Below are 56849 nucleotides of genomic sequence, written 5' to 3' on the forward strand. Positions count from 1 at the left end.
TTCAGGACATCAGGAACGAGCTTAACGAGCTGAGCCGCACGTTCTCCCAGACGGCTGAACTGCCGTTGAACTGGCAGTCCTTCCTCGAAGGATATCGTGACCAGGTCGACAGACTCGATGAACGTCGCCTCGTGGCTGGGGGGCAGAATGCGCCACTCGGCGACGCCATTGGAAGCCTGCGNACCGACATCCTCACGACCTGGCGAGCTTCGATTCACAAGAACCGGCACAGCCTTGCCGCCCTTGAGCAGCAAGAAGCGCAAAGGACCGAGCGACGCGCGCTTCTGTACGGGTGCGACTGGACTGCACAGCTTCTGAGTCACGGGTCTCTGATACCGCCAGACGAGGTCGTTCCTGCCCTGTTGAGCGAGTCCCCGTCTGAACTGGAAAAGGTGGTGACCGGCCTGCAGGCCGAACCACGACTGCATGAGACGTTTGCGCAATGTCGTGCAGCCGCGCATCGGCTTGTCGACGAGTTGCGCGCGGGCGGTCACAATATTCCCGATTTCGGCGACAAGCTTCGCATTCTTGACAGCTCCCCGGGGCAGGTGCCGGCCTGACCTCGCGCTCTCTAAGGCTCTCCCCATGGCTGCAGGAAGCCGTCGTCTCGACGCCTTTTCTTTTCTGCCGCATACCAGTGTCCGACTGGCCAATCGCACCGGGAGCCTGACTCACCTCGTGGAGCCAAGTTAGACGATGCAACCGCCTTACCATAGGACATCTGCTCGCGACATTGGAGGTCGTCTTGTCTACATTCGCTCCTAAAACAAGTATCCGCCGTTTTCTGTCGTTGGTCGTCGTTAGTTCATTGACGGTCTTCTCAACTGCGTATGGCGCTAGCTTTGATTGCAAGCAGGCCGGGTCTGCAGATGAGAGGGCTATCTGTGATTCACGGCAGCTAAGTGAGTTGGACGTGGAGATGTCCGTGCGCTATGAAATGCTGACCGGTCTGGTAGCGATGGGAGCCAGAGGCACAATGCAGGATGAACAGCAGGCGTGGTTGAACATGAGACGAAAATGTCGTGGCAATCAAGCATGCCTGCTTAGCTCATACCGACATCGCATCGAGATGCTCAAGGAAGACTATGCGCGACTCGCGAGTCGCGGTCCGTTTTGACGAGCGCCGCATGAGGAAACGATGGAAGCGTCCCTTTGCGCGCTGCATCCATTGTCCTTTGACTGTAAATCGGCTACCAACCCGCAGTCGCACGCAGAAACAGACGCTACTCGATTAAACTGTCTCATGAATTTTGCGCGTGCTGGGATTGCCTTTAGCCGAATTAGGCAGGTTTCTTTTTTGGGTCTGTATCGTTTCCAAACTTTTCGAACATTGTAGTCACGAGCCGTTCGCTGAATCCTGCCGCAAATCCAACAGCCAGCACGACTTCCCAACTCATTTTGCTTCCTACGAACGTCGAACTACCCAAGGTTGCCGACGGCAGGGCGTCGCTGTGGAGGAGGCAGGTGAGAGCGCCCGCACCGATTGCTCCGACAAAGACGCGAAGTGCAGCGTCGGCGAAGTTGTCTCGACCGTTCAGGTCGAGCTGAACCTTACGCTCGCGGATATTCATCGCAATTGAAAAAAGGGCGCCCACCGCCCCCGCCCGGGCAGCAAGCCATAAAGCGTCGGTCGGACTGTACGCGCCGTACATCGCCTTCGCTATCCAGAACGCAAGGCATAACCCTACCGCAGTAACCAGAGCACCGCACACATACTGGACTCGTCCTCTCGACATGCGCTTCGCGATGACGTCATCCTTGACTCCTTCCAAGGTGAACCTTGCGCCGACTTCGTCTTTCTCTAGCAGAATCTGATTCAGTGCAGCAGCTACACGTGCGTTATATCGGGCCGCACAATGCCGGTCTTCCTCGCAGTCGCTCTTACTCCATCCATCTATAAGCCCCGCAATTTGACTGCGCAGAGGATTGATTGATGCCATCTTAGACCGTTGAGCCTCTGCACCACTGCTCTCGTCCGCGTATTGGACAGCAACGCGCTCTGACGTTCGATAAATCGCAAACTTAGCTGGCGACTTGTAGTAAACCTCCTCGATAAGCCGTTCCGCAGTGTCCCGACCATTCAATCTGATTGAATCAACCTGCGAAACTTTGTAGCCAAGAAGGGCGCGAAGCGCATACATGGGCGCTCTATACGCTAGATAAGTTGGCAGTAACCCGTAAACCATTGATTTGACCGGAATCGCGGGGAATATAGTCGGAGACGTGGCTTGGAGAGTTTTAACCTCGGCAAGCTCACCAGCGGCAAGCCAGCTGTTCTCATCGCGACTCGAGCTTGTCGAAAGCGTGGTGCTGATGACAGCCGTGTGAAGCTCGAATGTACGCTCTGGGTCAAACTCTCGACAAAGCGCGCTCAAAGTCTCAGGAGGCAAATCAAACAAAAGGCCCCACAACCGCTCACCCGGTGCGTCGTTAATATCAATGAGCGGCTCTGCGTGTTCGTCCTGCCGGCGCCTGTAGACGAGTCCCTTGTTGGGAATATAGCCGGTTGCGATTGGTTCTGTGAGGGAGTAGTCGCGTAGCCTAGCCGTCGAACTTTTGGCAGTAGCGGACGACTCAACAGACGACGGAACGAGCAGAGATACGTCAGCACCTGCGGTTGCACTCGACGGGTCCGCATCCTGTCGAAGGCTTACCGATTGTTGCGGCGCGTTACGCATTTGACCGTCGTTGCGTTCAGCGTAGGCGTTGCCAGTCCACATCTGCGCAAGTACGTGTGGACGGTTGAGTTCGCACCCGTAGGCAAAAAAGTACGCCATAACTTTGCTCCTCGTGCGCGCTTCAAAACAGGCCGTTTCGCTCGTAATGACGCCCGCGGTGGCGCCGGCTCACTGTTTGAACAGCGGCCATTGTTGCTTCAGTTCAGTGCTTGTCCCAACAAAGCAACTGCGGTCAAAATGCCCATCGTTGATGTTCCGAGGCTGCGGCCCGTTCGCCCCATCGGTGTACTGCCAGAGGGCGAACTTCGGCCAGAGGCCCGGGATACCGACGGGTTTGTCGTTGTAACGCGCGTACCAGAGTGGGCACTTGGCCGCATCGCAGCTAGGATTGGCCGCGGCGAAGGTCTCCCTCAAGAGCGCGCCCCCATATATCATCGGCCAGCGCCCTGTCTTTTCCCGCACCATGCTGACAAAAGTGCACACGTCGTGAAAGCTCATGTCCGGACCACTATGACTGGGCTCGAAATCTAGACAAAGCAGTGTGTTTTCGTCCAAGCCGGAATCAGCGCCCCACTGCACCGCATCCAGAAAGTTACTCACCTGCAGTTGTACGGGCATTCCGCTTGCGTAGTGATATGCGCCCCATAGAAGCCCCAGCCCACGCGCTTCATGTCTGCGTTTCGCGTACTTGGCATCCTGAACGGTTGCTCCCTCACTTGCTTTGTGAATCACAGCCAATACTCCCGCAGATTTTGCATCCGCGAGCGAGATGTCGCTGCCGTGATATACGTCTAGTACCACGTCTATTGAACCATCCAGAGTGTGCGGCATGACTGCCTCCAAAATCCGTTATTACGGGAGTTGATAAAACGTTCTCGGATTGCGTCACCGGGGATGCGTGGCGACCCGCAGTTAATAAGGGAATTCTGCAACTGCCTCACTAAGCCGGTTGCCTCGCCCTACCTCGAGAACTTTGCCACTGAATTCGGTTCTCAAGCGAAACTCCGTGTTCATGGCCGTGCCTAGATTAGGGCTACTGATTCAATACATATGACATGAATCTGCGAGGCTCACGCCCTGCTTACCAGTTCATCATCGCGCTGGGTGTATTAAGAGCCTGCAGAGGACCGTCAACTATGGCTAACGAGCGAGAATCGGTGGTTTCGGTCAAGACAGTGATTGCCGTTGATGACTAGGTTAGGACGTGTGCTTCGTCAAAAAAATGGACTAAATTGAGTATTCACACTTGCTCCGACCTGTGCCCACGATTTCAACAGGATGGGATAGCGAGCTCAGCACGCACTCGAAACGGTACTTGTATTTCTGTTGGTTCTCAGTGGACACTGCCGCACGAGGTGGAGGAGACAATGCATGCAGCTCCGGCACAATGCGCGTACCGCTCCGCGCTGGAGGCGGCTGCCTCCATATCGGAAGCGGAAACACCGTGGATGGAAGTGATGAGCACAGCGAAGGCCGTTGTTGGGGCAGACGCTGGCTGCTTCATGGCCTGGAACAAGTACACAAGCACCCTGGAGTCGTTCGTCCAACTCGGTCATGAAGCAAGGGCAGAAAGCGAATACCTCGAGTACTACTCGACGACGGATGTGGTCGCGCAAAAGGCGGCTAGTTTACCAGTTGGAGTATGGCTTTCTAGCGACTGGTTGTTATCTCAGGCGCAGTGGGAACAACAGGAGTTCTACGTTGATTTTTTGCAGCGATTTAAGATTGGGCAGATTTTTGGATTTGCCTTAGCCAACGACGAAAAACAGTTTGCAGCCTTGGCGTTTCACTGTCACACCAGAAATGCGCATGTAAAGAGTGTAGTCGCAGACCAACCAATGCGGCGCCTTCAACGGACGTTGATAGGTTCGTACAAGAAGCGTGTCCAGACTGTTGCCGAAGCGAATCACGTGCTTTCCTGTCTGGTTGATAACGCCTCCGAAGCTGTCATCGTAGTTCTCCGCGGAGGGCACGTAGACTTCCTGTCACCTGCGGTGAGCGAGTGGCTCGTTTGCGGGAAGCACCTGTCAGTTCGCTCGCGCAGGCTAATGCATGTAGAACCAAAAGCGCATCAGCGACTGTTGGCGACAATCGAAATCGCCTTACAGGGTGGAGCGCCGCAGTCCACGGTATTACCGGGTCGATGGGGCGAAACGTTTCACGTCCAAGCAATGCTTTCCTCGCGCTTGCATGGTGCCGGAACGCGGAAGTGTGTTGTCTTGCGGATACAGAGGCGAGACATATTCAGCCTGCCTAGCGAAGTCAGCTTGCGAGAGACGTTCAACTTAACTGCGGCCGAAGGCAGGGTATTCCGGCAGCTCATCGCCGGCCATGACGCATCCGCATGCGCTTCCGTGCTTAACGTTGCGGAAGGAACCGTGCGCAAACAGATTGCCTCGCTGCTCAAAAAGACGAGCTGCAACCGCCAGAGCGAGCTAATTAGGCTTTCGTCGCTGCTCTGACGGTTATAGCTCGTTTGACCGGACTCTAGGTCACCGTCAAACGACCACCTCGGAGGTGGATATGTATCAGATTTCGGTGGTGAACCGCACGAGCTGCATCGCGGACAGGGAAATACACCGCGTCGTCCGCGCCATCAATCGGCAGATTTCCGAGGATTTCGAGCCTTACTGGGCGTTTGGTGGAAGGCTGCGGGTCGAGGGGCCAGCGGGCCCGGATACTGAGCTGGCGCAACTCAAAGAGCTGCGGGGCGACGCGATTCTCTACATCTTGGACTCGGCGGCCCACAACGATGTGCTGGGTTACCACGACCAGAACCTAGCGGGAATTCCATTTGGATTCGTCTATCTCGACCTCTGCAAGAGCGTGGGCGACGAATGGTCGACCACATTGTCGCACGAAGCACTGGAATTGATTGGCGACCCCCAGTGCAATCTGCTAGTACAAGGACCGGACCCGGCGGACACTAACCGCACTGTTTACCACTTCTTTGAAATGTGTGATGCGGTACAGGCACAGAGCTATGTCATCGACGGCGTGACGGTCTCTGACTTCGTATTGCCCCACTACTTTACACCCGAGGAAGAGGCAGGGCTGCGGAATGACTTCTGCGCCACGGACCTCAAATCGTTTGGCGTCAGTTCGGGCGGTTATATCGGGTTCTTCGACCCCGAGAAGGGTGACTATCGTCAATATTTTGCCCACGACGAACTTGCGCAACGGCGCCTGAACGCAAAGGCAGGCGGTCTCGGGCGGGTAGTCCGCCGGAGCAGTATGCAAAATGAACCGGCGTCACGCAAATCTCAGCTGGCCGGACGATTTGCCGCGACGGCAGCAAAAGGCGTCGCTGTCAGCACACTTCCCGGTGACCCCATCCGTCATGTCATCGTGCTAATGATGGAGAACCGGTCCTTCGACCACATGCTGGGGGCGCTTCAGGTTTCGAATCCAGATATCGATGGGGTCGACCCTCAAAACCCCGGCGTCAATCTTGACGCCAAAAAAGATAACGCGCCCCACAAGCAGACTCCCATGGCTGCACAGTTCGTCAGCAACGATTTCAAAGTCCCACACGAATTTGAGAACGTCACAAGACAGATTGCTGACGGGATGGCGCACTTTGTGGACGAGTTCCGAAGTCTGAACCAGAACGCACAAACCGGCGAAATCGACCAAGTGATGGCGTATTTCAAAGATGGCGACCTGCCAGCATTGCACACGTTGGCGAAATCATTCACGGTATGCGACCGATGGTTTTCTTCGATGCCGGGACCAACCTGGCCAAACCGCTTCTTCGTGCACACCGGTACAAGCCTTGGAGACGTACTCATGCCGGACGGTGTCATTGACACAGTGCGCATGTTCTTCGGGCGATACAACCAGCGAACGGTTTACGACGACCTTAGCGACAAAGGCATTTCCTGGAAGATATATCATGGTGGCGTACCGCAGTCCATCGTGCTTAGCCACCTGAAACGCAGGTACTTCACTTCCAGCTTTCAGGAAATGGACGCATTTTTTGACGACTGCAAGGGGCCGGAGTCCGCTTTCCCGGCATACTCCTTCATCGAGCCAAGGTATTTTGATGGGGTGCAGGGTGGCGAAAACGACCAGCATTCGCCTGCTGGCGTGGTCGCCGGCGAGCAACTTATAGCCGACGTGTATAACGCAATCCGAGCAAATCAGGCGTTGTGGGAGTCCACGTTGCTTGTCATCACGTACGACGAACACGGCGGATTTTACGACCATGTCGTGCCGCCTGCGACGGTGGCGCCGGACGAGAATACCGACAACTATGCGTTTAACCAGCTAGGCGTGCGGGTTCCCGCTGTTCTGGTTTCTCCCTGGGTAGCTAAAGGCGTGGACCATACGTTGTACGACCATACAAGCGTTTTGCGTTACGTCTGCGAGAAATGGGGACTTCCGGCAATTTGTCGCCGGACCGTATTAGCGGCGGGTGAATATCAGTCGGGCACATTCGTGTCGGCCATTTCGCAGGCAAAACTCCGCACTGACACGCCGGAGAGGATTTCGACTCCCGCGCCTTCCAGCTTGATGGCCCAGAAGCAGATGGAAGCGCCATCGACCTTTCACGATGCACAGACTGCTCTTGTGTCATACGCCGAGCTGGTACGGCAGGAACGCGAACGCACGACGGGCCGTTTAGCAGCAACGCGGCCTGCTATGGCCATAAAGGGCAACGGGAAGAAAGCGCCGGTTCCGGTTTCCGAGCGTGCGAAAGCGATAGAGACGTGGTTCGCGCAGGAAAAAGGTAGCGCAAGGCCTGCAATCGCGGCGCCGATTTCCGTACCGCCAGACATCTCTATGTCCATGCCGGGTAAGAAGGTGACAAGCGGTGGACAGCACAAGCCTAGGCCAAAAGCCAAAGGCCGCACCGGCATGTCGAGGTCCGGTCGTTCCTAAGCGAAGCCTCCTCGTATTTGTAGCCAAGGTTCGACGAACGGCTGTCGCCAACTCGGTGCAGCGGTCGCCGATTGCGGCTCCTTACTAGGGAACACGTTGCCAACACGCCCAACGCACGCGAGGTCGGGCCCATTGATTTTGGCAGTCTTGTCGCGCGCCGCAACGCTTCGCATTAGGCTTCATAGTTGATTTCCTGATTGAGCGAGTCTTCAGTAGAGCGCTTTGCAAAGGCGAGGTTTAAGCGGGTGGCAGACCCTCGGGGTAGCAGGCAGACGCCGCTGGCATATGAAAATCGCGAGCGAACCAATGACGAGGTAACCATGACTGCCTTTAAGAAAGCTGACTCATCCAAATCCAGCCTCGCCGTATGGATTCCAATTGTAGTGGGCACAATCGTCGCTATTTCAGGTGGAATCGCATGGCTGTATGCACACCACGAGCAATATCAAAGCAATGTCGTGGCTGAAGAACGCGAAAATCAGAAGCTTTGGTGCCAACTCAAAGTCATCCGGACAAAGCTTGACGAGACGCGGGATATGTCTCGCGACCTGCAAGCGAACTATTTAGTCAAACCTTGGGGTATCCTCGAATCCTATGTGAGCAAGGCACGAAAGACGGGTGAGACGAAGCAGGCGCTTATGCGAGAAAAGATTGATTCTTTGGTTAAAGCTAACGACGAAATTGTTTCTCGGATTCGGCTGTATCTACCCAACGCCATGCTCGGCGAATTTGGGAAGCAAGCGCAAGCCTATGTCTATCATGCAGTTAACTATAGCGACCGTTGGAGGGCTGTGCCTCGAGTTATACAAAGTAGCGAACAGCTTCCATTTGCAGTTCCATTTCCAGAGCAGTTCCCGACTGCAGTAAATGAAGAGTTGAAACGGCGTGACGCGCTCTCGAAGGCGATCACGGTGCCTTAAAACTGTGGGTCGGACAAGAAGACGCTTTTCCAGTGCGCAATTGTTCGTCGAGCTGAAAAATCGGTCCGCGACCTTGAGAAGCGCCGTGATATCTCGATGCCGACGCTTTACCATGCCATCGGATACAGGTGTCGTGCCGATGAAAAAGCGCGCCGGTGCACGCCCAAAGGGGCCTTCGCGCTCCAAGCGTCTGGCTAGTGGTTCCAAGGCTAGCACCTGAGCCAATTTCGCACGGGCCATCCGCCAGAGACCGCGGTAGTTGCGTTAGTGGCAATCGGTATCCAGTACAAGGTAAGCGCGCCAGCTGGCTTTCTTCGCTAGTTTGGGACTAACTATGCTACTTTCGACAGTACTTTAGCGTTGTCGTCCTAGCTGAGTCACTATGGAAAGGCTGCAACGTCGGGCATCAGACGCGATTTGGGGCGGATGCAGGGAGATAGCGCTGCGTCGATTCGACCTGATGCCTTCTCCCCTCTGTCCGGTAACTTGTGAACTGCGTTCTACCGAACTGGGTCCGCAATATTCTCGGCATGGGGACCGCGAGTTGGCCACCAATTCGCGACTTGCACGCGGAAACGATGGTGACCGGCGTCGAAGTTGAAAGAATGCCAGAACCCCGAAGGCATCCAATCTCTGCTCTTCCGACGCGCCTGACACTAGCAGCTGTGCCGCTGCAATCAACCGATTGATTGCATCTTCATACCTCGCTTGGTCCATGGCATTTCTCCGCGCTGGTCAGAATATAGGTTCGCCCACTGAGACCGTGTACACCAGTAAAGCCCACGGGGCAGCGAGGGTTGGCGCAAGCGTGTTACCTACCCGGCTCGGTGCTTGCTCACTCCACGGAATCGCGTTGCAGCGGTCCAGCTCGCACGACGGCTTCACCGTACGGCGGACTGGCGGTGGCCATTTCCAGCTCCTGATGGTTTGTGTTCCAACAGGCGAGCAACGGCTGTTCCTTAAACGGCCATCAGCCAGCCCGGCAACAGCGTCAGCGATGGCGGAGCCGCGCCAAGGAGCGCAAATTAGTAGCGAACCGCCGTCCGCGGAAGAACCGTCGATGCATCGCCATTTCAAGCCGGAAGATGCGACTGCCCTCGAGAACTCGTCTAGTTGGCCAACAGGAACGGACGAGCGGTTTCCGACGTATCACCAGAGGCGACAAAGGATGAGCGACAGGAAACGCCGGGGCCTTCGTTCTTCGCGGACGATGCCGCGCTGGCCCTTAAGAAAGAGAGGGGACGTCCCACCTCGGCGATTGCCCTAGATTCGGCGCTCAGCGACAAGCTCCGCCTCGCACGGTTTCTTGTTATGAAAGGCTCGCCGGGGGCCGTCCTCGTTCTGGATGCTTATGAGATAGGTCGGGTCTGGCCGCCATGCGATTGGGAGACGCCGCTGCTGCGAATGCGCAACCGGTTGGCCGACGAGGCCCAAGGTTTTTCGTCGCCTTGACGGCGCCGGTCAAGACACGAGGCATCTGCGCGATGCTGGTACGGGCAAGGTCAGCGGTAGCGTTGTACCGCACCGGACGATTCTGCAATCGCGAGGCAATCGGGTATCTGGGAGCCGTCGGCGAGGCGTCGGACAGCCACTCACTGCTGGTGGCGGACTTGTTCCACGAGCGAATGGCCGTCGGCGTCGCTGAGAAGCGGGGCTCCGCGCGTTTTTTGTGCTGCAACGCGTTTCGCATCGGACCCGCAGTGACTGCGATTCGGGCAACATGAGGGCAATGGATAAATTGAACACAACGTCCAGCCGAGGTCCAAGCACGAGCAAAGACAGCCCGCCGGCAGACAGCCACGACGGATTGGTCACATGGGCCTTGGCGCTGGCGCAACTCGTCTCGTGGGGCTCCGTTTATTACTCGTTCTCCCTGCTTGTCGTGCCTATGGAGCAGACCATGGGCTGGAGCCGCATGTCGACGAACGCCGCGTTGTCTATCGGCCTCCTGGTCTCCGGATTTGCTGCCTATCCAATCGGCCGCTGGATTGACCATGGACTTGGTCGGAGGGTCATGACAGTCGGCTCGGTCGTTGCTGCAGCGATGTTATTGCTCTGGGCCGATGCGCAATCGTTAACGGTGCTCTTCGTCGCGTGGATTGGGCTTGGCATATCGATGGCGGCGACATTCTACGACCCCGTCTTCGCCGTCGTTACGCATCGCTATCCCCGGTCGTTCAGGACCAAAATTACTCTCATTACCCTGATTGCCGGGTTTGCCAGCACTGTGTTCATCCCATTAACGCAGTTTCTGGTTGGCTCGGTCGGGTGGAGGACGTCGCTCGTTGTGCTTGCGGCGCTTAACCTGATTGTCTGCCTGCCTATCCATGTGCTGGCAAACCGCTCCTCGCGCGCGGACCCGAGCTCACGTCCCACCAATGGCGCAGTCAAGCTGGCCAACGACGCAGCCACCCGTCGCGCGCTCCACTCGCCGACCTTCTGGGCACTCGCGGTGTGTTTCACGGCTTACTACGCGACGTTCGCCGCACTCACATTTCACCTGGTGCCGCTGATGGTGGAGCGCGGTGTGTCGAACGCCGTGCTGGTAACAACGATGGCGCTCATCGGTCCGGCTCAGGTCGCCGCACGGGCCGTCTGGTTCACCTTCGGCCGAACAGTTCGTGTTAGTACCGTGGGCATCACTATCGTGACGCTGTTTCCGCTATCGACCGTTATTCTGATAAATGCTGGTCATTCGGCGGCGCTACTCTGGCTATTTGCGGCCATCTACGGCGCAGCGAATGGCATGATGACTATCCTCCGCGGCACTATCGTCCAGGACCTGATGTGGACCGAGGGATACGGCGCGGTTAGCGGTATGCTGTCGTTCCCGTCGAACGTCGCGAAGGGAATCGCGCCCATTGCGGCAGCCAGCATCTGGAGCTTCACGCACGGCTATGTGGCTGTTGAATGGACCGTGTTTTTCGTTGCGATACTGTCAGCAATCGCCTTCTTTGTGGCTATCCGGGTTAGCCGCCAGGCTGCGACTAGCGCAGTCTGATAATTCCCTCCCTCCAGGTCCAACACCAATACACTTAGCATGAAGATACGTACCGCTCGAAGTGATGACCTCGATGTCGTCAAAGCATTGCTGTCGGAAAACGAACTACCGGCCGCTGATGTCACTGCCGGCTTGCTCGCGGACTTCCTGGTCGCGGAAGACGCGGGCGGTAAGAATATTGGCAGCGTGGGAGTTGAGCGGTTTGGTCACAGCGCATTGCTGCGCTCACTGGCCGTCGCGCGGACCGCTCGCAACGAGCGACTCGGTACGATGCTCCTGACTCACGCGGAGTTGCTCGCGCGAGCATCCGACGTTTCCGATTTGTGGCTGCTCACTACGACTGCGGCCGGCTTCTTTCGGTGCTCAGGATATGCAGACGTTGACCGCAGTACAGCGCCCGCGGAAATGCAGGCCAGCACACAGTTTGCGCAGCTGTGTCCGGCAAGCGCTGTTTGCATGACAAAAAAGCTATAGCTGTCGCGGTGGAGCGCCTCGGGGCGATTCTGCAGTTAGTGTCCCTGACTTTCGGGTCGCGCTCGCACAATGCCGCGGTCCTAGACTACCGGCAGCAGTATATGACCAACTGCACGAACCAATACCAGCGGACAGGAAGCGCAGGTTGCGAAATCTGTATGACTGCCATCATCCTTGCTTCTCGCGACGATTGCCATCCACGTCACAGGAGGCAGCGCGCCCATGAGGGACGAAGGCGTCAGGAAGGCAATGCACGCTGAATCTCACTGAAGACCCGCAGGGGCATCTCCCACACTCCCGGCTGCTTCCAAAGAAAAAAGAAGCCAGCTCTTTGAGTAGACGTTCCAGTGCCATCAAGAAAAGTGAAATTCGGTCGATATTTAGGTTGTTGTAGTTATCGACAGAGAGAAGACGTGGAGGACAACGATTATCTAGCAGCCTTCGCATTCTGCGTGACCGTCGATGCCATTCGGAAAGCGCAAGGGAAGATGATGCCGGAGGACCTTCCGGTTGGCTCCATGGAGCGCATGCTGGCTGAGGTCGACGTCATACGAGACACGCTTCGCATGCTCGCCATAGCCCCGAACGCGGTAAACGGCTTACAGGACGGGGCAGAGGAGTAGTTGGCGCACTCGATGCATCAGGCTCTTCCGGAATCGTGACGCAGCCTGGCCCGACTAAGCTCGTCCAGGAAATGGAAGAGATGTTCAAGGCGCGTCTCTTCGAGCGAGGCAAGATGGGCACAGTCGACCGCGTAGTGTGCGTCGGACAAACAAGGGCTCGTCCGGCATCTCAGCGCTTATCGGCGGCTCGTCGGCTAAATCGGTTTTGCTCGCGCATCACTATTCGTGGCTGTCAATCCAGCCGCGCGCCCGTGCCAGTCCAGCTTCTTCTGCGTCCTGTGCGGCGTCAAACAGACCAAGAGCTCCCGACGCTTCGACGAACTTTCTGTCGCGCGTGATGGTGCCGCTCGCTGCGAACCGCGTGGAGTGACGGATGTGTTCATGCGCTTCTATCGCATGCCCCCATAGCGCGTATCCACGAAACTCATCGGCTTGCATCGCGTGACCTCTACATGCGGTGTCGTCTTACCGCTACATGCGCGCCCACGGTAGCCCTCCGGTCTATGAACGTCGCCGTCGTCTCCGAATTCAAATTGCGAAGACGTGGGCTCTTGCCCTCCGAGGCTGTTTCCACATGCAGCTTGACGTGCCACGCCAGAGGGATGACTAATCCACCGAATCGATAACAAAGAAGCCGACAGGAGTGTTTGCCCGTGTCGGCTCTTGACTTGAGAGAAACGGTGGTTCTATCGTCGACGATTGTTCACTAGCGTAGCCGGAACAAAGAGGACGAGTATTCCACCGATGACAAGGCTCACTGCAAGAGCGAGTACTCCAGCACCTGCTGAGCCGGATGCCTGCTTGATGACACCAATCAGAGAGGGGCTTACCACGCCGGAAATACTGCCGACTGAGTTTGCGAGCGCTAAACCTGCAGCGGCAGCGGCTCCGCCGAGGAATGAGGGTGGAATCACCCAGAACTGCGAGATGGTGGTCATCACGCCCATTGTGCCTACGGTCAACGCAATCATCGCCGCCAGTGTGGAGCCCGAGAACCACACGCTCATTGCAAGGCCGAATGCACCGATGAGTCCCGGGACAATCAAATGCCAGCGACGTTCACCGGTGCGGTCCGAGTTGTGACTCACGAACACCATGGCCAGCGCGCCCGCGGCATAAGGAACCGCAGTCAGCAAGCCTACGTGGAACGGGTCAGACACGCCGCTCGACTTAATCAGCGTAGGAAGCCAGAAGCTGACGCCGTACAAGCCCATCGTGTAGAAGAAGTAGATGGCGCTGACCAGAAGCACTTTCGGGCTGAGCAGACCGTCCTTCAGGGAGCGCAAAGCGCCGGGGGGCGCCTCCTCTTTCAGCTTCTGCTCAATCAAATCCTTCTGGTCCTCGTTTAGCCACGTTGCGTCGCGCACCGTGTCATCAAGGTAGAAAAATGCAACGACGCCGAGAAGCGCAGTCGGCACACCTTCGACCAGAAACAGCCACTGCCAGCCCGCAAAGCCGTGCGTACCGTTGAACGCCGTCATAATCCAGCCGGAGAGCGGGCCACCAATCACGCCAGACATTGGGATACCGGTGAGAAAAAGTGCGGTAACTTTCGAGCGCCGCGATGCGGGGAACCAGTAAGTCAGGTAGAGCACAATCGCGGGGAAGAAACCCGCTTCTGCGACGCCCAGAAGAAACCGCATGACGTAGAACATCGTCGGCGTTCTGACAAACATCATTGCGGCAGAAATTAGCCCCCATGTGACCATGATTCGCGCAATCCAGCGCCGCGGACCAACGCGCAGGAGGAGCAGATTGCTCGGAACTTCGAAGAGCAGATAACCGACGAAGAATACGCTTGCACCGAATCCGTAGACCGCCTCACTGAAACCAAGGTCGCTGAGCATCTGCAGCTTGGCAAAGGCAACGTTGATACGGTCGAGATAGGCAAATAGATAGCAGGCGAAGAGGAACGGTAGTAGGCGCCACGTCGCTTTCGTGAATGCGGACGTATCAGCGCTTTCCACGTAGGTGGCTGGGCTGTGGGAACTCACATGTGTCTCCTAGGGGCCTTCCAGTAAGCGGCGGGCGACCCGTTTTTTGGGCTCTTCTCCGCCGACGTTTGATTCGCGCGCCTCAGACGTATGGCACGCCCGAATCGGGCACTGCACTCGATGCTCAGTCGAACATGTCCGGCTGGGTATTCACCAACTCGCTCCAGATGGTCTGGAAGTGCAACCAGCCGATGTAGTCGCTGCCCACGTGCTCGCGGCTATAACGCGCACGCTCCGGCGTGACTTCCTTCGGCGTAATGCCTGTGGCTTCAATCATCAACTGCTGCTGGCAGCAGCGCTCCAGCGCGATGAACCAGAACGCGGCCGAGTCGATGCTGTGACGGCTCGCGGTCAGAAGACCGTGATTCTGGTGAATGGCTGCCTTCACACCGGCAAAAGCGTTTGCAACTTTATTGCCACCCTTGACCTCCACGGCTACCTTCCCGGCCTCGTCGCCGATGACGACGTGGTCCTCGTAGAATGCAGCCGCATCTTGCGAAATCGGAGCCAGCGGCCTGCCGAGCGACGCGAATGCGGTGCCGTACGTCGTGTGCGCATGGCACATCGCGACGATGTCTTGATGCTGCTCATGCACAGCTGCGTGCAGGACGAAGCCTGCGCGGTTAATGGCGTATTCGCCTTCGACCACATTGCCTTCGTGGTCGGCACAGATGAGGTTGGACTTCTTCACTTGCGAGAAGTGAACGGCCATTGGGTTTGTCCAGTACAGGCTCGGGTTGTCCGGGTCACGAACCGTCAGGTGGCCGGCGAAGCCGTAGTCATAGCCTTGCAGAGCGAAAGCACGGCATGCGCCAACCAGACGCTCCTTCAGATATTCGCGATGGTCATTGACGTTCGTGAATTCGGGCATGGTCGGGAAAATCAGCCCTTCCTGGTCCGGCTCGTAAATCGAGACTTTGCCAGGCTTGAGAATCGACTCCTGCTTGGTTTCCGATTGCGATTCAGCAACTGTAGACATCACATACTCCTTTTATCGAGTGGGGAACGCATAGACAAACGATGGCTTTTCAAGAGCGCAAGAATGAGAATCCTGCGTCTGTAGTAGTGCTTACTGGTACAAAACGGGTTTAGCCATTTAGAGCTTTAATGAAATGTCAGTCACTTCAAAATCAGGCGAGCGCCGCCGCCTCCGCTGATGTCTTGACGTCAGCCAGCAGCGTTTGAGCTTGCAGCAATCCTTCGAATTCGCCTATCAGTTGTTGGTGAGCTCGTTTGGCATGAAGCTCGGACAAGCTCATTGCGAGAGGTGCATCGCCCCGTTCAATCGCTCTTGCAATGTCGGCATGTTCTTCCGAGAAAGACTGCCGCTGCGCAGATACCTGCAGGATTGCCCCCATGACGCGCCGTAGGTGCACCCAGTGACCTCTCGCTGTTTCGCCAATCAGCCGATTGCCCGATGCGCCGTAGACAGCGAAATGAAAGTCCATATCCGCGTCTATCATCGCGCGAACCTTGCCTGACTTAGACGCGGCGCGTCCCCGGTCAAGAAGTTGTGGGTCAAGCAGCGCTCGTTTGCCGGCGGCAAGCTTCGCAGCAAGCGAATCCAGCGTGCCGCGGATTTCATAGACGTCGCTTAAATACTGTGCGTCTAGAGGCGCGACGAGGACACCTCTGCCGGGCGCATCCTGAACCAGCCCGTCCTTCTTGAGCAACCGAAGCGCTTGATTGACGGGGGAGCGCGAAACCGCAAGTTGCTCAGCTATGTCTTCCTGAGTCAATCGAACTCCAGGACTAAGTGCCCCCTCGCAGATGGCATCGACGAGGGAGTTGTAAACCTTTTCGACGTAATCGGTGCGTGACTGAATCTTGAGCAACTTCGATGTCATCGTGTACCCCCGTTGCTTAGGTGTCAGCGGACCACGCAAGGACATCGCGCGGGGCGTCCTTGCGTGCCAAAGCCCGAAAACCTAGTTCTTCGAGCGGTCGACGAGCGCGTTCTTGCTAATCCAAGGCATCATTGCGCGCAGCTTCGAACCCACGACTTCAATCTGGTGTGAGGACGTGATGCGTCGGCGGGCCTGAAGCGTCGGAGCACCAGCCTTGTTTTCGAGAATGAAGCTCTTCGCGTATTCACCTGTCTGAATGTCGTGAAGAACTGCTTTCATTGCATTCTTCGTTTCTGCCGTCACGATTCGCGGACCAGTGACGTACTCACCGAACTCGGCATTGTTCGAGATGCCGTAGTTCATATTGCTGATGCCACCTTCGTAGATGAGGTCCACGATGAGCTTCACTTCGTGAAGACATTCGAAGTACGCCATCTCTGCAGAGTAGCCAGCTTCCACGAGGACTTCGAAACCAGCCTTGATTAGGTCGACAAGGCCGCCGCAGAGAACCGCCTGCTCACCGAAGAGGTCGGTCTCGGTTTCTTCAAGGAAGCTGGTTTCTATGATGCCTGCACGGCCGCCCCCATTTGCCGCCGCGTACGCGAGTGCGATATCGCGAGCTGAGCCAGACTTGTCCTGCGCTACAGCGATGAGGTGCGGAACGCCGCCACCCGAGGCGTAGGTGCTCCGAACGGTGTGTCCCGGCGCTTTCGGGGCGACCATCATCACGTCGAGGTCAGCGCGCGGGTTGACTTGACCGTAGTGAATGTTGAAGCCATGTGCAAAACCGAGGACCGCACCATGGCGAGCGTTCGGTGCGACTTCCGCTCGATAGACCTCGGCGATTTGCTCGTCGGGTAACAGCATCATGACGATGTGGGCTTCTTTGACTGCATCGGCAATGCTCTTAACAGTCAGCCCTGCGGCCTTTGCCTTCTCCCAGGATGGGCCTTTGCGCAAACCGACGCAGACGTTGATGCCGCTGTCCTTCAGGTTGAGCGCGTGAGCGTGACCTTGCGAACCGTAGCCGATGATTGCGACGCTTCGGCTTTTCAGAAGAGCGAGGTCGGCATCTTTATCGTAGAAGACTTTCATGCTATTTCCAGATTTGGGCACCAATGGGTGCGTATTTGCGATAACGCGTCGACGTCGAACCACGTCGGAGGCGGAGTTTGGATTCAGTTTGTTCGTTTTACAGGTCCAGCACTAGGGTCTTGCTCACCGGTCTGGAGACGCAAATCGTGAGAAATTCTTTTCGGTCGTCGTCATCCAGGATGAAATCGTTGTGCTCGACTTCACCTTCGAGGTAGCGAACCTTGCAAGTCGCGCACAAGCCGGCGCAGCATGAGGTCGGAACTTCAATACCCGCCTCACTCAGCGCTTCGCTGAAGTTCTGGTTGGGCCCGACATGCACGACCAGGCCTGTGCTGGCAATCGTGACGTCACACCCGTCCTGAACCGTACCGGTGGGCTCCCGCTTCGGCTGCTCCGGCGCCTTGAAATGCTCAAAGTGGACGGTGCCTTTTGGCCAATGACTTGCTGCGTCAGCGCAAGCCGCCATGAACCCACCCGGGCCGCAGTAGTAAACATGCGTGCCCGGCGTGGGCTTGCTCAACAGCGCGCGCAAGTCGAGCTGGTTCGCTCCTTCGCCGTCGTCGAAGTGATAGCGAAGCTGGCCGGTGCGCTGCATACGTTCCAGCTCGGGGCCGAAAGCCGCCGCTTCTGCGCTTCGGGCGCAATAGTGCATCACAAAATCAACGCCGCGCTCTTCCAGTTCGTGTGCCATCGCCTTCAACGGCGTGACGCCAATGCCGCCCGCAATCAGGATGACCTGTTTCGCGTCTTCTGCGAGCTCGAAGTGATTCCGGGGCTTGCTGATGGTCACGATATCCCCGGCCGAGATGCTTTCGTGAACAGCACGCGAGCCGCCGCGGCCGTTTTCGTCCTTCAGTACGGCGATGACATAGCGGTTGCGCTCGGCGGGCGGGTTGCAGAGAGAGTACTGCCTGATGGCGCCGTTCTTCAGGTGGATGTCGATGTGCGACCCGGCTTCAAAGCGGGGTAGTGCCTTTCCGTTCAGACTTGTGAGTTCGTACGAATTGATACCTTTGCCTTCGTAACGAATCTGCTTCACACGAACATCGAGCGTAGCGGCTTCGATATCTTCAACCGCTTCTTCTCTTTCCAATACTGTGTCCATGGTCTTTTCCTTCCTGGCGAGTAGCCAGCCGCAGGTGCTCGCGACTGGTACCGGTGCGCACCGACTCGCAGGGGTGGTGCGCCCGCCGTGTTAGCCCTTAAGCGACTGCTCGAGTTCTTCGAACTTGTTGCGGACGAACTCGCCGCGTTCTTCGCCCTTCATGTTGTCGCTTACGGTGAGAATTTGTACGACCGCTTTCAGCACCTTGCGACGACGCGCAACTTCTTCTTCGAGCGTTGCGCCTTCGGCGATTTCGAACACGTTGCCTGAGCAGAAGCTGTTGGGAGCGCCGCCCAATGCACGGAACCACTCCGCGAAACCTTGCGCTGACGCCGCTGCATTCGTGCCGCGGACTGCGTCGCGCAGCATCTTGCGGAACTGGTAGAGGCCCGCGTCGAACTTCGTCGGATTTTCCAGCGCATGTACTGCAATGGGACGCTGGCTGATGATGGCTTCGTAGTCGCCCGGTGCGTATTGAGCCTGCTTGTAAATCGCGCGTTCACGATGATTCGGCGGAATCGGCGGCATGTCTTCGAGCTTGTATTTGCCGAAGCGCTCTGGACGGCGCATCGCGACCTGCCCTTCGAGGAAGTCGATGGTCTCGTAGCCGACCATTTCCTTGTTACCCACGCCGCGGGTGTCGATGCCCGGGCCCATGACACGCCAGCCAATCATCTTGCTGTTTTCGTCATCGACGGGCACCGTCCAGCGGATGATGTGGAAGCGGCTGAAGTACTTCTTCTTCGAGCCATCTTCCGACGTGTACGCATGCAGGCTCAGGTTCGGAAGGACTTGGTGCTGGACCCGGACGAACAGCCGGTCCTTGTTGACCCGACGCGCGCCGGCACACGCCAGACTGCGACCGCCTTGAACCGGCACGAAATTCATGTCGGGAGCCACTTCCATCGACGCCGCACCGACTTCGTCGAACGTCGTACCCTGGTAGTTACCGTCGACCACGCTCTTGCCTGCGTGCAACGCCGTGGGGTGATAGTTGTCCGCTGCGTTGTCTTGAACCTGCAGCCAGTTGCAGTGCTGGAAGTTGCTGTACGGGACCAGTTCGTCGCCGGGCATTACCGTGTAGTCGCCTTCCCACTCCGGGAAGGGCGGCTCCTCTTCGGGCGGGCCCATATAGGCGAAGACGAGGCCATTGCGCTCGACAGCCTTGTAAGCGCCTTGGCGAATAGAGCATGCGTACTTTTCTGCTTCCTTCTCTTCGCCCTTCGGGAACGGCACGTGGAGGCAGGCGCCGTCCACATCGAACACCATGCCGTGATAGCAGCACATGATGCCGTGCTCCTGAATAGCGCCGTATTCGAGAGAAGCGCCTCGGTGCACGCAATGCGCATGCAGCACGCCGACACGGCCGCTTTTGTCGCGGAACGCGACGAGCTCTTCGTTCATGATTTTTAGGAAGCGCGGTGTGTCGGTCAGTTCCATCGACATACACACCGGATGCCAGAACCGGCGCATGAATTCGCCCGTCGGGGTGCCTGGCCCCGTTTCCGTGAGCTCGGGGTCGTGCTCGGGCGTGCGGTTCGCGTAGTAACCGCCGAACGGAATCAGCTTTTTGGCGACCGGAGCCGAACCTCCTCCGATGCGCTTCTGTTCATCCACCTTGTCCGATTTGACGCTCATGACTTCCTGCCTCCAAGAATTGATAGGACCACACTCGGGTGTTATGGTCAGAACAGTCTACCGACTACTGTGTTCTGAACTCTGTATCCAAAGATTAAGCGGGCGCCGCGCTAATGTCTCTATGGGTAAACACCCAGGCGCGGGATTTTTGCGGTCTGGGACGCGCGCGGCAGCGTCGTCCAAGAATGAGCGCCTTGCACGGGGTGACGGCGCCAAGTCTTTGAATATATGTGTTTTTCGACGTTCTCTTTGCATTGAGTCGCAAGGGCGGCACGTGAATCCGTGTCGCGCTACGAGGCAGTTATGCTGCTGGGCGAAACGGTCTTTCCGTTGCCGAGCACAAGTACGCGCCTGGTTTTCAGCCCACATTTGAGGCCCGGCTGTCGATTTTGAAAACACCTACGCCGTCCTCAACGCGTCCTCCGTGTTTCTACCGATATGCCGTCCATCTTTGAACACCTTACGCTCACTGTATACAGTAGTCGGTAGTCAGAATGCATCTGTTCAGACAAGTGTCGACTGCTTCAATCCGGAGACAAAGGAACAAACACGATGAAAATGCCTGATTACCTCATGGTGTCAGAAGGGACAGCGCCCGCACCGATGGCATACCCGATTGGCGAGACGGGTTTTTCATTCAAGGAAAGCGAACGGCCCAATTTGGCGCTCACGTTGTGGATAGATGCAGATGCGATTCCGCCAGCGGCCCGTGCAGTCTTGCAATCGAAAGGGCGGTTTGAAGCACTGACCGGTCTGATACGGGTGCTAACCGAGGTCGACGGCTTCGGACGGTTTCGCGCCGGGTGGGTTCTTGGTCGGACGACCGGTGGTCTTGTGTCGATTGTCGTGCGGGATGCAAATCACTGTAGCGCGAAGGGTCTGCGTGATGATGCTGCCTTCAGCGTCAGACAAGCCGAGCGGTATTGCGCGACTTCTGCTGCCGTTCTTGTTCAGCAAAGTGACGCGAACGGTGGTCGCGGGGCACGGGAGGCGCTTGAAAGCGCGTTCATGGCGAGCTATGTGCAACCGGACCGGTTGTATAGGTCCGAGCTTCATTCGGAATGCCCGGTCTGGTTCGCGTGCTTGTCGTCAGGCGTCCACTGATACTGATGGACAATCTGTCCCCTTTGATTTCGGACGGCCTCTTTCAGACAACCCAGTAGTTCTGGCAATACTGGTAAGCTCACAGTATTCTGTATTCACAGCAGTTGTCATCATGCCAGCAAAACTCTTGAAACTGCAATCGCGGCCAGACTATGTAGACGAAGTCTACAGGGTGCTGCTTGACGCCATCAGCGAGGGCTCGCTTGCTCCGGGAACGCGCATCGTCCAGGAGGAAATCGCGGAGCAGCTAGCAGTATCTCGGTCGCCCGTGCTGCAGGCATTCCGGCTCTTGAAGAAGGACGGTCTGGTTGAGGACGCGCCCGGCCGTGGGCTGCAAGTTGCGCCACTCGATGCGCGACGGGTCGGTCACCTCTATGAACTGAGAGGCGCGCTGGACGCCCTCGCTGCCCGTCTCGCCGCGAGGCAGCGGGTGAAGTTAGACAAGGCTCTGATTGCTAACGGCCGCAAGGCATCGAAGAGTGGTGCCATCAAGGCCATGATTGAGGCTGACATGGCTTTTCACACTGCTATCTATTCGGCGTCTGGCAATCCGTTGATAGTCGAGAATGCACGTCTCCATTGGATTCATCTGCGACGCGTGATGGGAGCCGTGCACCAAGTAATTGGCCAGCGCAAGACAGTGTGGGACGAACACGCTGCGATAGCTGACGCTATCGCGGACGGCAACGAAGCGCTTGCCGCGGAACTCAGCATGCGGCACACAGAGTTTGCGCGAGAGAACTTGGTCCAGCATATGACTGGGCCTCTAAGGAGTGAAGTCGACGCGTTATCGAGGCCAGGTTAGGCCTGTCGCTGAAGCCCTTGCCGGAGTCGCGGTACCATCTGCGTGCAGGAAGGGACTGCGTGGGCGCGCTCGATATACGGACCGATATGTCCGCTCCGCCGCTCAATGGCGACAATAGTTGGCGAGGCTGCCCAAGCTTGGGGACGCTACTGACTTGATTGAGCGTCGACAGCCCGTCCCCTCGAATCTTGCATACGTCTTCCGTTCCGACAACCGAGTACACCGCGATGAAACTGGCTGAGAAAGCCGGATTGCGAGTGCGGGAAGGTTGCCGACGACTCTCAGCCACAAGGCGATATGCGTTTGGTGCGAGGTAGGCCAAGCCAGGCGCAGTCGAACGCAGTATTGCTTATGCCACGGGCTGGCGTTTGCCGGTATCGACGAGATGGACTCTCCGCATATGCCAAATGCGTGCGTCGAAGCGTCCATACGGACGTGTTGCCACACAGCGCTGCTTGCCTAACATGTTTCTGCGGAGTTATATAAACGTATGGTCCTAAAATCTCTCACACTCAAAGTGTTTGTCCGTGCGGCGAAACGTGCCGGCTAAGCAGCCTCACATCCAACAAAATCCTGTTCGCAGAATAGGTAACCGTTCCCATTGCAAAAGAGCCCAAAAAGGAGCGACAGCACATTCGGACTTAACGCTCGAGCGCATGTCGCGTCCTTGCCATAATATCTTCCCCGATGGCGAATCTTCCCTACAAGTACGAAGCGAAGATAGAAGCAGCGACGCCTTATCGGCATAAACCGCCGCTGCGTCAATTGCATCAGCGTAGCTCGGGTGCATCCATTTTCACGTGGAATCCCCCGTGGTCGAGTCGACCAGCCACTCCTGTATCGATGCTTCAATGGTGATGAACGAGCGATTCCTGCCTTCCATGATTTTTCCCGCGAAGACCTGACCGCGCGTGTCGGCTACAACGCCGCTAAGAGCCGCTCGCCAGTACCCGTTCTCGAACTCGCAAATCTCGCCGGAGACGCTTAGTATCTCGACGCCCGGGCCCGTCACCGTGATGACCCGTTCCGCGTTCGCCGGACCATAAGCCAAATTCGCCTCTATCAGGCTCCCAACCACGCTTCGTATCACCGCTCGGCGTATTTGGTTCTTCTGACATAATGTTTGCAGTGCTTGCACCAAGTCATCATTGGGCATGATTCGAGCAACCAAAAGCCGACCATAATGCCCTGACTCCACCGTCGTCACCTCAGTCTTAGTGATAAACGCAGTGTTCATTTTCGCACCACAGGTTGTAAGAGTTCGAAAGTGGTCTCAATATCTGCTGAAACGACGAGATTGACATCGGCGAACATGGATAGCCGGACGGTCAGTCCTGCACTACTTGCGACGCACTTGGAGAGAATGATATGACCGCCGTGTTGGACACCGCACTCGTCGACGAATCCCCCATGACAATGCAAAATCCGGGAGTCATTTGCCAGGCGACCTACATTGATTGATGAGGTTATGAGTGTGGATTGGCCGTAAACGACTACGGGAGGGCCATACACATATGGCTTAATGCCCGTCCGCGCTTTAGTCATGACGTGGTATTGAGCTTCAGAGAAGCCTCCGCTCGGGATTTGCCCGCAGCCTGACCCTTGCGGTGCTTGCTTTTCAAGCACTCTCTCTATCGCCTCTCCGACATTCTGTCCGCTCGGCACATAGACCAGAATCTCCCGAGTCTCTTGACTACTTCGGGCCTCTACTATTCGCTCTCTCGCCACTTGACCAGGATGCTTGAAATCGCGTGGGACGAATATATCCCCATGGTGCGCTGCCCGGTTTTCGTGGCGCAGCTCGACGTGAACCTGCTCCATCTACTTCTCCTCTTTTACGCGCTTTTGGCGCATTGTGCCGCGTCGGGTTGGTGGGCGACGCGGCAATCAAGAAAACGGAGTTCTCCTGCCTTCACGTTGCAAGTTCGTTATTACGCGTCTCTCGATAATTTGCGAACTTTGAGGTCTTCCCGATGCCGGGATTCAGGCAATTGCATGGGTCGAGGCTGCGATAAAAGTCGGCCAAGGTTTTCTCCGCCTGGTACAGATGACCTACATTGTGTTCGGCCGGGTACTTGGCTCCGCGCTCATCGCAAATCTTCAAGAGCTGATGCTCGATTTCGAGGCAGTCCAAACCTTTCTTTACGATATAGTCCTGGTGGAAGACATGGCAAAAGAAATGGCCGTAGTAGAGCTTGAGCACAATTTTGCTATCGATATCGGGCGGAAGCTTCTCTTCCCAGTTTCGGTCGTTGCGCCGTAGCGCGATATCCAGCGCCACGATGTCCTCGACTTCCTGCCGATGAACGGCCCGATAGCGAATTGCCGCGCTTGCCGCGACAAAGCGATGCAAAAATGCTTTCCTCGCTTCGGCAGAGGTGCATTGGAAGAAATCGGTTTCCAAGCTCTCTCGCAGTGAGCTTAGATAGTCTCGCACTTCCGCTTCGGATGAGGCAGACACTTTGACCATCAAATGGTGCTCGAAGCGACGCCTAAACTGCTGCATTCGGCTTGGCAAATGGTTGGGCAAAAGCCGGCTTAGCGCCTGCAACATTCGGTCCGATATGCCATTACCTGCAGCGCCGAGTCCACCCGCAACGGAATCCACCCAGTTCTTAACTGTGAAGAGCTCGGGAAGACGGCGTGTGCCAAGCCGCTCAATGGCAACAAACATGTCTTTTCCATATTCTTCGGCCATGTCGTATGCATCTCGATGCAGATACTCACCCGCTATAGGGACAGTCGAGCACTCGGTGAGCAAATGGCGACGAACGTCCGTCAGGTGGGACGTGCGGTTAGTACCTATGTAGAACGTCTTCGTGGCCTTCTCCGCCGCGAACGTATCGAGCCGGACCGCGAAGACCATCAGTTTTCCCGCGGAACCTGCAGCTTCGAAGAGTCGAAGTGGGTCGGCGTTGTATCGCGCCGGTGTCTCGGAATCAACATCTCGGACATGGTGCGTGTAGTCTCTATCCGATGCTGCGTCGGGTAAGCGCAGAATGTCCCGGTCTGAAAAGTTTCCGGCTTCCAAACGCGACAGGACAACCTCCGGCCCCTCGCCGAGTTCGATTCCCAAGTGATTGACGAGGTGTACCTGCCTGTTCACATCCACACGCGCATACAGAGCAAGTTCCGTATAGGCCGGGCCCCGGCGAACCAGCGACCCCCCAGAGTTGTTGCAGACGCCACCGATGACTGAGGCTCCGATGCAAGACGAACCAATTACCGAATGCGGTTCGCGACCCAACGGCTTGAGGGTTCGCTCAAGCTGGTCCAACGTGGTTCCTGCAAGACAGACCACTTGCTCACCGCCCAGGATAACGTGCAATCTCCTAATCCTCGTCGTGTTAATGACGACCACGTCGCGCCCGTGACAATCGCCGTTCGGAGTTGAGCCCCCAGTGAGCCCCGTGTTCGACGCCTGGGTAATAACGACGGCATTTTGCTGGATGCACGACACGAACGCGCGCCACATCTCAGCCAGCGAACCTGGCCGCACCACGGCGAGGGCCTCGCCCTTGCCGAATCGGAAGCCGCTTGTGTATCTCCGCGTTGCTCTATGGCCGGTTAGAACGTGCCGTTTGCCAACGATTGAGCGAAGCGAGTGCAGAAGGTCGCGCATTGCACGGCCCGTCGGAGCTGTCAGGACATCGGCCATATCAGCTCTCTTCGCCCAGGCCACTCGTTGACGGGCGACCGCTGGACCACTGCAAGTCCATTGGGTCATGCGATGAAATCGCACAAAGGAACTCAAAACGTTCCGAGCAACTGAGTTCCTTAATGTTCAGTTCTCGAACGGATAAACCGTTCCAGAAAAACTCCTCACCGTTAAAGTGCAACACAATCAATCTCCCGATACCTGCTACCCGATTCTTCGCAATTCGCTTTTGTAGCGTCGCGCTCTTTCTACGTACTCTTCAGCATTTAGTGAAATGAAGGCTGCGTCGTCATCAGTGAGTGCACGCAAAGCCTTCGCCGGGTTTCCGAGAATCAACGAAGACTCAAGAAATCTTTTTCCTTGCGGGACTAGCGAGCAAGCGCCGACCAGGCAGCGCGCACCAATGACCGCACCATTGAGAACGACCGCCTGAATGCCGACGAGACTGCTTGAACCAATCGTGCAACCATGAAGCATGGCGGCGTGCCCGACCGATACTGCGCTCCCAATCACCACCGGGAAGCCTAAGTCCGCATGAACGACGGCACCATCTTGGATATTCGAGTTTGCGCCGATAAGAATCTTCTCGTTGTCGCCGCGAATGATGACGCCTGGCCATATTGATACACCTTCAGCTATTTCTACGTTTCCAATCACGACCGCGTGACCGGAGACGTACGCATCAGGATGAATTGCTGGGCTATGGTCTCGAAAGCTGTAGATAGCCACTACGCCCTCGCCGTGAACGGTACTTTGCTGGATTCTGCAGCTTTTGATTCGTTGAGAAGAGCGCGAACGTCCTTCTTCGTAATCTTTCCATACGCGGACTTAGGCAGCGAGTCCCAGTAGACAAAGTGACGCGGCCACTTGTACTTTGCCAGACGTCCATCGAGGTGCGCGAGCAGTTCCTCGTCTGAAACCGTCACGTCGCCACGTCGGACAATGACTGCGACGCCGACCTCGCCCCACTTTTCGTCGGGTATGCCGAGCACTGCGACCTCTTGAATAGTCGGATGTCTCAGCAGAGCCTCTTCGACTTCACGTGGGTAGATGTTAGAGCCACCCGAGATATACATGTCGGAGGAGCGCCCGGTCACATAGAGATAGCCGTCGCGGTCGAGGTGACCCAGGTCACCTGTGTGGAACCAACCGTCCTTGAATGCCTTCTTGTTCGCGTCCGGATTGTTGTCATAGCCGATAAACACCGCTGGACCACGAACACAGATTTCGCCTGTTTCGAAAGGCTCAAGTTTCATGCTATCGTCATCGAGAATGGCTATTTCCATCCCTGTTCGAGGATAGCCGCAGGTACCAACGCGAGCGTCAGCGTCGTCGTCATCCTCGCGGTGCATGTCCGGCGGAAGTACCGTGATGTTGCCGGTGACTTCTCCCAAGCCATAGTACTGAACCAGCACTCGACCGAGCTTCTGGAGTGCGCGCTGCTGGTCTGCCCGATACATCGGTGCGCCTGCATAGATAACAAACTTCAACGAGCTGTGGTCGTACTGGTCGACTGACTCGTGTTCGGTAAGAATCTTGACGATAGTCGGCACGGTGAACATGTTGTCCACCTTGTGCTTTTCGACCAAGGCCCATGCTTCCTCCGCGTCGAGGCGTTCCGAGCTTGGAACTATGCTTGCTGCGCCACGCGCGGTATTCACAATCGCGTGAATGCCAGCTCCGTGCGACAGAGGTGCGACAACGAGTGAGCGCGAGCGATAGTTGATGCCAGGCATCAAGTCGGCGAGATGATTTGTGACCACGAATGCCATCTGGCCGTGCGTGAGCGTCCCTGCCTTCGGGTAACCAGTCGTGCCAGACGTGTAAAAGAACCACAAAGGGTCATCACGGTCCACTTCTTCGGCATCGAACGAGCCCTCGCAGTCTGTCTTGAGAAGGTCGTCGTACGCGAGTTCGCCGCTGCGTGCATTGCCCAACGCAACCACAATCTCAAGGGCGTCGGACGCTTCACGGACCGCATCCACATACGGCTCGAACCCCGAGTCATAGAACATCACTCTTGCACCGCTGGATTTCGCGAGATAACCGGCTTCGGGAGGAGCGATGCGATAGTTCGTCGGCACCCACACCGCACCCAGCTTGAATGCGACATACGCGCTCTCGAAAAGAGGCAGATTGTTACGCGAATGAATGAGAATTTTGTCGCCTTTGCGGACGCCTTTTGTCCGCAGCGCAGTGCACACCGCGTCAACACGGCGATTGATTTCAGCCCAGGTGTGCGTGCGGGTCGACGTAATGAAGCCAGGTTCTTCGGGATGGCGACAAGCAACCTGAGTCAAGAGGTTGCCAAGGTTCATAACTTTCGTAAGCATGTTCGATTACCTGTCCCGGACTCAAGCCCGACGCTCGAGGATGGAAAGATAGTTGGTGACCGCGGCGCCGCCCATGTTAAACACGGCACCTACCGTCGCATTGGGTATTTGCATGTCGCCCGCATCGTTTGCGAGTTGCATCGCCGCCATCACGTGCTGTGATACACCGGTCGCGCCAATCGGGTGACCCTTTGACTTAAGTCCGCCAGACGGGTTGACTGGGAGCCGGCCCTGCTTGGTCGTCACGCCCTCCAAAATGACTCGTGCGCCCTGGCCTTGCTCGGCGAGCCCCATGGCCTCGTACTCAAGCAGTTCGGCAATCGTGAAGCAGTCATGGGTCTCAACGAAGGCCAAATCGTCCAGTGTCATGCCAACCTCTGCCAGACCGGTCTTCCACGTCTTCGCGGCACCCTCGAAGCGGGTGGCATCGCGCTTTGAGAGCGGCAGATAATCGCTAATTTGCGTTGCGCTGCGAAAGGCGATGGCGCGCGGCGCATCACGAATAGCATCGTCAGCTGCAATAAGCAGCGCGGCTGCACCGTCTGAGACCAAGGAGCAGTCCGTGCGCTTGAGCGGACCGGCCACAAAGGGGTTCTTCTCGGAGGGATTCCTGCAGAAATCGAAGCTGAACTCCCGACGCATATGCGCGTAGGGATTTGCCAGTCCGTTCTGGTGGTTCTTCACGGCGATGGCCGCGAGCGCGTCGGATTGGTCACCGTAACGTGAGAAGTACTCTTCGGCAATTTTGCCAAACAGGCCCGCAAACCCGCCTGGTACGCCAAGCTCTTCGCGCGCGTAGGAACATTTGAGGAGAACGTCACCTACTTCCTTCGTGGGCAATCCGCTCATCTTCTCGACACCAATGACCAGCGCATAGCGGGAGCGGCCCGCTTTTATTGCATCCAGAGCCGAATAAATTGCAGCCGAGCCGGTCGCGCAGGCGTTCTCGCACCTGACGGTCGACGCGAACCGGAGTTCCGAAATGTGGTTGAAAATGAGTGCGGACGGGAAGTCTTGATAGACAAATCCCGCGTTGAAGGTCCCTACATGCACGGAGTCGATTCGCGATGCGTCGACGCACGCATGAGCTAGCGCCTTCGCGGCAACGTCCGCCATCATTTCCTCGGGCTCGAGAGCGTCGAGCTTGCCGAACGGGATGTGGCTCCAGCCGATGATTGAGGGTTCCAATTTGAATCTCCTTTGTTCTGTTAAAACGTCGAACTCGTGGCTCAGAAAGCGCGTTTTCAGCCGGACAGGCTCTGTTGAATAACCCGAGGCTTCATCCGAACCGCCGCCGGAACAACTGGCGCGAAAGACAAGTCAGCCGCACCGTTTACTGCTCACTTTAAAAAGCCGGTCGAGAACCAAGGCACAAGGGCGATGATGACGACGCCCGCGAACAGCGCTAGCGCATATCGGACCATCGGACCTACACCTTCATTCGGGTTGACCTTGCCGACAGCGCATGCGGAGTAATAGCCGACGCCGAACGGAGGCATGAAAAGGCCAATACCCATGGAAAGGATGACCACCATTGCGTAGTGCACCTCGTGCACGCCCACCGTCTGAGCCACAGGGAAGAGCAACGGCCCAAACAGCACGACCGCAGGAATCCCTTCAAGCACGCTACCTAACACAATGAATCCGCCGATTGAAGCGGCGAGGAAACCCCATTTACCACCGGGCAGGATTTGCGCCGCTTGCGCAAGCGCATCCGAAAAGCCGGATTGCGTGAGAGCCCAAGCCATTCCGGTTGCGGCTCCGATGATGAGCAGAATGGCGCCAGACAAGGAGGCCGAGTCAACCAGCATCGGATAGATTCGCTTCCATTTGAACTGTCGGTATATAAGCAGACCCGCAACAACCGAGTATGCGATGCCAATCGTCGAAACCTCGGTTGCGGTCGCGATACCCTCGACGACAGCGAAGCGAATCAGAAACGGCAGGAAGATTGCCGGGAGCGCGACGATGAACGTCCGCACAATCGTCTTCGAGTCAGCTTTTGCAACAGTTGCGATAACTGCTTTGCGATTACGAAACCAGACCATTCCGCACAACAAGAACCCCACGACGACAGCGGGCACGATGCCGCCGGTAAACAGCGCCGTTATGGAGACGCCGGTTACTGACCCAATCGTGATGAGCACAAGGCTCGGCGGAATCGTCTCTGTTTGGGCGCCAGAAGCGGACAGCAACGCGACGAGTTCACCAGGCTCACATCCTTGTTTCCGCATCTCTGGGAATAACGCCGGCGCAATCGCTGCCATGTCTGCTGCCTTCGAGCCGGAAATCCCGGACACGAGGTACATGGCACCAATCAACACATAAGACAGACCCCCGCGGGTATGTCCGAGCAAGGCAACGAGGAACGCAATCAGCCGTTGTGCCATGCCTGTCATCTCAATGAGCAGGCCGAGAAAAACGAAAAGGGGAACAGACAACAAAATCAGATGCGACATGCCTTCCGCCATCCGCCCGACGAGAATGTCGCTCGGAGTCGACGTCGTCAACGTAAGGTACGCGAGCGTCGACAGGCCGAAAGAGAACGCAATAGGAACGCCTGCGAGCACAGCGCCGCCCATTAGAACCACGAAGAAGATGAGGAGATTGAGGGAGCCCAGGTCTGCGAGCCTTGACTTCGAAAGGAAGAGCACTCCGCCGATGGCCACACACACCAGCATGGCTTTCAACGCGGTCAACAGCTTCGCTGTGTTGACCAGTCGAACGACTGCGCTCAGTGCCATCAGGGCAGCACCAATCGGCAAGGCCGCAGTGCGCCAGAGCATCGAAAGGCCGGTCGCCGGCAGTGTCATGATTGCGTCGTTCTCTGCGGAATCGTAAGCGGGAACGATGATGAGCAGCAGGAACGTCAAGGCGGCGATAATAGAGATTGCTTCGAAGAGCGCTGCCGTCTCCGGCTTCATGCGGCTCACTAGCGACGACATACGCATATGCTCGCCGCGACGTAGCGCAACCACCGCGCCGAACATTGCCAACCAGAGAAACAGCAAGGAAGCAAACTCATCTGACCACGTTAAGGGGCTGTGGAGGACATAGCGGGCGACAATGCCCGACGTCAGCAAGACAACCTCTGTGAGAACCAGGAGCGCGGCTATGATTTCGACGCTGCCTCCAACGGCACGGTCAATTGCGCTGAAGAATTGCCCCGTGCGGCGCTTCGTATGCGCCGGAGGCGTGTCGGCAGTCGCCGATAGTTGCTGCGAGACTCGCATGAAAACTCCCGATATCCACTCTGGTGGATTACTCAAACCATTGGCTCAACGACGCGACACGGCGGTGTTGCCCTCGTGAGGCAAACCGCCTTTCGGTTCGGCGGTTTTGCCCGGTAAGGCAAGCCGAGCTTCAATCGACCCTGTGTTTCGAGGTAGTGTCAACCCAGCTTTCCAGCGTAGGTTTCAAGATGAGCCCATGCTTCCGCTCCAAACTTGTTCTTCCACTCGGAGTAGAAACCGGCGTCGGCGAGCTTCTTGCGGAATGGCGCCGGGTCAGGTTTGTTGAACTTGAGCCGCTTCTGCGAAAGGTCTTGCGCCAGCGACACGGCGAGTTTCTCGCTGTCAGCGCGCTGTGCATCCGCGGCAGCATTGAGGTTCTTCGCAACGACATTTCTCAGGTCCTGGGGCAGGTTCTGCCATGACCGATTGTTCGCGAGCAACCAGTAGCCATCCCAGACGTGTGAGGTCTGGGAGCAGGTCTTCTGAACTTCATAAAGCTTGGCGGTGGCAACGATGGAAAGAGGATTCTCTTGCGCATCCACAACTCGCGTCTGCAGCGCCGAATACAACTCGTTGAAGTTAATAGGCGTCGGCGCGGCACCCAGCGACTTGAAGAGCGACAACAGCAGCGGGCTGACCGGGACTCGAATGCGCATGTTCGCAAGTTGACCCGGATTGTCGATTTGCGAGTTCGCCGTGATTTGACGGAAGCCGTTGTCCCAGACTTTATCCATCACGACCAGCCCGGAGGCTTTGATTTTTTCGCGGATGTAGCCGCCAAGTGACCCATCCATCGCTTTCCAGACGGTCGGATAGTCGGGAAATGCAAAGCCGACACTGTTGAGAGACGCCATGGGCACCAAGTTCGCGAGGACAACGCCGGGCAACGTCAGCAAATCGATGCCCCCACTTCTAACCTGGCTGAGCATCTCGGTGTCGCCACCGAGTTGCCCATTCGGAAACACGCGGATTTCCACCTTGCCGTTCGTTTCTGCCTTTATCTTTTCCGACGCCTCCTTCAGGCGGAGGTAGATAGGGTGCGTGACAGGAACGTTGGTGCCTACTTTGTAGGTATATGTCAGCGTATCGGCGAACACAGACGAACCAGCGAAGCTGACCAGACCCAGTGATGCTCCAGCCTTGATGAGGGTACGGCGGGTGATATCCATGAAAAAGTCTCCAATATCTTCTATTTAGGTGCGCTCTTAGGCGCAACGAGCGGTCAGTCCACCATCGACGACCAAGCTGGTCCCGGTGATGTATTTCGCTTCGTCTGATGCGAGGAACAGCGCCGCATATGCCGTGTCCCAGCCGTCGCCCATCTTTCCGGTCGGCACTTGCTTGTCGCGCTTGTCAATCATTTCGTTCGCGTTGCCGCCATAGGTTTCCTTGAGGGGCTCCTGAATCAATGGGGTATTCATGAAACCCGGCAGGATGCAGTTCGCGCGAACGCCCTGCGCCGCATACTGAACGGCCATGTTCTGCGTCATTGCGACCATGGCAGCCTTAGCCGCGCTGTAGGCGAGGTACGGAAATCCAATCCAGCGCGTGGCCGCAATCGATGCGATGTTCACAATGGAACCTGCACCGTTCGTAAGCATGTGGGGAATGACGTATTTGCACGTCAGGAATACGCTCGATTGATTGACCGCAATGACGCGGTTCCATGAAGCTTCGTCAGTCTCGACCGGACCACCCACCTCAACGATGCCCACGTTGTTGTGCAGAACATCGACCCGGCCAAAGTGCTGGATGCAGGTTGCCGCCATGGCTTGTACGTCTTTGGAATCCGCGACGTTTGCACGCGCCGCGACGCAACGGCCGCCCTCGGCCTTAATCAACTCGGCCGTCTCAAGGGCCGCTTCAATACGGTAGTCCACAGCGAGGACACTCGCGCCTTCGCGCGCATACAGCGCGGCCGCAGCCTTGCCGTTTCCCCAACCTGGGCCAGACGAGCCTGCGCCCGTAACAATCACAACCTTTCCCTTCATTCTCTCGGACATACCGTTACCTTCTTGCCGTTGCGACGGCCCATGCTATCGACCGTCGTGGTTTCCGTGTGTAGACTACGATTAGTACTACTAATTGAAAACATCAGATTTAGCTGCAAAGACTCTTCGCTGCCTTACGCAGTCACAGCCTTTTCAAGAAACTGCTTGAATGCGGTCGCAGGGGTCTTTGCCACAGGCGTGAAGTCACGATGAGCAATGAATTCGGGGCGCGTGGGCTTGACCAGCGCGTTCGATACAGCCGAAAGCGTCAGATAGACGATACGGCGCGAATACGGCGTGATGTTGCCCGAGGAGCCATGAACGATGTTCGCGTGAAACATGAGAACGCCACCTCTTTTACCGGTCGGCGTGGCGATGCCGTTTTGTTCGACGAGGTCAGCAACGGTCTTGTTGTCGAGCGTCCAAAGCGGGTAAGACGTCGTTTTTACGTCATGCGACGACTCGAGGGCGCCAGACTTATGGCTGCGCGGGACAATCATCAGCGGACCGTTGATGGGCATCACATCGTCGAGGAAGATGGCGATGTTCATCGCGCGCGGTTCCGGCATGCCGTCATCCTTGTGCCACGTCGGAAAATCTTGGTGCCATTGCCAGACGTCGCCTGTGAAGGCTGCCTTGTAGTTGATTTTCAATTGGTGCAGGTAGCAACGTTCGTCGAACAGTTGCTCGACGGGGTTCACGAGACGCTCATCGGTCGAGAGGATTTTGCAGGTGTCGTTGTACTCATGGCACGCGAAGGCTACACGCGGCGTGCCATCCTTCTCGCGCCACACTTCGGGCCGTTGCTGAGTGAATACGTCTGCAGCGGCGACACGCAGGGCTTCAACTTGCTCCACAGGGAAGCGTTCGGGGAGGAAGATGTAGCCAAGTTCGTCAAACTCGGCGAGCTGTTCTTGTGTGAGATTCATTTTTAAGTCTCCACGTTTCTAAGGAAAAAGCGGTCCCACATCCCGATGGGTTTGGGATGGTCAGTTTCCACTGGGAACACGCCGTTTTAATCAGCGTTTACAATGACTTCGGTCAATCTCCGATACATATCATTACTCGCCCGCTGCATGTGTCGGGCGGCCAAATCAGTGCCTTCGAGCACGTTCCCGGAAAGCACATATTCGGCCATTTCCTCGTGTTCTTCCCAAGCGCGCCCCGGTGTCCTGGGTTCATCCAGAACGATGAGCATCGACCTCATTAAATGGGCCCAGCGAGTATTCATCATCTGCTCAATCACGCAGTTGCCAGACAGCCGGTAAATCGAAAGATGAAATTCAAGGTCCGCGCGAATCAGCATCGGGAGCGCGTCGTCGTTCTCGTACGTTTGCTGACCACGCGTCAGCGCGTTTTTAAGAGCCGCGACTTCTTCCGGGGTAGCCAAGCGGTCCGCGACGCGCTGTGCGGCAAGACCGACGGCCGTCACTTCTAACGCCTTACGCGCTTGGTACATCTGCTTCATGTACTCAGGGTCAATTGGCGTTACTTCCAAGCCTTGGCGCCCGGAATCGCGCACCAGGCCCTCGTGCTTCAACAACTGCAGCGCTTGGCTAACCGGTTGCCGTGAGACGTTCAGTTGGTCAGCGAGCTCGTTTTGTCGGATTCGCTGGCCCGGTTTCAGCTCCCCGAGCGCGATAGAAGCCATCAGTCTCTCGAACACTTGGTTCGTGAGTAGGGGGCTATCTGCCATGAGGGCAGTTTGAATTCCGAATTCCATGTTTAGAGGTTAGTTAATGTGCCATGTGCCTGTCAATAAGTACTTCGTAGGGGTTTCCCGAATGCAGGATGCCGTCTGGCGTAAACCATTGAATTGGCGGGTGATTTTCGCGTTCCGCAGCATGTTGTCCTATCCAAACGTATCGACGAGGGTGATAATATTGGGGTATGCCCTATTAAACGGAGCGTTGACACGTCGGTCGATGACGACTGGATGCGCAAAAATGGAATTCTGAATTCTCGATGATTGTTTGACGGTTTGTGACCGCGAAACCGGAATTCTCCAGATTTGCCTCGTCGCCAGCTTAGCTACGTCGTCGGTAACTCCACGGGGTGTTGCGCTCGCTATCAATTCTGAGAACTGGAAGACGCTATGACAGCAGCAAACCGCACCCAAGTCGTGGATTACTGCATTCGCTCGCTCATGGACCTAGCGGACCGCTCGGGAGGCTTCCCTGACATGGGAAGCACCCAGGAAGTGGTGCATGAGACACTCAAGCGTGCCGGACATGATGCTGCCGAACTCACCCGAAAAACGATGTTGTGTGATTCCCTGCTGACGGAGGCGAACCTGGTCGCGCCCGCAGCGCCCGAAGTAGCGAGCGTCCTCATGCAGGCTTATCAGGTCACGACGACAGCCTAGATGGATGGCTGGATGCTGCCCCGAAGTGAGAATGCGGGCACAGGGAGAGACGCGGTGTTCGGCCTTATGCGCCGGACGGCCCGGCGGTAAGCCGTTTGTACAGGTCGGAACTCGCACGCTGTACATGGCGTGCGGCCAATTCGGAAGCTTCTAGGACAGAGCCGCGAAGCACAGTGCGCGCGATAGCCGCGTGCTCCTCCCAAGCCAGGGTTAAGGTGCTATGGCTGTCAGACGCAATGATTGCTCGCATGATGTGCGCCCATCGTCCATTCATCATCTGCTCGATGACCTTGTTCCCAGACAGGCGATAGATGGCCAAGTGGAACTGATAGTCTGCCCATGCTGCCTGAGGCGTTGGCGCGTGACTATTTACCTTTCTTTGCCCTTCGTCCAGCATCTGCTCGAGAAAGGAGCGCTCTTCGGCCGTTGCGCAGTTGTCCGCGACACGTTGTGCTGCCAACCCCGCTGCAGTCGCTTCGAGAGGCTTACGGGCTTGATATAGCAGTCGCATGTAGTCGGCGCGGATAGGCGTGACCTCGAGGCCTTGTCGCCCCGCGTCTTGTAACAATCCCTCGTGCTTCAGCAACTGGAGTGCATGGCTGATGGGTTGACGGGAGACTTGAAGTCTTGCCGCAAGTGCGGACTGGCGAATCCGCTCGCCCGGTGCAAGCTGACAAAGTGCAATGTCCGTCATAAGTTTGTCGAAGACCAGGTTGATGAACAACGGACTGTCTTCTACCGCGTCGCGAGCTATCTCAAGTTCCATATTCTGATATCAACGTGCCCGCGTCGCTCGCATCTTGAATTCAGAAATCGGTCAGATTCCTAGTTGGATGACAAGAGATTATGGCGGAAATCGCCATTGTTTGGAAAATGAAAGCGTTCGCGCGCGTATTGCCGCCTATTATAGTTCTGCAGAGGAGCGGGGCTGGCATCCAGGCCGCCTGCGCAACGCATGAATCAGCCGAAACCGCGTGTTCGGAAGGTCAGCCGACGGGCAGACACAGCTGCGCGTTGAGCCCGAGCGAGAGGAAGCTTTAAAGCGGGAACAGAGTTAGCCCCTCGGAAGAGGCGTCTGAGGGGCTAACAGCGGAGGCAGGACCGCACGCGTTACCGCGCGGGACTTATGGTGATAGGCGTGCGCATCGCGACGTGTTCGTGTGAATGCGCCGGTGCGCAGCATGCGTTTTGAAGCCTGACAGGCTCTCCGTGCGGAGTATGGATGTACGCCTGTCGCCACATCTCTTTGCGCGTTTCCACGTCTTCCGAAGTCGCAAGCCCTCGTTGCGCGACGATAGTTTCAAGCGCGGCCATCCATTGGCGGTAGTAGGCCGTATTCGTTGACTCCCTGGACCCTGCGGGATGCTCGCGAATCTCGGTGCTGAAGACATCGACCCACTCTTTCCATGTGAAAGCGCCGACCTTCGAGAGCTGCACGACGATGGAAAACGCTTGCGCTTGCCACGGTTCGTCGAAACTGGGACCTTCCTCTTTGGACAGACCGACCTGCGCCAAATCTAAGTCAGGCGTCATGACTCCACCTTCTCCAGGTGATTGTCCCAAAGGTCAATATAGACCTTATCCTGGCGCATGGCCTCGGGCCCCCACAACTCGGTTGAGGGGAAGGCGACGCTGTAGACGTGTTGCGGGCACTCACCCTTGCCGTGCGCCATCGTCTCGGGCGTCCCGAAGACACCTTGGTCGCGCATCACCGTACCGACCTTGCCCCTCACATACCTCGCAAGGCGCGTATGAGTGATGGGGTTGATGTTTTTTGCCTTCACGACGTCACCGACCTTGAAGTTTGCTTGCGCCGGATGAGTGGACCGTGCCGATGCGCCCGTCATGACTAAAGGCAACACTTGTTCTTTCGTCAGAGCTGGCATCAGTGTGCTCCTTTGAGTTGGTTAATTCGCGCCTGTACTTCGTCGTGCGAGAGGACTCCCTTGTCGTTGAGCATCTTTTCAAGTGAGAAAATCCAATGCTCGTAATAGCTGGACTCCAGGTAATGCGCGGGGTCCATCACTTCGATGTTGTATCTGAACTCGTCGACATTGAAGACGCCTGCTGCAAAAACTCCAATGAACATCCCGAATGCGCGCTTTTCCCATTCGGTTGCGAAGAGCTGTTCGTCCTTGTCGATGCGGATGGCACCGAGACCTTGCATCCCGCCGCAATCATGGATTCCGTTCATTCACTTCACCTCGAATTGGTTAGGGAGCTTTAGGAAAGCCGGTACCAACCATGCTGTCCCGCGTGACCAGCTCCGCGAGCTGCTCTTCAGACATGCCTTCGGTACCTGCCGGGCGCTCCGGAAGCACCATGTAACGAAGTTCAGCATTGCTGTCCCAGACGCGAACCTCCTTGTCGGTGGAGACTTCTACGCCAAATTGCTTTAATACGCCGCGTGGGTCAATGACGACTTGTGAGCGATATGGGACCGACTTGTACCAAATCGGCGGCAGGCCCAGAGTCGGCCACGGATAGCACGAACACAGCGTGCAAACAATCATGTTGTGAACAGAAGGCGTGTTCTCCAGGACAGTCATGTCTTCGCCTTGGACGCCGCTGTAGCCGAGCTCGGCGATGGCTTTGCTTCCGTCCTCCAGCAGGCGCTTTTTGTATTCAGCGTCTACCCAAGCGTGGGCCACCACCCGTGCGCCGTTTCTTGGGCCGACTTTGTTCTCGTAGGTCGATACTAACTCGTCCAGCGCGTCGGGGTCGATGATTCCTTTTTCCGTTAAAAGGGATTCAAGTGCTTTAACACGCAAATCAATGTCGGGTGGTGGTTCAGTATGATGATGGTCATGGCTCATGGTGTTTTTTGCTCCTAATTGCCGCATGAGACAACAAGGCGTGCTGCATCTTTCTACGCGGCTACATGTTTCTGTTGGACCACGCCGCCGGTGTTCGCGCGGCCCTTCTGCATCAGAATTTCTTCCAGTCACCCGCTGATTCGAGCGCCGCCGATGCGCGCAGAAGCGTCGCATCGTCGAAATGCTTACTTGTGAGCATCAAGCCAATCGGCAGGCCGTCCCGCACGCCGCACGGAACGCTCATCGAAGGGTGACCCGTAAGGTTTGCGACAACTGTGTTGCGCAGCTGGTCCAAGGCGTTGGACACGGTTTCGAGTGGGGACGCATCACGTCCAACCATCTTCGTGGCGCGGGCCGGCGTCGTCGGACAGGCAATCACGTCATACTCTGCGAGCACCGCGTCGTACGCGGCGTTGACCAAGTGACGCTGATTCTGTGCCTTGCCGTAGTAACGCCCGTTGTAAAAGCGTCGCATGTACTCGCCTTGGATGAGCACCGAACGGACGGTTGGCGGCATATCGTGCGCATGAGTCTTCAAGCCGCGGGCAAGCGCCTCGCCCAATCCAGTGTTGTACCAACCCTGCCAGTTAGACCCCATTCCGAAGCCGTTGAGCATGAACGCGTTTGCGCCTTCCACCGCGATTGCATTCCACATGTGCAGCGCCTCGAGGTGCATCGGAATCGACACCTCTTCAACCGTTGCGCCCATATCTCGCAGCTTGGAAATCGCAGCAAATACACATTCGTCTACCTCGGCCTCCGACGACCGCTGGCCCCATTCAGAATTGTCTTGTTTGAAGCCCTCTTTTAGCACAGCGATTTTCAAGCCCTTCGCGCCGCGTTCCAGATGCTCCATATAGTTGACGCGATACGTGGGACTGATACGGCCCAGTTGACGTGGGTCGTCCGCATCGAATCCTGCAATAGCGGTAAGAAGGCGCGCGACGTCTCTGGTGCTATTGGCCATCGGACCGATGTGGTCGAGTGTGGTCTCAATCATCGCGCAGCCCGTGTAGGGCACGAGGCCGTATGTGGGCTTGAGTCCGTAGCACCCAGACAGCGCCGCGGGAAGACGAATAGAGCCACCTTGGTCGCCGCCGATAGCCATATTCACTTGGCCCGTGCCAAGCAATGCCGCGCTACCGCTCGAGGAAGCTCCAGGATTGTGGTCAGGCTTCCAGGGGTTGCCTACAGGCCCGGTACTGCAGGTCATGCCTCCGGCGGAGAACGAGAAATCTTCGCAGTTTGCTTTGCCGGCGATAGTGGCGCCGGCGTCCAGCATACGGGTGACAATCGTGGCATCAACGTCCGGCACGTAACCTTCGAGCAGCTTCGAGCCGTTCATCATCGGAACGCCAGCAACACAGACGACGTCCTTAACTGCAACGCTCTCGCCGGCGAGAATGCCTTCCTTTGCGCCCTGAATCTCGCAGCGATAGTACCAGCCGTTGAGAGGGTTCTCCTCGGCAGTCGGGCGCCAACCAGGCGTCCGCGGATACTTCACGGGAAGCTTGCGTTCTGGAATCGTGTCCAAACGGCGATATGACTTAATCGTGCCGGTGAGCATCTCTTGGTACTCTTCGGCCTCGGATAGGCTGAGTTCGAAACCATAGTCGCTTGCAATCTTCATCAACTGGCTGGTGGACGCCAATTCGGGACCGATAGACATTCCCAATACTCTCCTGTTGCACTAAGGGGCACTGCGCCTTGGGCACGGTGCATCTGCAGTTCATACTAGGAGTATCAAAAACCGACCGCTTGTCCAAAACGGTCATCTATCGTGGACTGTCTGGGTCACTCTCTTTGACAGCGCTTGGGTCCGCTCGTTGGACGGATGTTTTTACGTATGTATCTCTCGCGGCGTCTCTCTTACCCTTACGGAGGATATTCATGGACGACCCATCTCCTCGTAGGCAAAACGTAGGCGAACACAACGGGGCTGGTCTTCAGTGACGGATGTCAGACAACGTAAAATCTTCCGACAGCGAATGCTGTTGCCATTTGATTTTTGCCGCATTAGCGTTGAACTGCCTTCCAACTGGAGACGGCTTAGAAAAAGTTTAGAAGGATGCGGCTATGGAATTTCTCTACTCAACAACTCAAGCTGAGGCTGGTCGACGCTTCGAGTACTGGAATGATGCGATATGTAAGCACTTCATCCCATCTGCGAGCCGTTCCACTTGCCGAGAAAGCTTCGAAGGAACTTTGCACGGTAAGTCGGTCGGCAACTTGGTCGTCGCTGAATTCCGCGCTCGCCAGCACGTCTTCGACCGCACCAACCAATTCATTCGCCAATCACCGAATGACGACTTCGTAGCTATCCTGGTCGAATCCGGCGTCGGGAGGATGACTCAGTCAACCCGGGAGCTCGCGCTTCAGCCGGGTGACATCGCCCTTTATGATGCGGGGCGGCCATTCATCCACGACCTTGACGTCGAGTCGATGCTGCTGGTCCGCATTCCCCGAAAAGCAATGACTTCACGACTCCCCGGCGTCGAATCGATGATGAACATCACGATTGCGCGGGGGCGTCCAATCTCGAGTGTGTTCGCAGGGATGCTCCGCGAGGCATTGTCTGTTCGTTCTGACGCGCCAGGAGTCGCGCAAACGAGGTTAGCAAATGCATTCGTCGATACGCTTGCGTCTGCACTCGAGATGCAACTCAACTCCAGTGACGGGGAAAGCTCGGCCCACTATGACCTCGTCTATCGACGTGCGCTGAATTACATGGACGCTCACCTGGACGATTGCGAAATGACGGCTGCAAGCATCGCGTATGGACTCAACGTCTCTCCGAGAACGCTTTCCCGCGTGTTTGCGCGTCACGGTATCGCTCCAATGCAGGAATTATGGAGGCGCCGCCTTGACCGTACTTTTGTCCTTCTGTCCGAGGGACGCGTGAAGATGGTCACGCAGGCTGCATATCAGTGCGGATTCAGCGACATGTCCCATTTTTCGCGAGCGTTCCGCAAGATGTTCAAAGCCGCGCCGAGTAGCATATTGGGCGGAATCAGGAACGCGAGTGAGCAAAAGAAATTGTAAGCGCGACTGCCTGCGCCCCCAATCGGGAGAACGAAGAAAGCGTGACTGAGGTCACGCTTTTTTCTTTACAGCTCTTGGTCTTGGCACGGCAACCATTCACGCCTCGGCAGAGCACCGAGGCGTCGGAGGCCAAAGTTCTCGCAACGCGCTTTAGAACACGTGGATGATACCCACGTATCCGCCTTGCTGGTTGTGTCCCTGAAGCGGTGCTGCGTCGCCAGTTTCAAGTGCAAAGTTCGCCTTCCCACCGTTGAAGACTGCGCCAACGGTGCCATTGATGGTGGTCCGTTTGGACAGCGCATAGGACGCGCCAATGACCCCCAGATTTCCGACGCCACCGCCATGATTCACGTTTGCATGGAAGTACGCGGCCTGCATTTGAAACGCTGGCGTGAATTGATAGGTCAGGCCGACCCACTCTTGTTGATTTCGCGTCGCTGCTAGGGGATTGTTCGTGTCAGCGACGGTGTCCTGGCCTGATGACACTAGCTGCTGGTAGCCCGCATACAGCATCAGGTTGTTCAGCTTATATGTTGCGCCGGCCATGTACTCGCGCGATGCACCATAGAGGCTTGAGAACTTTCCGTTCGCATCACGTATCTCTTCGTAGAGCGCATAGCCAGTTAAGTTGCCGATAGCATATTGGCTTTCCACGCTGAACTGCCGCGAGTTTTGAAACCCGTTGGCGTCATTGCCGAAGCCGTTCTGAACACGGAACGAGAGTCCGGCCAGCGTAGGCGAGTTGTAGGTCACTGTGTTCGCGCGCGAACCCCAAGCCCGACCTTTCGCAAAGCCACCGATGCCGATGGATTGCTCGCCCAGCGGGTCGATGTAGTAACCCATCGTATCAGTCAAGCTCATTGAGCGACCGAGCCACAAGGAGCCGTAGTTTGCCTGCTCAAGACCAACATAAGCGTAGCGGTCAAACAAGCTCGGATTCTCGACTAGGCGCCCGGTCGCCGGGCTGAACATGCTCTCGAGTTTGAAGACAGCATGCAGACCGCCACCGAGGTCTTCGCTTCCCGTCAACCCCCACCAGCTACCAGCGAACCGATTGTCCCCAAAGCGAAACACGTTCTTGGAGCCTTCTGCGGTTCCCTGATTTGTCACGAAATCAAGACCGGTATTGATACGCCCATAGAGCGTCACTGCACTTTGCCCCGAGGCTGCTCCGCTCAGACCAAGGGAAAGAAGCGCCATGGTGAGAATACGTTTTTTCATGAGATTTAGTAGGATAGCGATATATAAAGCCTCGTCTCACGAAGCTCAAAACAAGAGCCGCTAAAAGAGAGGTGGGCTATCGCGACACTTTCGCTTAACCTTGAGGAGTCTATGCTACCCAGCTGGCATGTCGATGTTCAAGTGCGCGTGAGGGGAAGACTATTGCTCGAAAAAACAAAGGTCTTGTTTGGCCTTGCCAATCGGCTGTACTGAAACCGCCATGTAGTGCAGATTCCACCTCGTGCATTGGCAGTCTCCATGCATGAGATTGACGTCCATGCCTGTAGTTGGACGACGTCAAGCTGACGTCAGGTAGCGGCATCTTGGAAGCGCTCGATGACAAAGCACTAAAAAGGAAAGAGCACTCGGCCGACTATGGCCGTTCGTGAAGCACTTAATCATCATCCTTTTTAGCAGTCGCGTGGTTTACTTGCTGGCGCCATCAGGTCAGAACCGGGGATGTCTTTGGACATCTGCGTCCGTGACAGTCAATTAAGAGTGTCCTTTTTGGACTAACAAGCCTTTTTTGGCACTCATACCATGAATGACGCTGAATCAGAGTAACAAGCAGATTGCAGGTGTAACACCGACGGTGCGCGAACTCCCCCCGGCAGCGCACCAATCAGCAACGAAGTGGTGAAGTGCCATGGCGCGGTCCGAAGGCCTTACGCCACCCCGCGGCGTAAGGCCTTCCCTGACTAATCTAAAGAAGTTATCCGCTCCCCACCGTGGAGCAGGAGTCCCTCATGAACGTAAAAGAGTTTCCTCCCCTCCCGACATCCTCGCGCGAACGGGCTTTTGCCCTCTTCGATGCGCTCAAGAAGAAGGATTTGATTCCGGATGGTTTCATCGAGGAAATGACGGACCTGGTCGCGAATCAGTACGACCCCTCGAACGGTGCTCGCATCGTTGCCCGCGCCTGGACTGACCCGGCATTCTACGAGCGCCTAATGTCGGACAGCATCGCTGCGGTTGTTGAGATGGGCTATATCGGTGCCCAAGGTGAGTACCCGGTTCCTGTCGTTGATACGCCGACGGTAAAGAACGTCATCGTGTGCAGCTTGTGCTCGTGCACGAACTGGCCTGTTCTGGGTCTTGCGCCGGAGTGGTACAAGAGTTTCGAATTCCGCGCACGTTTGGTCCGCGAAGGCCGAGAAGTCCTTCAAGAACTCGGCACTGAATTGCCGCCGGACATGAATGTCCAGGTCTGGGATACGACGGCTGAAAGCCGCTATTTCGTTTTGCCGATGCGTCCTGCCGGTTCTGAAGGCATGACTGAAGAAGAACTGCGAAAGCTCGTCACCAAAGACGTGCTCATCGGTGTCGCGCTGCCGAACGTTGCCTAAGCTGCCTCGTTACTTCATCCCAATTCATATTTCGGAGATTCAACATGGATGGATTTCATGACCTCGGCGGCCGGCAAGGATTCGGCACCGTCGAACACACCATCAACACTGAAAGCTACAAGCCTGTATTCAAGGAAGACTGGGAACACCTTGGCTACTCGCTTTTGTTCCTCGGCGTTGAGCACCTGAAGAAGTTCAGCGTCGACGAGGTTCGTCATGCCGTCGAACGCATCGAACACCGGCTGCAGTCCGCCACGCCTTATTTCGAGCGCTATGTCATAGCGACTGCGTCGTTGTTGGTCGAACACGGCGTGCTGACGAAGCAGGAGTTGAATGACGCGCTGGGCGCGGAGTTCCCGCTCTCGAGTCCCGCGCGCTCAAAAGGCCGCGCTGCTCCGCAGCCCAATCGGCCCCACTTCGAGGTTGATGACAAGGTCACGGTTCGCGACGAGTGCGTCACTGGGCACATCCGCGTTCCTGCGTACTGCCGTGGCAAAACCGGCGTGATTCTGCACCGGACGAGCGCGAAATGGCCGTTCCCTGACAGCATCGGCCACGGCCACAAGGACGCGGTCCTACAACCGACCTACCACGTTCAATTCACGGCCCAAGAACTTTGGGGTAGTGAAGCGGATGGCGGTCACGTCGTGGTCGACCTGTTTGAGTCCTATTTGGACAAGGCGGAACAAGAGACCGGCGTGTCGGACGAGACAGGCGCGCCTGCCGCGAACAGTCAGCCTCAAAGCGTACCCGCATGACGACTCTCTCGACATTTTCGCCGGAGGACTCCACGCCTAGGATTCCCGTGACAGTGCTCTCGGGATTTCTTGGTTCCGGCAAGACCACTCTGTTGAATCACATCCTCCGAAACCGTGCTGGGATGAAGGTCGCCGTAATTGTGAATGACATGAGCGAAGTCAACATCGACGCGGACGAAGTTCGGCGAAATGTCGAGTTGCACCGGGTCAGTGATGAACTGGTGGAAATGACTAACGGTTGCATCTGCTGCACCCTCCGTGCTGACCTTCTGGAGCAGGTCAGCACGCTTGCCCGTCAACAGCGATTTGATTACCTCCTCATCGAATCCACAGGCATTTCCGAGCCGATGCCGGTTGCCGAGACCTTTGCTTTTCTCGATACAAACGGTTTCAGTCTCAGCGAGCTTGCGAGGCTCGACACGATGGTCACTGTAGTGAATGGCGAAACCTTCAAAGACTTATTGTATTCGTCGGATTCTGTGGGTCAAAACGACGGAGCGGCCGCGCAGAGGAAATTGTCTGACTTGCTCGTTGAGCAGGTTGAGTACGCGAACGTGATACTGGTCAGCCACGTGGACGTCATTGGCGACGATGGCTTCATCGAGCTTCGCTCCATCCTCGCGTCGCTTAACCCGGTGGCCGAAATCCTGCCGATGACTCAAGGCGTGGTCGAGCCTTCGACCATCCTGAACACAGGCAAATTTGATTTGCCGAGCCTTGTCAATGCGCCGGGTTGGATGAAGCAGATGTCCGAAGAGACTCGGCCGCCTGAGTCAGACACCTATGACATCTCGAGCTTTGTGTACAGGGAGCGTGCCCCCTTTCATCCTGGGCGACTCCTCGACCTTCTGAGCACGGAGTGGGCTAACGGCCGTCTGCTGCGATGCAAGGGCTACATCTGGATGGCTCAAGGGTACAAGGAAATTGGTCTACTTGTTCAGAGCGCGGGACGCTTCAAGTGGGGCTACGTTGGAACGTGGTGGAGATTCCGGCCACCGGCCGAATGGCCTCAAGACGAGTATCGCATGCGCGCTATTCAGGATAAGTGGGACGAGCATTCGGGGGATTGCCGGCAGGAAATCGTATTTATTGGCCAAGGAGTTGACTGGCAAAAACTCCATAGCCAACTAGATGCTTGTTTGCTCACCGTCGCCGAACTAACCGAAGGTCCGGATATGTGGCGCGCGCTTGATGGAGCTCACCGGTTTGAAGCTGACGCGGAAGTTGGAGTGGAAGAAGCTCACCACGCGTAACAGTGTCAATAAGCGCGCTTACAACGACGCCCGCAGTCGACTGACTTGTTCGGCTCGAAGATTGAGGCCTCATAGGCAATGCCTGTCCTGCATGCAACAGTTGTCTGTCCCGCAGGACAAAGACGCTCGTCTTTTGCAGTCTTATCGTCTATTCGAGTCAAACACATTCAACTCTGCGCTATGGTTCGTCATCTGCGTTCTTAGCGCCCCTTTTTCTCTTGCACCGCTTTTTTTTGGAGGGCAATATGTCCACGGCTGTTATTGATACCAACGCGCTGCCGGTGCCGATTCCTGTTCGCGAATTGCTGCCGTACGTCATCTTTGCAGGGCTTCTCTTCATGCTTGCTCTGTACTTTGTCGGAGCCGAGGAAGGAGCAACATCCATCGTGAAGGGCATGTATGTCCACGAGTTCGTTCACGACGGCCGGCACCTGCTTGGCTTCCCATGCCACTGATTGGGAGCAGGCCATGGTCGGACAACTGCTCGTTCGAGGAATGCTTGCCGGCATAGCCGCCGGTTTGCTGACGTTTGGGTTCGCCAGGCTTGTGGGTGAACCCCAGGTCGCGCAAGCAATCGCTTTCGAAGCACAAGCTGGTGAACATCATCACGGCGATGAGGCTGAGCACCATCATCATGATGAAGCGGAGCCCGAACTTGTAAGCCGAGAAACGCAGGCGGATTTGGGGCTTCTTACCGGAGTAGTTGCCTACGGCGTCTCGGTCGGCGGCCTCTTCTCACTGGTTTTTGCATTTGCGCACGGTAGAGTCGGACGGATGAGCGCTCGCACTCTCTCCGCTTGGCTCGCCGTGGGTGCATTCGTCTCCCTCGTTGCAGTACCCACGATAAAATATCCGGCGAATCCACCTTCAATAGGAGACCCCGATACTATCGGCTATCGAACGGCGCTGTATTTCGTTTTGTTGGCCGTCTCAGTTGCTGTTACGGTGTTCTCGGTGAACATGCGCAGTCACCTTGCGAAAAGATTCGGAAACTGGAACGCCTCAATTCTGGCGTGTGGGATTTTTATCGCTCTCGTCACAGCCGTGCAACTTGGTTTTCCGGCTATCAACGAAGCTCCCCCAGATTTTCCCGCCACTCTGCTTTGGAAGTTCCGCCTTGTGGCCATCGGTATGCAGATGATTATGTGGACGGTCATTGGGTTGCTGTTCGGGGCTTGGGTCGAACATTCCGAGCGGCGCAGTCGCGAGGGCGAAGGTCGCGCCCGTGTAGGTTGAGCGCGAAGAAGCCGCGTGTGCTGACACAGTCGTCTCGGAAAGGAAAGAAGCGAGCATGCCCGCTTCTTTCCTTTTACTGTCCTATCTGCCGTCGCTGCTCATCTCTCTCGGTCTGCAGCGCTACCGAGTTCTCCACGACTAGCCTGCCTTGAAACGGTCACCGAAAAGGCGAGCGCAGGTAGGCGTCCACTTGCTCAGCCGCGGCATATTCAGGAGGCAAGGAAGGACAGATTGGGGACTGTTATGCGTGGACTCCAGCATACTGATTGACGATGTCGAGGTCACGCAGGTGCTCGCGTGGAATCTCTCCACCCAGCTGACCTCGGCGAATAACCAGGACGCGCTCGACCACGGCCACCAAAAACTCCAGATTCTGCTCCACCAAGACTATCGTTAGATTCTTGCGCGCTCGTAGCGCGGACAATGTCTCAGTGATTTCTTCGATGATGGACGGCTGAATTCCCTCGGTGGGCTCGTCAAGTAGGAGCAACGAGGGGCGACCGGCCAAAGCACGAGCTAGAGCGAGGAGTTGCTGCTCGCCGCCCGAGAGCGAGCCGCCAAGGCGGTCGAGAAGCTTCCCGAGCCGAGGAAAATCGACGAGCAGCTCGTCAATGATGGACTTTGCTTCACCACCTGAATGGATGGCGCCAAATTTGAGGTTGTCGTAGACCGAGAGCGTGGGGAATATCTCGCGGCCCTGCGGAACATATGCCATTCCACGACGTGCGCGTTGATGAGGCCGCAGTCCAGTGATTGATTCGCCTTGGAATAGGACCTCACCAGCCGTTACAGGTAGTGCGCCCACAAGCGTCCGCATGAGCGTCGTTTTCCCCATCCCGTTATGACCAAGGACGCCCACCGCCTCTCCCACCTGCACAGACAGGGAGATGTTGGAGAGGACAGGAATCGCTCCATATCCGCCGTAAAGCTCAACTGCTTCTAGGATTGGCTTTACGGTAGTCATTGCGGCTTCTTCCCTAGATAGATTTGCTGGATGTACGGGTCGCTCATGATTAACTCGGGCACATCCTCTCGAATGATGGCTCCTTGATGTAGGACCGTCACCTTCTTGGCAATGCGCCGGATAAAGCTCATGTCGTGCTCGACCACTACCATTGCATGCCTGCGGTTTATCTCGACAATGAGGTCTGCCGTGCGGGCAACTTCGCTGTCGCTCATTCCCGCAGCGGGGTCATCCAAGAGAATCAGGGGAGGGTCAGCCGCAATGACCACACCGAGTTCGACCCATTGTCGCTGGCCGTGCGCCATGACGCCGACCACTGTTTCGCGAAAGCGGAGCATCCCGATTCGGTCCAGCACTTCGAGCACTACGCGCTCAGTATCGGCAAACGTGTGTGTTCGCCGCGCAGCAAGCCATATGTTTTCCCAAACCGTGAGCCCATTGAATAAGCTGGGTACTTGGGTCTTGATGCCAATGCCCATTCGGCCCGGTTGATGAGGCTGAACCCCGGCGATGTCCGTCCCGCGGAGGAGAATTTCTCCAGAGGTGGGTTTGATTTGTCCTGTGAGCAACTTGAAGAACGTACTTTTGCCGGCTCCATTCGGACCGATGACGCAGCGCAGTTCCTTCTCGGCGAGAATGAAGTTCACGTCTCGGGTCGCATGCACGCCACCGAAGCGTACGTTCAAATTCCGTGTTTCAAGCAGCGGAGTTGTCATACCGCGTCCTTTCCGGCGGTTAGCGAGCGGCTCGAACGCTTATTCTCCGCTCGCTGTGTGCCGTCCGAATCCGAGCTTGACGAACGTAAATCTGCGTCCGGTCGGTCCAAAGCTCTTAACGTTCTACGGCTAAAGCGTTCGATGACGAGGCCAATCGACGGCACGATTCCCTTTGGCATCAGCAAAACGAAGACGACCAGAATCGCTCCGAGGATTAGGCTTGCGTTAAATGTCTGCTGCGTGCCGAGCTGGGTAGTCAGCCATTGGACGAGGATTGCGCCGAAAACGGGTCCAATGAACGTTCCAAGCCCACCGACCATAACCCAGATGATAATTTGAGCGGACTGTGCAAGGCCAAATACCGTTGGGCTGGTGAATGCGCCCCAGTTGGCAAAGAAACAGCCAGCCAGTCCAGCTATGGCTGCACCTATGACAAAAACTAGCAGCTTATAGACTCGCGTGTCATATCCGAGAAGCAGCGCCCGTTGCTCGTTTTCCTTGACTGCGACCACGACTCGTCCGAACTTCACCGCCATCAGTACGCGGAGCAACGCGTAGATTGCAAGCAAAGTTCCCACTACAAGATGAAACAGTCCGCTCGGGGTAATCGTGTCGTCGAGATTGCCCGGTACATTCAAAGGCGCGACGTTCGGCATCCCGTTGAAGCCCCCGAGAGCCGCGTTGCCAATCGTCCACTCCGGCCCTGCTGTCGAGTTGACTAGGTTGAAGAGAATCAAAGTGACTGTAAGCGTGATGACGCCCATGTAGACGTCGGAGAGCCTCCCGTAGAAAATCAGGTAACCGAGGACCGCCGCGAACAGCCCCGGCACGACAATGGCGAGCAGTACGGGTACCGTGCTATCACCCATGTTGCTGACCCCGACGGCATAGGAATAGGCCCCCAGCCCAAAGAAGGCGGATTGGCCGAAACACAAGATGCCGCCCATGCCCCACACAAGACCGAGGCTTAACGCGAGGATTCCCATCACCGCATAAATCGTGGTCTGAATGAGGGAGAAATCGTCCATCAGCAACGGTAGCGAGACGTAGAGGCCGAATCCAATGACGAGTGTCGTGACAGCGCTATGCCACGACTTCGAGTAACTTTCCACCGCTGAGCGTCCGGCCTCAGCGAGTTGATGGTTCGTGCGTGAATTCACAACGACCTCCGAAAGAATCTACCGGTAATGCCTTGGGGCAGGAGGCGTAGCATCACGATGGCTGCAAAAAGCGAAGCGACCTCGCCAACGACTGGCGTCCAAGCGTAAGTTGCGACCTGGTTGACGACGCCGAACAGGCTCGATGCGCTCAGTAGACCGGCAACGAGCGCGGGACCACCACCAATCACCGTGATAAATGCCTTGGCCACAAAGGCGCCCCCCATAGTGGGAACGACTCCCGTGAGCGGGGCGAGTAGCGCGCCAGCGAGCCCAGAAAGTGCGGCACCGACTGCGAACGTTGCCGAGTAGACTTTTTTCGGGTCAACTCCTAACGCATCAGCCATCTTCGCGTTTTGCATGGTGCCGCGAGCAATGAGTCCCAGGGAAGTCTCGGTCAGTATCCATCGCATCGCGAAGACTATTGCGATAGCCGCAGCGATGATGACCAGGGTGTAAGTGCTCACGCTGTATCCGCCAACGGTGAAAGTGCCGAGAGGCGCAGATATGCCAGTGGTGGTATTGCCTACAATCGACGTGACAACGCCGACCAGGAACAGCGACAATCCCCACGTTGCCAGCATGGTATCCACCATGCGTCCGTAGAGGTGCCTGATGACAAGCCTCTCAAGCATAAGCCCTACCAGTGCAACGAAGGCTGGTGCAAGGAAGAACATGGCAATCCAGACGTTGATGCCAAGGTGCACGAACTCGATAGTGGCATAAGCGCCCAGCATCATGAATTCGCCGTGCGCAAGGTTGATGACCTTCATCATGCCGAAGACGACCGCCAAGCCTGAAGCCACGACTACGAGTGTCGCAACCGCATAAGTCACCTGGACAACTGAGATGACAAGGGTATCCATGTGTTCGCCTCCTTGTTGTCGTCAAATCTTGATGACGTATTGCTTGTTGTCGCGTGGGTTCTTGATAAGGTTGCAAACAGCGCTTGTGTCGCTCGGAGGCTGTGCGTTGAACGTCTGCACAATCTTGAAGCCACGGTTCTGAACTTCGGCTAGGCTCACATCGAGCACGCAGTGATGGGTAGCCGCATCGACGGAAGCCTTACCGCCGGGCCCGTCGAACGTGATACCCGACTCCAGCGCCTCAATGACTTTCATCTGGTCTACACTTCCGGCCTTCGATACACCTTGCGCCCATATATGAAACCCTTGATAGGCGCCAATCGCCTGCGCGTTGAGGTGCGAATGATTGGCTCCAAAGCGTTTGGCGAAGCGTTCTTTAAATTGCACGTTCGCCGGATTGTTCAACTCTTCGAAGTAGTTGAAGGCTACTAGGAATCCGTCGCTTTCCTCCCGGGACAAGACCACCTGCTCGTTTCCAAGCCCGAAAGTCGTCGACGCCAATGGAACTTTTGCACGCATACCAGCTGCTGCCCACTGGCGGTAGAACGAAATGTGCGAGCCGCCAACGAGAGCAGAAACAACGAAATCAGGTTTCGCTAGCTGAATCTTCGCGATACTGGCCGCGAAGTTCGTGACATCAAGCGGGAAGAAATCAATTGAGGCAACCGAGCCGCCGTTGTCCTGCACATACTTTTTGACCCACTGGGACGTTATTTGTCCATAGTTGTAGTCGGCGGCCAGAACGTAGACCTTTTTCCCCCACTTGTTCATGGCGTACGGGACGAGCTTCGCTACGGTCTGGCCGGGCGTCACACCAATGCTGAAGGTGTTCCGGTCGCAAACTCCACCTTCGTACAGGCACTCGTAGAAATAGAGCGTCTTGTACCGGTCAAGCACCGGTCGAATAATTTCCCGCGATGCCGACGTAATGCCGCCATGCACAACGGAGACTTTGTCCTTCAGCGCGGCCTGCTGCGCGAACTGAGCATACAACTGCATGCTCGACTGCGTGTCGTACGACTGAATTCGAAGCTTCTTTCCGAGAAGCCCCCCGTGAGCGTTCCATTCCTCCATAGCTAGAGTCAAACAGTCGGACATCGGTCTGCCGTAGATATCGAGTCCACCCGACAGGTCAAGGATGCTGCCCACTACGATGTCGTCGGCGGCATGCGATGCAACTGGAAATCCTGCAGCGCCAGCGGCGGCAGTTACTGCGACATTTCGGATAAACGAGCGTCGGTCCATAGCTATCTCTTAGGGAACATCAACGACGTTGCTCTATCGCGCTTGGAAGCGAGGCAGTCAACTCGAAGCGGCCGTGGCCGCGCGGAAAACGCGGGTTCATGCTCGACCCGCAAGCCGATGGTAGGTAGCCACTTTTTCGTCGGCTTGGACAGAATTGCCAACGCGCTTGACTCGACAAGTCAGTCACACGAATGACATTCCAACGCTTAGGAACCTGTGAGACTCTTACGGAGTGGCTGATAAGCGCCTGCCGAATATCAATTTGCTCCTGACTATTCAAATGGAGACGACGATGACGAGTTTTGAATCGACGACGGTAGTGGTAACAGGAGGAGGGTCAGGAATTGGGGCGCGGACTGCGCAAGCGTTTAGCGCGGCGGGAGCATCCGTTGTTGCTTCTCGACTACAAGCTCGAGGACTGGCAGAGGCTGATGAACATTAACGTCACTGGGACTTTCCTTTGCGCTCAACGGGCGGCTCGGTCGATGGCGAACGCCCAGTACGGCCGAATCGTCAATCTTGCTTCCATTAGTGCCGAGCGCGCAGGAATCGGGCGTGTCGCTTACGGTACGTCGAAAGCAGCAGTTGTCGGGCTTACAAGGCAGTTGGCAATGGAGCTTGGGCCGCTTGGAATCACGGCGAACGCGATTGCACCGGGGCCTGTCGTAACTGCGATGACAGCCGAGAGCTTTACCGACGAAACGATTGCTGCATATTCGGCGATGATTCCGAGTCGCCGACTCGGCACCGTGGAAGAGATGGCGGACGCAATCCTCTTCCTCGCCTCGAAGAGGGCCGGCTACATCAATGGCGTTGTTCTACCCGTCGATGGTGGGTATCTGGCTTCCGGTGTCGCGAAGACAGGTAACCTCACCAACTGACCGGCTAGAGACTCCGCATGGCTTGCTGACACGGGTGTGGGCCCGAAAAGACGGCATCAATATGGTCGCAAAGCCGCGCGATAAATCTTGGTTTCGGTCGTGGCCTCACCCCTGCATGTCGGGACACTCGGTCACGCTTCGGTTGGTGAAGTGGCGCGCTGGCGGAATTCGCGTGGCGAGCAGTATTTCAAGGCGCTGCGCGGATGCGACTCCTCGTAATGGTCAAACGCGATGGCTAGGTCTTGTAGAGCGGTTCTGACGTTAGGCTGGGGCATCCTCGAAACGTAGTCTCGCTTTATCGTTTTGACGAGACTCTCGGTCATCCCGTTGCTCTGCAGACGTTTGATAGGGCGTCGTGACGGGCTTCAAACCGATTTTCCGCGGGAACATCAGCATTTCCTCGGCAATGAACCGTTATCGCTGAGCCGCTCGATTTCGCTGTCGGTCTTCAGCGCACCATTGAAACGGCTCTCTACCGCCTGAAGCACCACGTCGCGCACCATGTCCCCGGTGTAGCCACTCGTCGTCGCAGCCCAGCTTATGGCTTCGGTTGACGGATTCGCGGTTGGAGAAACGCTTCTTGGTAGACGCGCGAACACTGCCGGAGGCAGAGAACGCTTCAGCTCAAAGTAAAGAGGCTTTTTCCTTGGAGTTTGGAGGAAGCCTCTGAGCTCGGAATAAACTCTTTTAGGAACATTAGCGACCTCGATTTAAATCCGCCGCGGTCTCGTTCGAGCGCCGCGGCCGCTCTTCTTGGAGACCCACTCCGCCCCAGCCCTGGCACACCGCTCGGCATGCTGATTTTATGCGCCTGTACACCAGATATGATGCCGCTCATCGGTCCGCCACCTCGCCATAAAAATCTGTGGTTTGCGTTCGGACATGCTCATCACGGGCTGACTTTAGGACCAGTCACTGGTCGACTTATTGCCGAAATGATGACCGGAGAGCCCTTGCTCCTAGACGCGAGCCCATTCCGAGCCGACAGGTTTTAGGCGAGGCATTCGCAAGTTGAGCACCGAGTCACGAACGGCACGGCTTGATGTGCCTTACCATGCCGTCGACGATTTATTAGCTCCAGATTACGCTGCCGTTCCCTTAAGTCGGTTGCGGAAGAGGAGCCATCGCCCGTCTTCATCGAGGAGTTTTGTCCCAGAGATGTTGATGTAACCAAGAGCGATGCCGAGGCAGAGCGTCACCATCACATACGGCCACTTATCACCGCCGGCAAAGAAGGTGCAAGCAATCGCTCCGAACATCGCTGGGATGTTGCCGAACAGCCCGTAGAACTTCAGCGCGCCGTGTATTGCGACCAGAACAGCTGTGACGACCGCAACAGTGACTCCGAATGCAACCGGAGGCGACACGTGGGCGGCGATGATGATGCCGCTTACCTTTAGGTAGCCGAGAGCCCAAACTACCCCTGCGATAGCGCTGGTCATATGGCTGGGAATCTGCTCCAGTTTGCCGCCACCGCTCAGGAAGATTGGGAGGGCGACAAACGTGCAAGGAAGGACGCCATATGCGGCGAGCGGGCTGACCAGATAGAGCCAGACGTACGCGCCGGCCGTGAGTCCAATCCAGATTCCGAAGTTGATTGAGAACCTTAGTTTCATGTCTTCACCTGTTTTCACTCTGACTTGACGGGGTCAACAACTCAACTCCTTAAGGCGTAGGTAAACGAAGTAGTTAAGTTGAAGAGTCTTAGACGAAAAAGAGCTTCGCTGCAGCTCAGCATCGGCGCCTGGTGAGCTGGCCGCGATGGTGAGTGGAAGAATCCTAGGTAGCTAAAAAGCTCGGCGCTGGCTCGATTGAGCCAGTCGATATGATTGGTTTGGCCAGAGCCTAGCTGTTCATTGCTGTTGAACGCCGTTGGTCGCTGGCGAACTGCGAGCAAGCGTTCGCTCGCCTTCTTGCTACTTCCAGAAGCATGCATCGCGCCACTTCTTGTTGCCAAACATGTCGCCGAACTGGTTCACCAAGCCACCCGGGCGCAGATACGTTGCGCGACAAGGCAGAACCTCGAGTTCGCCCGTCGGCGACTGGGCAACCATCATGTCGAAGAACATGCGTGCGTCGCCGAGGTAGTCTTCCAGACTGCGGAAGCTTCGACGTCAAGGCTGACGAATACAAAGCCTTTGTAGCTCGATACACGCGCTCTCTTGTGGCCCCGTTCGTTCTTGTTGAAGTCCTCGCAATACTCGCCCGGTGCCTTTACCTTTGAGGCGGCCGTCGCTCTTGTAGCACCGTGCGTGGAACGGGCATCCATAATGTGACGATAACGCGATAGAGGGAGCGTTTGGCGCAGAGGACATCACGATGCACATCTACTTCTTGTACAGCTCGGTTCCGGAACTTGCCTCGTTCCTCGCGGAGAGCGCAAGGAGGTCATACGGAAGGCTGCGCGGGCGCTCGCGGGGACCGGAGAAGGCCGCAGCCAGTTCAGGCTTTTCCTCGGATGGCTTGTCTTGCCCGGAGTATCGACAGTTCTTTTCAATTGTCTAGCAGAGCTCAGACTTTCGAGTAGCAATCTGACCATCATTACTTGCGTCACCTTGTACGTAAGTTATACGTTCGTATTCCAGTTCCAGGTACGGCGACTAAGGCCTCACATAAGAGCGGTCCTTTCCGCACAACGAATCGTGAGCCGAAGTGAGCTGCCGATGGTATGAGCGCTGACGTCAAGACAGGCGCGACGTGGAGCGCGCGTGGGGACGGTTCGAACTCGCAACATAATTGCGATAACGCCCGGAACGGCATTTGCTGTCGGCTATGTCTCTACCACCACGGAAGGAGCGGCAATGGCAGGCGACAATTCATACAAGCCGGGCGAAATTGTGAAAGTCTCGGGCATCTACTCCGTCGTCCATGATGATGGCAAAGACACGTTCGAGGTGACGTGCGTCGAGGGCGAACACTTCCCACCAACGCGTAGCGGCAAGGGTGCACACTTCGAACTGAAGTATGCGGCGACCCATTCCCACAAGCATGGAGAGTTGCGAGGCACAGAAGCCCGAAATTAGGTCTGCGCTCGCGTTCGCAACCCGAAGGCGAACCCGCGTCAGGCGCGGGGTTCGCCTCGAGCAGTCCCCGCGTGACTTATACCGCAAGGCCGCGCGCAGTACTTCGGGAACTGCAGTTCGCGCGCCGAAAGCGGACTTGGCGTCCATCACAACACCGCTTCTCGTTAGACTGCGCTATGGCCTCAGCACGCGGTTCGCAATCTCCAGCTCTTAGCCGCTACAGCAGGATGCGGGACTTCGGCCGCACACCTGAACCGGCGCCTGCAAAACTTTCGAGCCGTCGCCTGGCGCGTCTCGGCTTCGTAATCCAGAAGCATTGGGCCAGCCGCCTTCATTACGACTTCCGGCTGGAACTCGACGGCGTGCTGCTTTCGTGGGCGGTTCCCAAGGGGCCATGCTACGACCCGAAGGAAAAGAGGATGGCGGTCCACGTGGAGGACCATCCAGTCGAGTATGCGACGTTCGAAGGAACAATTCCGCCGAAGCAATACGGAGCCGGCACGGTGATTGTCTGGGACCGCGGGACGTGGGAGCCCGTGGAAGACCCTCGTAGGGCAATGAAGGCGGGCAAGCTGGT

The 56849-nt window shown here is 56.6% G+C and carries 54 protein-coding genes and 2 pseudogenes (1 of these 56 running past the window's edge); 21 read left to right on the top strand and 35 right to left on the bottom strand.

Going from position 1 to position 56849, the window contains the following annotated elements; all coding sequences use genetic code 11:
* Positions 1–745 precede the first annotated feature (745 nt).
* The gene (locus tag F759_RS0127445; RefSeq protein WP_152530717.1) at positions 746–1117 is read left to right on the top strand and encodes a lysozyme inhibitor LprI family protein; all 372 of its coding nucleotides are present in this window, start codon (positions 746–748) and stop codon (positions 1115–1117) included.
* 163 nt (positions 1118–1280) lie between these two features.
* Here the strand turns inward: F759_RS0127445 and F759_RS44365 are convergent, their stop codons facing one another.
* Both F759_RS44365 and F759_RS0127455 read right to left on the bottom strand, forming a co-directional pair.
* Positions 1281–2777 (bottom strand): hypothetical protein, encoded by a 1497-nt coding sequence (locus F759_RS44365; protein WP_027802686.1) that lies wholly within the window; start codon positions 2775–2777, stop codon positions 1281–1283.
* Between the two features lie 69 nt (positions 2778–2846).
* Positions 2847–3509: a glycoside hydrolase family 25 protein gene (locus F759_RS0127455; RefSeq protein ID WP_027802687.1), complete on the bottom strand. Its 663-nt coding sequence runs from the start codon at positions 3507–3509 to the stop codon at positions 2847–2849.
* A gap of 536 nt (positions 3510–4045) precedes the next feature.
* Here F759_RS0127455 and F759_RS0127460 point away from each other — a divergent pair.
* The 6 genes from F759_RS0127460 to F759_RS38700 all read left to right on the top strand — a co-directional run bounded on the left by F759_RS0127460 (position 4046) and on the right by F759_RS38700 (position 12580).
* Positions 4046–5140, top strand: a complete 1095-nt coding sequence (locus tag F759_RS0127460) for a helix-turn-helix transcriptional regulator (RefSeq protein ID WP_027802688.1) — start codon at positions 4046–4048, stop codon at positions 5138–5140.
* Positions 5141–5201: 61 nt separating this feature from the next.
* Entirely contained in the window at positions 5202–7562 is a 2361-nt protein-coding gene (locus F759_RS40215) for an alkaline phosphatase family protein (RefSeq protein ID WP_051377474.1), read from the top strand.
* 320 nt (positions 7563–7882) lie between these two features.
* Entirely contained in the window at positions 7883–8482 is a 600-nt protein-coding gene (locus tag F759_RS0127470) for a hypothetical protein (protein WP_027802689.1), read from the top strand.
* Positions 8483–10211: 1729 nt separating this feature from the next.
* Positions 10212–11483, top strand: a complete 1272-nt coding sequence (locus tag F759_RS0127485) for an MFS transporter (RefSeq protein WP_036025383.1) — start codon at positions 10212–10214, stop codon at positions 11481–11483.
* A gap of 39 nt (positions 11484–11522) precedes the next feature.
* Positions 11523–11957, top strand: a complete 435-nt coding sequence (gene arsN2, locus F759_RS0127490; protein WP_027802693.1) for an arsenic resistance N-acetyltransferase ArsN2 — start codon at positions 11523–11525, stop codon at positions 11955–11957.
* Positions 11958–12370: 413 nt separating this feature from the next.
* Positions 12371–12580, top strand: a complete 210-nt coding sequence (locus F759_RS38700; RefSeq protein ID WP_036025385.1) for a hypothetical protein — start codon at positions 12371–12373, stop codon at positions 12578–12580.
* Positions 12581–12799: 219 nt separating this feature from the next.
* On the opposite strand, the gene F759_RS0127500 is transcribed toward F759_RS38700, so the two are convergent.
* The 7 genes from F759_RS0127500 to F759_RS0127530 form a co-directional block, all read right to left on the bottom strand.
* Entirely contained in the window at positions 12800–13018 is a 219-nt protein-coding gene (locus tag F759_RS0127500) for a hypothetical protein (protein ID WP_027802694.1), read from the bottom strand.
* A 248-nt stretch (positions 13019–13266) separates the two neighbouring features.
* Positions 13267–14574 carry an MFS transporter gene (locus tag F759_RS0127505; RefSeq protein WP_027802695.1) on the bottom strand — a complete coding sequence of 436 codons (1308 nt, stop codon included), beginning with the start codon at positions 14572–14574 and terminating at the stop codon, positions 13267–13269.
* A gap of 124 nt (positions 14575–14698) precedes the next feature.
* On the bottom strand, positions 14699–15553 hold the full coding sequence (locus F759_RS0127510) for a class II aldolase/adducin family protein (RefSeq protein ID WP_027802696.1): 855 nt from the start codon (positions 15551–15553) through the stop codon (positions 14699–14701).
* Between the two features lie 151 nt (positions 15554–15704).
* Positions 15705–16421: a GntR family transcriptional regulator gene (locus F759_RS0127515; protein WP_027802697.1), complete on the bottom strand. Its 717-nt coding sequence runs from the start codon at positions 16419–16421 to the stop codon at positions 15705–15707.
* A gap of 81 nt (positions 16422–16502) precedes the next feature.
* Positions 16503–17516, bottom strand: coding sequence for a ketol-acid reductoisomerase (ilvC, locus tag F759_RS0127520; protein ID WP_027802698.1), 1014 nt, complete (start codon positions 17514–17516; stop codon positions 16503–16505).
* A 97-nt stretch (positions 17517–17613) separates the two neighbouring features.
* Positions 17614–18621, bottom strand: a complete 1008-nt coding sequence (locus F759_RS0127525; protein WP_027802699.1) for a PDR/VanB family oxidoreductase — start codon at positions 18619–18621, stop codon at positions 17614–17616.
* Between the two features lie 90 nt (positions 18622–18711).
* Positions 18712–20259, bottom strand: a complete 1548-nt coding sequence (locus tag F759_RS0127530; RefSeq protein ID WP_027802700.1) for a Rieske 2Fe-2S domain-containing protein — start codon at positions 20257–20259, stop codon at positions 18712–18714.
* A gap of 552 nt (positions 20260–20811) precedes the next feature.
* On the opposite strand from F759_RS0127530, the gene F759_RS0127535 reads away from it, so the two are divergent.
* Both F759_RS0127535 and F759_RS0127540 read left to right on the top strand, forming a co-directional pair.
* Positions 20812–21363 carry a hypothetical protein gene (locus tag F759_RS0127535; RefSeq protein ID WP_027802701.1) on the top strand — a complete coding sequence of 184 codons (552 nt, stop codon included), beginning with the start codon at positions 20812–20814 and terminating at the stop codon, positions 21361–21363.
* A 112-nt stretch (positions 21364–21475) separates the two neighbouring features.
* Positions 21476–22168: a GntR family transcriptional regulator gene (locus tag F759_RS0127540; RefSeq protein ID WP_027802702.1), complete on the top strand. Its 693-nt coding sequence runs from the start codon at positions 21476–21478 to the stop codon at positions 22166–22168.
* Positions 22169–22964: 796 nt separating this feature from the next.
* Here F759_RS0127540 and F759_RS0127545 read toward each other — a convergent pair.
* From F759_RS0127545 to F759_RS0127595, 11 genes are all read right to left on the bottom strand, one after another.
* A complete protein-coding gene (locus F759_RS0127545; protein WP_036025387.1) occupies positions 22965–23405 on the bottom strand; it encodes a PPC domain-containing DNA-binding protein in 441 nt (146 codons plus the stop codon).
* Positions 23402–23989, bottom strand: coding sequence for a hypothetical protein (locus tag F759_RS0127550; RefSeq protein WP_027802704.1), 588 nt, complete (start codon positions 23987–23989; stop codon positions 23402–23404). Before F759_RS0127550 ends, F759_RS0127545 begins: the two co-directional genes overlap by 4 nt.
* A 91-nt stretch (positions 23990–24080) precedes the next feature.
* The gene (dld, locus tag F759_RS0127555) at positions 24081–25826 is read right to left on the bottom strand and encodes a D-lactate dehydrogenase (protein WP_036025388.1); all 1746 of its coding nucleotides are present in this window, start codon (positions 25824–25826) and stop codon (positions 24081–24083) included.
* A 204-nt stretch (positions 25827–26030) separates the two neighbouring features.
* Positions 26031–26555 carry a gamma carbonic anhydrase family protein gene (locus tag F759_RS0127560; RefSeq protein ID WP_027802706.1) on the bottom strand — a complete coding sequence of 175 codons (525 nt, stop codon included), beginning with the start codon at positions 26553–26555 and terminating at the stop codon, positions 26031–26033.
* On the bottom strand, positions 26555–28159 hold the full coding sequence (locus tag F759_RS38705; RefSeq protein WP_051377475.1) for an acyl-CoA synthetase: 1605 nt from the start codon (positions 28157–28159) through the stop codon (positions 26555–26557). The genes F759_RS0127560 and F759_RS38705 overlap by 1 nt, the downstream gene beginning before the upstream one ends.
* 21 nt (positions 28160–28180) lie before the next feature.
* Complete coding sequence (locus F759_RS0127570; RefSeq protein ID WP_027802707.1) at positions 28181–29347, bottom strand: acetyl-CoA acetyltransferase; 1167 nt, start codon at positions 29345–29347, stop codon at positions 28181–28183.
* Between the two features lie 152 nt (positions 29348–29499).
* On the bottom strand, positions 29500–31392 hold the full coding sequence (locus tag F759_RS0127575; RefSeq protein WP_027802708.1) for a TRAP transporter large permease: 1893 nt from the start codon (positions 31390–31392) through the stop codon (positions 29500–29502).
* Positions 31393–31550: 158 nt separating this feature from the next.
* Positions 31551–32561: a TRAP transporter substrate-binding protein gene (locus F759_RS0127580; RefSeq protein WP_027802709.1), complete on the bottom strand. Its 1011-nt coding sequence runs from the start codon at positions 32559–32561 to the stop codon at positions 31551–31553.
* Between the two features lie 36 nt (positions 32562–32597).
* Positions 32598–33395, bottom strand: coding sequence for an SDR family NAD(P)-dependent oxidoreductase (locus F759_RS0127585; RefSeq protein ID WP_027802710.1), 798 nt, complete (start codon positions 33393–33395; stop codon positions 32598–32600).
* Between the two features lie 122 nt (positions 33396–33517).
* Positions 33518–34312 carry a phytanoyl-CoA dioxygenase family protein gene (locus F759_RS0127590; protein ID WP_027802711.1) on the bottom strand — a complete coding sequence of 265 codons (795 nt, stop codon included), beginning with the start codon at positions 34310–34312 and terminating at the stop codon, positions 33518–33520.
* A gap of 86 nt (positions 34313–34398) precedes the next feature.
* Complete coding sequence (locus tag F759_RS0127595) at positions 34399–35106, bottom strand: GntR family transcriptional regulator (protein ID WP_036025391.1); 708 nt, start codon at positions 35104–35106, stop codon at positions 34399–34401.
* Positions 35107–35478: 372 nt separating this feature from the next.
* Here F759_RS0127595 and F759_RS0127600 point away from each other — a divergent pair, with 372 nt between their 5' ends.
* Positions 35479–35748 (top strand): hypothetical protein, encoded by a 270-nt coding sequence (locus F759_RS0127600; RefSeq protein WP_027802713.1) that lies wholly within the window; start codon positions 35479–35481, stop codon positions 35746–35748.
* A gap of 64 nt (positions 35749–35812) precedes the next feature.
* Here the strand turns inward: F759_RS0127600 and F759_RS0127605 are convergent, their stop codons facing one another.
* The 6 genes from F759_RS0127605 to F759_RS0127625 form a co-directional block, all read right to left on the bottom strand.
* Entirely contained in the window at positions 35813–36514 is a 702-nt protein-coding gene (locus F759_RS0127605; RefSeq protein WP_027802714.1) for a GntR family transcriptional regulator, read from the bottom strand.
* A 344-nt stretch (positions 36515–36858) separates the two neighbouring features.
* Positions 36859–37281 (bottom strand): nitrile hydratase accessory protein, encoded by a 423-nt coding sequence (locus F759_RS0127610; RefSeq protein ID WP_027802715.1) that lies wholly within the window; start codon positions 37279–37281, stop codon positions 36859–36861.
* Positions 37278–37634 (bottom strand): SH3-like domain-containing protein, encoded by a 357-nt coding sequence (locus F759_RS44890; protein ID WP_209440521.1) that lies wholly within the window; start codon positions 37632–37634, stop codon positions 37278–37280. The genes F759_RS0127610 and F759_RS44890 overlap by 4 nt, the downstream gene beginning before the upstream one ends.
* Positions 37634–37942, bottom strand: a complete 309-nt coding sequence (locus F759_RS44895) for an SH3-like domain-containing protein (protein ID WP_209440522.1) — start codon at positions 37940–37942, stop codon at positions 37634–37636. The genes F759_RS44890 and F759_RS44895 overlap by 1 nt, the downstream gene beginning before the upstream one ends.
* Before the next feature lie 19 nt (positions 37943–37961).
* Positions 37962–38564 carry a nitrile hydratase subunit alpha gene (gene nthA, locus F759_RS0127620; RefSeq protein ID WP_027802716.1) on the bottom strand — a complete coding sequence of 201 codons (603 nt, stop codon included), beginning with the start codon at positions 38562–38564 and terminating at the stop codon, positions 37962–37964.
* 112 nt (positions 38565–38676) lie between these two features.
* A complete protein-coding gene (locus F759_RS0127625; RefSeq protein ID WP_027802717.1) occupies positions 38677–40233 on the bottom strand; it encodes an amidase in 1557 nt (518 codons plus the stop codon).
* 407 nt (positions 40234–40640) lie between these two features.
* On the opposite strand from F759_RS0127625, the gene F759_RS0127630 reads away from it, so the two are divergent.
* Positions 40641–41606 (top strand): helix-turn-helix domain-containing protein, encoded by a 966-nt coding sequence (locus F759_RS0127630; RefSeq protein ID WP_027802718.1) that lies wholly within the window; start codon positions 40641–40643, stop codon positions 41604–41606.
* A gap of 150 nt (positions 41607–41756) precedes the next feature.
* On the opposite strand, the gene F759_RS0127635 is transcribed toward F759_RS0127630, so the two are convergent.
* A complete protein-coding gene (locus F759_RS0127635) occupies positions 41757–42827 on the bottom strand; it encodes a porin (RefSeq protein WP_027802719.1) in 1071 nt (356 codons plus the stop codon).
* Positions 42828–43573: 746 nt separating this feature from the next.
* Between F759_RS0127635 and nthA (F759_RS0127640) the strand changes: the two genes are divergently transcribed.
* From nthA (F759_RS0127640) to F759_RS0127660, 5 genes are all read left to right on the top strand, one after another.
* Positions 43574–44173, top strand: a complete 600-nt coding sequence (gene nthA / locus F759_RS0127640; protein ID WP_027802720.1) for a nitrile hydratase subunit alpha — start codon at positions 43574–43576, stop codon at positions 44171–44173.
* A 44-nt stretch (positions 44174–44217) separates the two neighbouring features.
* On the top strand, positions 44218–44931 hold the full coding sequence (gene nthB / locus F759_RS38715) for a nitrile hydratase subunit beta (protein WP_051377476.1): 714 nt from the start codon (positions 44218–44220) through the stop codon (positions 44929–44931).
* Positions 44928–46184, top strand: coding sequence for a GTP-binding protein (locus F759_RS38720; RefSeq protein ID WP_051377477.1), 1257 nt, complete (start codon positions 44928–44930; stop codon positions 46182–46184). Before nthB ends, F759_RS38720 begins: the two co-directional genes overlap by 4 nt.
* A gap of 245 nt (positions 46185–46429) precedes the next feature.
* Entirely contained in the window at positions 46430–46639 is a 210-nt protein-coding gene (locus F759_RS0127655) for a CbtB domain-containing protein (RefSeq protein WP_027802721.1), read from the top strand.
* 13 nt (positions 46640–46652) lie between these two features.
* Positions 46653–47420, top strand: a complete 768-nt coding sequence (locus F759_RS0127660; protein WP_027802722.1) for a CbtA family protein — start codon at positions 46653–46655, stop codon at positions 47418–47420.
* Positions 47421–47661: 241 nt separating this feature from the next.
* Here the strand turns inward: F759_RS0127660 and F759_RS0127665 are convergent, their stop codons facing one another.
* The 5 genes from F759_RS0127665 to F759_RS0127685 are packed head-to-tail and all read right to left on the bottom strand — an operon-like array spanning position 47662 to position 52368.
* Positions 47662–48384, bottom strand: coding sequence for an ATP-binding cassette domain-containing protein (locus tag F759_RS0127665; RefSeq protein WP_036025394.1), 723 nt, complete (start codon positions 48382–48384; stop codon positions 47662–47664).
* The gene (locus F759_RS0127670; RefSeq protein WP_027802724.1) at positions 48381–49100 is read right to left on the bottom strand and encodes an ABC transporter ATP-binding protein; all 720 of its coding nucleotides are present in this window, start codon (positions 49098–49100) and stop codon (positions 48381–48383) included. Before F759_RS0127670 ends, F759_RS0127665 begins: the two co-directional genes overlap by 4 nt.
* On the bottom strand, positions 49097–50260 hold the full coding sequence (locus F759_RS38725) for a branched-chain amino acid ABC transporter permease (RefSeq protein ID WP_063829674.1): 1164 nt from the start codon (positions 50258–50260) through the stop codon (positions 49097–49099). The genes F759_RS0127670 and F759_RS38725 overlap by 4 nt, the downstream gene beginning before the upstream one ends.
* Positions 50257–51123 (bottom strand): branched-chain amino acid ABC transporter permease, encoded by an 867-nt coding sequence (locus tag F759_RS0127680; RefSeq protein ID WP_027802725.1) that lies wholly within the window; start codon positions 51121–51123, stop codon positions 50257–50259. The genes F759_RS38725 and F759_RS0127680 overlap by 4 nt, the downstream gene beginning before the upstream one ends.
* Before the next feature lie 21 nt (positions 51124–51144).
* The gene (locus F759_RS0127685; protein ID WP_084534356.1) at positions 51145–52368 is read right to left on the bottom strand and encodes an urea ABC transporter substrate-binding protein; all 1224 of its coding nucleotides are present in this window, start codon (positions 52366–52368) and stop codon (positions 51145–51147) included.
* Positions 52369–52660: 292 nt separating this feature from the next.
* Here F759_RS0127685 and F759_RS45225 point away from each other — a divergent pair, with 292 nt between their 5' ends.
* Positions 52661–52810, top strand: a complete 150-nt coding sequence (locus F759_RS45225; RefSeq protein WP_152530718.1) for an SDR family NAD(P)-dependent oxidoreductase — start codon at positions 52661–52663, stop codon at positions 52808–52810.
* A complete protein-coding gene (locus F759_RS38730) occupies positions 52758–53249 on the top strand; it encodes an SDR family NAD(P)-dependent oxidoreductase (protein ID WP_244438925.1) in 492 nt (163 codons plus the stop codon). Before F759_RS45225 ends, F759_RS38730 begins: the two co-directional genes overlap by 53 nt.
* 131 nt (positions 53250–53380) lie before the next feature.
* Here the strand turns inward: F759_RS38730 and F759_RS44375 are convergent.
* A pseudogene (locus tag F759_RS44375) lies at positions 53381–53797 on the bottom strand (integrase core domain-containing protein); the annotation flags it as partial.
* A gap of 204 nt (positions 53798–54001) precedes the next feature.
* Here F759_RS44375 and F759_RS41355 point away from each other — a divergent pair.
* Positions 54002–54244: pseudogene (locus tag F759_RS41355) on the top strand (NAD(P)/FAD-dependent oxidoreductase); the annotation flags it as partial.
* Between the two features lie 87 nt (positions 54245–54331).
* Here F759_RS41355 and F759_RS0127700 read toward each other — a convergent pair.
* Complete coding sequence (locus tag F759_RS0127700; RefSeq protein WP_152530719.1) at positions 54332–54865, bottom strand: DUF1097 family protein; 534 nt, start codon at positions 54863–54865, stop codon at positions 54332–54334.
* Positions 54866–55165: 300 nt separating this feature from the next.
* Positions 55166–55318 carry a hypothetical protein gene (locus tag F759_RS45230; RefSeq protein WP_244438926.1) on the bottom strand — a complete coding sequence of 51 codons (153 nt, stop codon included), beginning with the start codon at positions 55316–55318 and terminating at the stop codon, positions 55166–55168.
* 732 nt (positions 55319–56050) lie between these two features.
* Between F759_RS45230 and F759_RS0127710 the strand changes: the two genes are divergently transcribed.
* Positions 56051–56272: a hypothetical protein gene (locus F759_RS0127710; protein ID WP_027802728.1), complete on the top strand. Its 222-nt coding sequence runs from the start codon at positions 56051–56053 to the stop codon at positions 56270–56272.
* Positions 56273–56448: 176 nt separating this feature from the next.
* Positions 56449–56849, top strand: the beginning of a protein-coding gene (gene ligD / locus F759_RS0127715) for a DNA ligase D (protein WP_027802729.1). The gene runs 2107 nt beyond the window's last position; only the first 401 of its 2508 coding nucleotides appear in the window; the start codon lies at positions 56449–56451; its stop codon lies off the right edge, out of view.

The sequence above is a fragment of the Paraburkholderia dilworthii genome, from assembly GCF_000472525.1.
In the GTDB taxonomy this organism is placed as follows: Bacteria; Pseudomonadota; Gammaproteobacteria; order Burkholderiales; family Burkholderiaceae; genus Paraburkholderia; species Paraburkholderia dilworthii.

What these genes read in the sequence shown, in the direction of transcription:
- F759_RS0127515 (WP_027802697.1), bottom strand. Translation starts at nt 16,421, where the DNA reads ATGACATCGAAGTTGCTCAAGATTCAGTCACGCACCGATTACGTCGAA.
- F759_RS0127470 (WP_027802689.1), top strand. Translation starts at nt 7,883, where the DNA reads ATGACTGCCTTTAAGAAAGCTGACTCATCCAAATCCAGCCTCGCCGTA.
- F759_RS0127700 (WP_152530719.1), bottom strand. Translation starts at nt 54,865, where the DNA reads ATGAAACTAAGGTTCTCAATCAACTTCGGAATCTGGATTGGACTCACG.
- F759_RS45230 (WP_244438926.1), bottom strand. Translation starts at nt 55,318, where the DNA reads ATGTTCTTCGACATGATGGTTGCCCAGTCGCCGACGGGCGAACTCGAG.
- F759_RS0127600 (WP_027802713.1), top strand. Translation starts at nt 35,479, where the DNA reads ATGACAGCAGCAAACCGCACCCAAGTCGTGGATTACTGCATTCGCTCG.
- F759_RS44890 (WP_209440521.1), bottom strand. Translation starts at nt 37,634, where the DNA reads ATGCCAGCTCTGACGAAAGAACAAGTGTTGCCTTTAGTCATGACGGGC.
- F759_RS0127460 (WP_027802688.1), top strand. Translation starts at nt 4,046, where the DNA reads ATGCATGCAGCTCCGGCACAATGCGCGTACCGCTCCGCGCTGGAGGCG.
- F759_RS0127530 (WP_027802700.1), bottom strand. Translation starts at nt 20,259, where the DNA reads ATGAGCGTCAAATCGGACAAGGTGGATGAACAGAAGCGCATCGGAGGA.
- F759_RS0127485 (WP_036025383.1), top strand. Translation starts at nt 10,212, where the DNA reads ATGGATAAATTGAACACAACGTCCAGCCGAGGTCCAAGCACGAGCAAA.
- F759_RS40215 (WP_051377474.1), top strand. Translation starts at nt 5,202, where the DNA reads ATGTATCAGATTTCGGTGGTGAACCGCACGAGCTGCATCGCGGACAGG.
- F759_RS0127590 (WP_027802711.1), bottom strand. Translation starts at nt 34,312, where the DNA reads ATGAATCTCACACAAGAACAGCTCGCCGAGTTTGACGAACTTGGCTAC.
- ilvC (WP_027802698.1), bottom strand. Translation starts at nt 17,516, where the DNA reads ATGAAAGTCTTCTACGATAAAGATGCCGACCTCGCTCTTCTGAAAAGC.
- F759_RS0127710 (WP_027802728.1), top strand. Translation starts at nt 56,051, where the DNA reads ATGGCAGGCGACAATTCATACAAGCCGGGCGAAATTGTGAAAGTCTCG.
- F759_RS0127655 (WP_027802721.1), top strand. Translation starts at nt 46,430, where the DNA reads ATGTCCACGGCTGTTATTGATACCAACGCGCTGCCGGTGCCGATTCCT.
- arsN2 (WP_027802693.1), top strand. Translation starts at nt 11,523, where the DNA reads ATGAAGATACGTACCGCTCGAAGTGATGACCTCGATGTCGTCAAAGCA.
- F759_RS0127595 (WP_036025391.1), bottom strand. Translation starts at nt 35,106, where the DNA reads ATGGAATTCGGAATTCAAACTGCCCTCATGGCAGATAGCCCCCTACTC.
- F759_RS0127540 (WP_027802702.1), top strand. Translation starts at nt 21,476, where the DNA reads ATGCCAGCAAAACTCTTGAAACTGCAATCGCGGCCAGACTATGTAGAC.
- F759_RS38705 (WP_051377475.1), bottom strand. Translation starts at nt 28,159, where the DNA reads ATGCTTACGAAAGTTATGAACCTTGGCAACCTCTTGACTCAGGTTGCT.
- F759_RS0127630 (WP_027802718.1), top strand. Translation starts at nt 40,641, where the DNA reads ATGGAATTTCTCTACTCAACAACTCAAGCTGAGGCTGGTCGACGCTTC.
- F759_RS0127665 (WP_036025394.1), bottom strand. Translation starts at nt 48,384, where the DNA reads ATGACTACCGTAAAGCCAATCCTAGAAGCAGTTGAGCTTTACGGCGGA.
- F759_RS44895 (WP_209440522.1), bottom strand. Translation starts at nt 37,942, where the DNA reads ATGAACGGAATCCATGATTGCGGCGGGATGCAAGGTCTCGGTGCCATC.
- F759_RS0127610 (WP_027802715.1), bottom strand. Translation starts at nt 37,281, where the DNA reads ATGACGCCTGACTTAGATTTGGCGCAGGTCGGTCTGTCCAAAGAGGAA.
- F759_RS0127625 (WP_027802717.1), bottom strand. Translation starts at nt 40,233, where the DNA reads ATGTCTATCGGTCCCGAATTGGCGTCCACCAGCCAGTTGATGAAGATT.
- F759_RS0127575 (WP_027802708.1), bottom strand. Translation starts at nt 31,392, where the DNA reads ATGCGAGTCTCGCAGCAACTATCGGCGACTGCCGACACGCCTCCGGCG.
- F759_RS38720 (WP_051377477.1), top strand. Translation starts at nt 44,928, where the DNA reads ATGACGACTCTCTCGACATTTTCGCCGGAGGACTCCACGCCTAGGATT.
- F759_RS0127635 (WP_027802719.1), bottom strand. Translation starts at nt 42,827, where the DNA reads ATGAAAAAACGTATTCTCACCATGGCGCTTCTTTCCCTTGGTCTGAGC.
- nthA (WP_027802720.1), top strand. Translation starts at nt 43,574, where the DNA reads ATGAACGTAAAAGAGTTTCCTCCCCTCCCGACATCCTCGCGCGAACGG.
- F759_RS0127670 (WP_027802724.1), bottom strand. Translation starts at nt 49,100, where the DNA reads ATGACAACTCCGCTGCTTGAAACACGGAATTTGAACGTACGCTTCGGT.
- F759_RS0127685 (WP_084534356.1), bottom strand. Translation starts at nt 52,368, where the DNA reads ATGGACCGACGCTCGTTTATCCGAAATGTCGCAGTAACTGCCGCCGCT.
- F759_RS45225 (WP_152530718.1), top strand. Translation starts at nt 52,661, where the DNA reads ATGACGAGTTTTGAATCGACGACGGTAGTGGTAACAGGAGGAGGGTCA.
- F759_RS0127535 (WP_027802701.1), top strand. Translation starts at nt 20,812, where the DNA reads ATGAAAATGCCTGATTACCTCATGGTGTCAGAAGGGACAGCGCCCGCA.
- F759_RS0127550 (WP_027802704.1), bottom strand. Translation starts at nt 23,989, where the DNA reads ATGGAGCAGGTTCACGTCGAGCTGCGCCACGAAAACCGGGCAGCGCAC.
- F759_RS0127500 (WP_027802694.1), bottom strand. Translation starts at nt 13,018, where the DNA reads ATGCAAGCCGATGAGTTTCGTGGATACGCGCTATGGGGGCATGCGATA.
- F759_RS0127580 (WP_027802709.1), bottom strand. Translation starts at nt 32,561, where the DNA reads ATGGATATCACCCGCCGTACCCTCATCAAGGCTGGAGCATCACTGGGT.
- F759_RS0127585 (WP_027802710.1), bottom strand. Translation starts at nt 33,395, where the DNA reads ATGTCCGAGAGAATGAAGGGAAAGGTTGTGATTGTTACGGGCGCAGGC.
- F759_RS0127545 (WP_036025387.1), bottom strand. Translation starts at nt 23,405, where the DNA reads ATGAACACTGCGTTTATCACTAAGACTGAGGTGACGACGGTGGAGTCA.
- F759_RS0127510 (WP_027802696.1), bottom strand. Translation starts at nt 15,553, where the DNA reads ATGTCTACAGTTGCTGAATCGCAATCGGAAACCAAGCAGGAGTCGATT.
- F759_RS0127660 (WP_027802722.1), top strand. Translation starts at nt 46,653, where the DNA reads ATGGTCGGACAACTGCTCGTTCGAGGAATGCTTGCCGGCATAGCCGCC.
- dld (WP_036025388.1), bottom strand. Translation starts at nt 25,826, where the DNA reads ATGGCCGATGTCCTGACAGCTCCGACGGGCCGTGCAATGCGCGACCTT.
- F759_RS0127605 (WP_027802714.1), bottom strand. Translation starts at nt 36,514, where the DNA reads ATGGAACTTGAGATAGCTCGCGACGCGGTAGAAGACAGTCCGTTGTTC.
- F759_RS0127525 (WP_027802699.1), bottom strand. Translation starts at nt 18,621, where the DNA reads ATGGACACAGTATTGGAAAGAGAAGAAGCGGTTGAAGATATCGAAGCC.
- F759_RS0127455 (WP_027802687.1), bottom strand. Translation starts at nt 3,509, where the DNA reads ATGCCGCACACTCTGGATGGTTCAATAGACGTGGTACTAGACGTATAT.
- nthB (WP_051377476.1), top strand. Translation starts at nt 44,218, where the DNA reads ATGGATGGATTTCATGACCTCGGCGGCCGGCAAGGATTCGGCACCGTC.
- F759_RS44365 (WP_027802686.1), bottom strand. Translation starts at nt 2,777, where the DNA reads ATGGCGTACTTTTTTGCCTACGGGTGCGAACTCAACCGTCCACACGTA.
- nthA (WP_027802716.1), bottom strand. Translation starts at nt 38,564, where the DNA reads ATGAGCCATGACCATCATCATACTGAACCACCACCCGACATTGATTTG.
- F759_RS0127680 (WP_027802725.1), bottom strand. Translation starts at nt 51,123, where the DNA reads ATGGATACCCTTGTCATCTCAGTTGTCCAGGTGACTTATGCGGTTGCG.